Here is a 57,671-nt window from a genome sequence, read left to right on the forward strand (position 1 = left end):
CATATCAAAGACAGAAAAACCAAATAGTGTTTTTTACCAGACACATTTGAAACAAAAGGAACCTTAGGGTTCCTTTTGTGTTTTAAGACTATTTCAGCGTCATGTAGATTTATTCGAGCGGTTTTATTTGAGTGACGGTTGATATCACTTGTCCATGGCGCAAGCGGGTCTGCAAACTATCACCTATGGCCAGTTTATCGGCAAAGTCGACCACTTGATTGTGGATGTCAGTGGTAATGCTGTAACCACGGCTTAAAGTGGCAAGCGGGCTGACGGTTTCGAGTTGATGGGCCGCGTACTTTATCCGTTGCTCACTTTGGCTGAGTTTGTCCTGCAATGCATCCTGTAAGCGGCTCGCAAGATAACTTAAGCGGTTACCCTCAATGGCGAGTTTATGCTTGGGAGATTGCTGTTCAAGGCGGCTTGCGAGCAACTGCTGACGGCGGCTGAGCAGATGCAAGCGATTCGACAGCGCGGACTCTAGTCGTAATTGCATCTCATCGAATCTTTGTTCGAACTGCTGCAAAGTCCGTTTAGGGTCTTGGCGTTGCAGTCTGTGCTCTAGCAAACTAAGTCGTCTTTCTTGTTTAAGCTGATAATGTTTCGCGCTTTGTTGCAGGCGCGATAAGGCTGTGGCGAGTTTTTGCGCCTTATTATCACTGTCTTGTGATAATAGCTCCGCGCCTGCAGAGGGTGTTGGGGCGCGGATATCAGCAACATAATCACTGATAGTCGTATCAACTTCGTGGCCGACGGCGCTGACAATGGGCAGGGCGCTGTTATAAATCGTATGGGCGAGGGCTTCGCTGTTGAAACACCACAAATCCTCAAGCGAACCGCCGCCACGGGTGAGCAGTAATACATCGACTTCTAAACGTTGGTTGGCGATATTGATTGCCTGACAAATACTCTGCGCTGCGGTTTCGCCCTGAACTTGAGTCGGATAGATAATGACTTCAATCGAAGGATCGCGCCTTGCCAATACATGTAATACATCACGGATCGCCGCACCCGTAGGTGACGTAATAACGCCAATGCGTTGAATATTTTTGGGTAGCAATCTTTTGGTGTCGGCGGCAAATAAGCCTTCGGCGGCGAGCTTCATCTTGAGTGCATCGAACTGCTGGGCGAGTAATCCATCTCCTGCGGGTAACATGGACTCAATTAATAATTGATAGTCGCCTCTGGGTTCATACACGCTGATCGCGCCTTTGACCAGCACTTGCTGACCATTGATGGGCTTAAAGCTGACCGTTTGGTTACGGCCTTTAAACATGGCGCAACGGATCTGCGAAGAGTGATCTTTTAAGGTGAGATACCAATGACCTGAGCTGGGGGAGGAAAAGTTGGATATTTCGCCATTAAGCCAAATTTTACCCAGTTGTCCCTCGAGAATTTGTCTGACTTCACCATTGAGCCGCGAGACAGTATAAATGTTGTTTTTGGTGCCTTGCATCGAATAACTCAATAAAATGGGGATATTTACTATTTTCCATTTACCAGTGGCGATATGCAAGGTATAATCCCGCCGCAATATTTCACCTCTAAATCCTACTCAACTGGGGAGATGTTGCATATGCTACGTTTAATTAAAGAAGCGCTTACTTTTGACGATGTGTTGCTTGTTCCTGCGCATTCGACTGTACTCCCAAATACCGCCATTCTAAAAACTCGCCTGACCAATACCATTGAATTGAATATCCCACTTGTGTCTGCCGCTATGGACACAGTTACCGAAGCTCGTCTTGCGATCGCGATGGCGCAGGAAGGCGGCTTAGGCTTTATTCATAAAAACATGAGCATTGAAAAACAAGCCGAAGAAGTTCGTAAAGTAAAAATTTACGAAGCGGGCGTGGTTCAACAACCTGTGACTGTGACCCCATCAACGACCTTAGCCGATCTGAAAGTGTTAACACTGAAGAATGGTTTTGCGGGTTATCCCGTGGTCAACGAAGCCAACGAGCTGGTCGGTATCATCACTGGTCGTGACGTACGTTTCGTGACAGATTGGAGCAAAACGGTAGAAGAAGTGATGACGCCTAAAGCGCGTTTAGTCACTGTTGCCGAAGGCACTAAATTAGATGAAGTGCAAAAATTGATGCACTCACATCGTATCGAAAAAGTTCTTGTGGTTGATGATAACTATAAGCTGAAAGGCCTCATCACAGTTAAAGACTTCGAAAAAGCCGAACGTAAACCGAATGCCTGTAAAGATGAGTTAGGCCGTTTACGTGTTGGTGCCGCCGTAGGTGCGGGCGCTGGTAATGAAGAGCGTGTTGACGCTCTGGTTAAAGCCGGTGTTGACGTTTTACTTATCGATTCTTCCCACGGTCATTCCGAAGGCGTTTTACAACGCATTCGTGAAACGCGCGCTAAACATCCTGATTTGCAAATTATCGGCGGTAACGTTGCCACGGCAGAAGGTGCATTAGCCTTAGTCGAAGCGGGTGTTAACGCAGTTAAAGTGGGTATTGGCCCTGGTTCTATCTGTACGACTCGTATCGTGACAGGCGTGGGCGTACCACAAATTACCGCGGTATCCGATGCTGCTGCAGCCATGAAGAGCCTAGGTATTCCTGTGATTGCCGACGGCGGCATTCGTTTCTCTGGCGATTTAGCCAAAGCATTAGCCGCGGGTGCATCTTGCATCATGGCGGGCTCAATGTTTGCGGGAACTGAGGAAGCACCAGGTGAAACTGAGTTATATCAAGGCCGTGCGTATAAATCCTACCGTGGTATGGGTTCATTAGGCGCTATGTCTCAAGGTTCATCTGACCGCTATTTCCAATCGGACAATGCTGCAGACAAGTTAGTCCCCGAAGGTGTAGAAGCGCGTGTGCCTTATAAAGGTAAGTTGAAGGAAATCATCCATCAACATATGGGCGGCCTACGTTCTTGTATGGGATTAACGGGCTGCGCCACCATTCTAGAGCTGAATGAAAAAGCCCAATTTGTGAAAGTGACTTCAGCGGGCATGGGCGAGTCCCATGTACACGATGTGACTATCACTAAAGAAGCGCCGAACTACCGTTCAGGTTCTTAATCGTTTGATAAGAAGGGCGGCGTAAGCCGCCTCTTTATAAAGCGTATGATCCAATACTTAAAGCTGGCAGTCGCTGCTTTGAGCAATGTTAAAACAATAGATGAGATAAAGGTTACCCATGAGCGATATTCATGAGCACAAGATACTGATCCTCGATTTTGGATCCCAGTACACTCAACTGATTGCCCGTCGTATCCGTGAAATCGGCGTTTACTGTGAATTATGGGCTTGGGATGTTACCGAAGCCCAAATCCGCGAATTTGCCCCGAACGGCATTATTCTTGCGGGCGGACCAGAAAGTGTCACGGCTGAAAACTCGCCGCGTGCGCCTGAATACGTCTTTACCGCAGGTGTGCCGGTACTGGGCATTTGTTACGGCATGCAGACTATGTCTGAGCAGTTGGGCGGTAAAGTGATCCAAGGTGTGGGCGAAGGTGAATTCGGCTACGCTCAAATTGAAATGCTGACAGATTCATTGCTATTCAAAGGCATTGAAGATGCGGTTAGCAGTGACGGCAAACCCTTACTCGACGTATGGATGAGCCACGGCGATAAAGTGTCGGCTATTCCTGAAGGGTTTGTGGCGGTCGCTAAAACGGACACTTGTCCATTTGCCGCTATGGCAAACGAAGAGAAGCAATTCTTCGGCGTACAGTTCCACCCAGAAGTGACCCACACTCGCCAAGGTATGCGCATGTTATCGCACTTTGCCTTAGACATTTGTGGCTGTGCGGCTAACTGGAAACCCTCCTCTATCATCGAAGATGCGATTGAGCGCTTGAAGAAGCAAATCGGTGATGATGAAGTGATTTTAGGATTATCGGGCGGTGTTGATTCTTCTGTTGTGGCTATGTTGCTGCACCGCGCTATCGGCAAAAAACTGACCTGCGTATTCGTTGATAACGGTTTATTACGTTTGAACGAAGCCGAGCAAGTGATGGAAATGTTTGGCGATCATTTCGGCCTGAATATTATTCACGTTGATGCGGAAAACCGTTTCCTCGATGCGATGAAAGGCGAAGCCGATCCAGAGGCTAAGCGTAAGATCATCGGCCGCGTATTCGTGGAAATTTTCGATGAAGAATCGAAAAAATGCGCTAATGCCAAATGGTTAGCGCAAGGCACGATTTATCCAGACGTGATTGAATCTGCCGGTAGTGCCACAGGCAAAGCACATGTGATTAAATCTCACCATAACGTTGGCGGTTTGCCAGCCGATATGGCGCTCGGTTTAGTCGAGCCTCTGCGTGAACTGTTCAAAGATGAAGTGCGTAAAATTGGTCTTGAGTTAGGCCTGCCATACAACATGCTTTATCGTCACCCGTTCCCAGGCCCCGGTCTTGGTGTGCGCGTATTAGGTGAAGTGAAAAAAGAATACTGTGACTTGCTGCGCCGCGCCGATGCAATCTTTATCGAAGAACTGCATAAAGCCGATCTGTACAATAAAGTCAGCCAAGCCTTTACCGTGTTCTTACCTGTACGCTCAGTTGGCGTGATGGGCGATGGCCGTAAATATGACTGGGTTGTGTCACTGCGCGCAGTTGAAACAATCGATTTTATGACAGCCCATTGGGCACATCTGCCCTATGATTTCTTAGGTCGCGTATCAAACCGCATCATTAACGAAGTCGATGGCATTTCTCGCGTAGTTTACGATATCTCTGGCAAGCCGCCAGCGACTATCGAATGGGAATAAGTTAATTATTTGAATTAACGAATAAAAGGCGCCGAGTGCGCCTTTTTTGTTGTTTGATGGATTAACTTAGGTTGAATGGCTCAGCCGTGAAATATCTGTGCTTGACTGATATAATCCGGCTTTATTTTTTGCTAAAAGAGATAAGGTGTAAGTGGTGCAAACGCAACAAGACGAACAATCTCAGCAAGATGAACATTGGATGCAAGTCGCGATGCTGATGGCCGAGAAAGCTGAAGCCGAGGGCGAAGTGCCTGTGGGTGCGGTATTGGTCAAAGACGGTCAGCAGATTGCGACGGGTTACAATTTATCCATTAGCCAACACGATCCTAGCGCCCATGCGGAAATTTTATGTTTGCGGGAAGCAGGGCGTTTGGTCGAAAACTATCGTCTTTTAGATGCGACTTTATATGTTACCCTCGAGCCTTGCGCTATGTGTGCGGGCGCTATGGTGCATAGCAGAATTGCTCGTGTGGTATTTGGTGCTCGGGATGAGAAAACGGGTGCAGCGGGTACTGTGCTGAATTTGCTGCAACATCCGGCGTTTAATCACCAAGTTGAAGTGACATCGGGTGTGCTGGCCGATGCTTGTAGCGCGCAATTGAGTCGTTTTTTTAAACGTCGCAGGGAAGAGAAAAAAGCCCTGAAACAGGCTCAAAAGGCGCAGCAAGCTATTGGGTAAGTGACGATTAACGTGACAGGATTAATCCTGAGACTGAATAAAAGTAAAGAAGAGTTTTTGACGATTTAAAATACGGCGATGACGAATTTTTAGCAAAGTACGACGACGCGCAACGGTATTGTTGATGGTTTTTCTTCTCATATTGACCCCATTAATTGTTATTATCGATGCCCTACAGAGATTTATCTTAGGTCATAACCCAAGACAGTAGCAGTTGCACAGGAGTGCAGCAATAGCACTGGTCAGATAAGCTGAACTAAGCGATGTTTTTCATCGCAAATTTGAGTTAGGTTGATAAACCTTAATTCAGCTTGCCTGTTGCTTAGTATCTGACCTTGTTGAAGACATCTACGTACATCTTGAGTTTTTATGTTGGTGTTCTTGTTACGTAAAACTCTGTACTTGATATATAAGAAGTGAGTTGTTGGATTGTCGTTTGGCCCATGCACCTGAGCGCTAACGAGTTAAGCTATTTAGGTTGATCAGGGCTTAACGTTCCCGCTGGAAGTACGGGTTCTTCCACAGTAAGGTCGCTCGAGTCATCATCGGGGTCAGGTTGTTTCGACTGATTATCCACCCAGACTAACGTGTCATAGTAGCGACGGATGCTGTCGACGTAATGAACGGCTTCACTGCCTCGGGCGTAACCATAACGTGTTTTTTGATAATATTTACGCTTTTGCAGTAGCGGTAGTACCTTTTTTAAATCTCGCCAAGCATTGGGATTTAACTCCATCGATTCCGCAAGCTTACGTGCATCTTCAATATGGGCATATCCTATGTTGTAAGAGGCCAGCGCAAACCACATGCGTTGACTCTCGGGGATCGATTCTGGCAGGCGATTGATCATATCGTTTAAATACGCCGCGCCGCCGCGAATACTTTCTTCGGCATCGAGTCGGTTGGTGATCCCAATCTCTTTGGCGGTTGGCTGAGTCAACATCATCATGCCACGCACTCCTGTGGCCGAGCGGGCATTAGGATTCCAATGTGACTCTTGATAGCTGGTTGCTGCCAGTTTACGCCAATCTAAATTGCCTGCATGGGTTTCAAATAATTGTCGATAACGCGGCAATACTGTCTCAATGGCACGGATAAATGCGCGAGTATCAATATAATCGAAGCGTTTTACATGACCAAAGTATTTCTCGTTGAGATGATCCAGCGTACCGGCAAGCTTCTCTTGGTGCCAAAAGGCCAGCAATTTACTCATAAGTTCATCACTGTGAGTGGGAGGTAACAGCCAGATCACATCGAGTTTTTCTTCTAGCACAGGACCTGAGCGCAAGTCGGGCAAGTAGCGACGGTTGATCTGTACGCTGCTGGAGTCGGCGATAGTGTAGTCAATTTCTTTGTTGGCAATCATAGCCAACAACTCTTCACTGTCTTTGTCGGTAATTTGATCCCACACCAGCGTTGGATAATGCTTTTGTAACTGGGTCAAGGTCTCGACGAAGGAAGAGTCGGCGATAACGGTGATCTTGCCTTTTAAGTCGCTGATGTCTTTTGGAGTTGGCATGCCTTCGCGATACACCAACACTTGATTCACTCGGTATAGCGGTGGACCTAAGCGGAACTGTTCTCGCCTTGTGGGCGTTTCTGTCATGCCTGCAGCAATAATATCGATTTCATTCTTTTTGAGGGCTTCGTACAGCTCGATACGGTTTGTGTAGGGCACCATTTTTAAGGGCACATTTAAGTATTCGGCAAACAATACCGCCATATCGTAATCGAAACCGCTATCACCTTGGCCCGAGGTCATATAAATCTGTGGGCCGTAAAGTGTACCGACTCTTAGCTCAGTTAATTTTTTCGGCACGAATTCTGTTTCGTCCACGGTTACCTGCTGACAGGCAGTCAGTAGGAAACCTAAGATAAGAGCGAACAGAAATCGAGTCATTAAATGTACTTATAGTAAATAAAATCAATATTATAGATAGCGAGTTAACAGTGGGGCATTAGTGGTGAACTGGCTGACATTGGTGGGATTATATCCGTTTGTCTGCGATTTCGAAAAAAAATCATTCTGGGGGAAAGTACAGCCGACACAATACTGGGCTTTTTATATCACAGGAAACACTGTTTTGCGTAAGGTCGCAGGTGATTTGTGACAGACATTTCCTTATAATAGCGCCACCTCTGACCCCTGCAATAATAAATAATAAGGTGAATAGACGTGATGGAGATCATCCGCGGAGCCCCTGCACTCTCGACGTTTAGGGTGCAAAAGCTGATGGAGGCCTGCGAAAACGCGGCGCTTCCGGTACGACAAATCTATGCTGAGTATGTCCATTTAGCGGATTTGAGCGAGTTGCTCGACACAAATGAACGCCAGCAACTTGAAAAAATTCTCACCTATGGACCTGCGATAGAAGCTCATATCCCCCAAGGTTCACTCCTGTTTGTCACTCCTCGCCCCGGTACTATTTCTCCTTGGTCTTCAAAAGCCACTGACATCGCGCACAATTGTGGCCTTGGTAAAGTGAAGCGTTTGGAGCGAGGCGTTGCGTATTATGTCGAGTCAGATGCACTGACAGCGCCTCAGCAACAAGCCTTAAATGCGTTGCTGCACGATCGCATGGTTGAAATTATCCTTGATGATTTTACCAAAGCCGATGTGCTGTTCAAACGCACTGAGCCTGCGCCGTTTAAGAGCGTCAATATTCTTGCCGAAGGTCGCCGCGCACTTGAAGTGGCTAACACTGAATTGGGGCTTGCCTTAGCCGAAGATGAAATCGACTATTTAGTCGAGAACTTCGTCCGTTTAGGCCGTAATCCCCATGACATCGAATTGATGATGTTTGCTCAGGCGAACTCTGAGCATTGTCGTCATAAGATTTTTAATGCAGATTGGACCATTGACGGTGAAGTTCAGCCTAAGTCATTGTTCAAAATGATTAAGAACACCTTTGAAACCACGCCTGATCACGTGTTATCTGCCTACAAAGATAACGCCGCTGTGATGGAAGGTTCGGTTGCGGGTCGTTTCTTCCCCGATCCTGATGGGGTATACAACTACCACACTGAACCTATGCACATCCTGATGAAAGTGGAAACCCACAACCATCCAACCGCCATCAGCCCCTATCCTGGCGCCGCAACCGGTTCAGGTGGTGAAATCCGTGATGAAGGCGCGACGGGTCGTGGTTCTAAACCTAAAGCGGGTTTAACAGGCTTTAGTGTATCCAATTTAAAAATCCCGGGTTTTGTTCAACCATGGGAAGGTAACTATGGCAAGCCAGAACGTATCGTGAGCGCGCTGGACATCATGACCGAAGGCCCACTGGGCGGCGCGGCATTTAACAACGAGTTTGGTCGTCCGGCATTGGTCGGTTATTTCCGTACTTATGAGCAGGAAGTCAGCAGCCACAACGGCGTTGAAGTTCGCGGTTACCACAAGCCTATTATGCTAGCCGGTGGTTTAGGTAACATTCGTGAAGAACATGTACAAAAGGGCGAAATTACTGTTGGCGCTAAGCTGATTGTGCTGGGTGGGCCTGCGATGAACATAGGTCTGGGCGGCGGCGCCGCTTCGTCTATGGCATCGGGTCAATCGAGTGAAGACTTAGATTTTGCTTCTGTGCAACGTGAAAACCCAGAAATGGAACGTCGTTGTCAGGAAGTGATTGACCGCTGTTGGCAGCTTGGCGATAAAAACCCGATCCAATTTATCCACGATGTGGGCGCTGGCGGTTTGTCGAATGCTTTCCCTGAACTCGTGAATGACGGCGAGCGCGGCGGTTTGTTTAATCTGCGTAATGTGCCTTCGGATGAGCCTGGCATGAGTCCGCTGGAAATCTGGTGTAACGAATCACAAGAACGTTATGTGCTGTCAATTGCCCCTGAAAACCTCGCGCTATTTACTGCCATCTGTGAGCGTGAGCGCGCACCGTTTGCGGTGGTGGGTGAAGCGACGGCGGAAAAACATTTAACGCTTAGCGACAGCCATTTCGACAATAATCCTATCGATTTACCGCTCGAAGTCTTATTAGGCAAAGCGCCTAAGATGAGCCGCGATGTGGTATCGGCCAAAGCCGTATCGCCAGCGCTCGAACAAAACAAGATTGATGTTAAAGAAGCGGTTAAACGCGTACTGAGCTTGCCTACAGTTGCGGATAAAACCTTCCTTATCACTATTGGCGATCGCACCGTCACGGGTTTAGTGAACCGTGACCAAATGGTGGGTCCATGGCAAGTGCCTGTGGCCGATTGCGCGGTGACTGCGGCAAGCTTTGATACCTACGCCGGTGAAGCTATGTCACTGGGTGAACGTACACCGCTAGCACTGCTTGATTTTGGCGCCTCTGCCCGTATGGCTGTGGCTGAGTCAATCATGAATATCGCCGGTGCCGATATCGGTTCATTTAAGCGTATCAAGCTTTCTGCCAACTGGATGTCTGCCGCGGGTCACCCTGGTGAAGATGCGGGTCTTTATGAAGCGGTGAAAGCCGTAGGTGAAGAACTGTGTCCAGAGCTGAGCCTGACCATTCCGGTCGGTAAAGACTCTATGTCGATGAAGACCGCATGGCAACAAGATGGCGCGGATAAAACCGTGACGTCGCCTATGTCATTGGTCATCACTGCCTTTGGTGTGGTGCAAGATATTCGCAATACAGTGACGCCAGAGCTACGCACAGATAAAGGCGAAACGTCTTTACTGTTAGTGGATTTAGGTGCGGGCAAAAATCGTTTAGGCGGTTCTTGTTTAGCCCAAGTGTTTGGTGAGCTGGGTGATATTGCGCCGGATCTTGACGATGCTGCACTGCTGCGCGGTTTCTTCGAAACGATGCAAAATCTGGTGGCTAAGAAGTCGGTTATCGCTTACCACGACCGTAGCGACGGTGGTTTATTCACTACCTTAGTGGAAATGGCTTTTGCCGGTAATACAGGTTTAGACATAGATGTAGAAGACTTGCAGGGCACTGATTTAGAACGACTCTTTAATGAGGAGCTCGGCGCTGTGCTGCAAGTGAGCCGTGACAATGCTGCGAAAATTGCCGCTCAGTTCGCTATCGCTGGCGTGCCTTGCCATGTGATCGGAACTCTAGCCGACGATCAACGCATCACCATTAAAGATGGCGCGCGTGAAATCTTCAGTGATACCCGTGTAGCGCTGCGTACTGTGTGGTCAGAAACCACGTATCGTATGCAAGCTCTGCGTGATAACCCAGCGTGCGCGCTTGAAGAGTTCAAACTTAAGCAAGACGAAACCGATTTAGGCTTAACCGTTAACTTAAGTTTTGATCCAAGCACTGATGTTGCCGCGCCTTATATTCTTAAGGGCGCTGCGCCTAAGATGGCGATTTTGCGTGAGCAGGGCGTTAACTCCCACGTAGAAATGGCCGCTGCTTTTGATCGTGCCGGATTTGAAAGCCGCGACGTACACATGTCGGACATTTTATCTGGCCGTATCAGCCTAGGTGAGTTCCAAGGCCTAGTGGCCTGTGGTGGCTTCTCCTACGGTGACGTATTAGGTGCGGGTGAAGGTTGGGCTAAGTCGATTTTGTTTAATGAGCGTGCTCGCGATGAGTTTTCTCGTTTCTTTGAACGTGACTCAAGTTTCGCCCTTGGCGTGTGTAATGGTTGTCAAATGCTGTCGAACCTGAAGGAAATTATCCCAGGCAGCGAGCACTGGCCACGTTTTGTGCGTAACCGCTCAGAGCGTTTTGAAGCGCGTTTTAGCTTAGTTGAAGTGCAACAGAGCCCGTCGTTATTCTTCCAAGGTATGGCAGGTTCACGTATGCCCATTGCTGTATCCCACGGTGAAGGTTTGGCTGAGTTTGCTAGCCCTGAAGCGCTGGCGATTGCCGAAGCGTCAGGCACGATTGCGCTGCGTTTTGTCAATGGTAAGGGGAATATCGCGACTCAGTATCCACAAAACCCGAACGGCTCGCCAAATGGTTTGACTGGGATTTGTACCACCGATGGCCGCGTAACCTTGATGATGCCGCACCCCGAACGTGTGTTCAGAACTGTGGCGAACTCTTGGCATCCGGATGCTTGGGGTGAAGATAGCCCTTGGATGCGTATGTTCCGTAATGCACGAGTGACCTTAGGTTAAGCGTTTAAAGTCAACGGCTTTTGCCTTTGTTGAGGGGCAAAAGCAGGTTAATGAAAGCGTAAAAAAGGAGCGATAATTTCGCTCCTTTTTTTATATATAAAATGCATTTTATGGAAGTGATTGTATTTTAAATTATTAACGCTTATTGCAAATAATCTAATGGACTAAAGTGGCAAAATAGCCACTTTAATCGGTAAATACCTATTAATAGGTATGTTGCGCATTTGATACGGGGCGTGGTGTTTTATGGGGTTCTGGAGTTGTTGGGGGGGGCTAGGGTTTTAATATAGAAAAAGCCCCCAATCTCAGGGAGATGGGGGCCCGTTTTGCGCTAACAAAACTTCACATAAATGCAATCAATTTCACGAGTAATTCTGGGGATTATTTCAGCTCATTAGCTGTATAAAGTTCAACAAAAACACGCTTGTAGCTGTTAACCAGACGTTCAAATAATTTAGTCATATCGATATCTCCACACCAAAAGTTAGTACCTATGTGCGCGAAGTTGGTCTTGGCTGGGCTACGACACCAGTTCTACCAAATTGTCTCCTTAACACAGGACATATATTAAACAACTTAGGTTAGCTTCTCAAACGAGAAAAAATACAAATATTCATTATTAAAACTAATGTATTTTAGCCTGTTCGATTGTGATTTTTTATATTTATATGTATTTATATTTGATTTTAAAGGTTTTAAATTATGGTTCACTTAAATTGGTGACAATATTTTTTTAGTTAATTTGTTGCAACATTATTTATTTATTGGTTTTTTGATGATTAGAGCTGATTTTTACTGCCTAGTTGGTAAAAGTATGACTTTATATTAATTAATGGCTGCTCACTACTCTTGTTTTTATTGATTGTCAATCCTCTCTGGTGGGGAAGTGTGTTCCTCACCGCAAAACCCACCTAAACCCCTGAGTTTGATTGATTTGCATCAAAGCGAGGTGGTATAAAATAGCCACAAATGAAAATGAATAAATATCTTAACTATCTGATATTTATATCGATGAAATCATTTGATTGAGTGAGTGGTAGGGTGTCGGTCTCAGTTACTTGTGATAGTGTGACTCGCGTCTCAATATGCAACAGATATTGGTACTTTTTAGCCCTTGCTGCTTCGAACTAATGCAAAAGATTAAATTTAACGGTTTATACTGTTGTCGCAGATATAAACACAAAATGAAAACTCACTATCCTACAAAGGCACTTGCTGTGATTGACGCGGGTTTTGTCATAGCAATTGGACGCACCAAGTAAGGAGTCACCGATGATTGTTGAAGAGGTTGTTGAGCTATCGCGGTTGCAGTTTGCGCTGACAGCCATGTATCACTTCCTATTTGTTCCCTTGACTTTGGGGTTGGCATTTTTGCTGGCTATCATGGAATCACTGTATGTGATGACAGATAAACAAATTTATAAAGATATGACTAAGTTCTGGGGTAAGTTATTTGGTATTAACTTTGCCTTGGGGGTTACCACAGGTTTGGCAATGGAATTCCAGTTTGGTACTAACTGGTCTTACTATTCGCATTACGTAGGGGACATCTTTGGTGCGCCTCTGGCTATTGAAGGTTTAATGGCCTTCTTCCTTGAATCTACCTTCGTGGGTATGTTCTTCTTCGGTTGGGATCGTTTCACTAAGCGTCAGCATTTAGTCGTGACTTGGTTAGTGGCCTTTGGTTCTAACATGTCGGCATTGTGGATCCTAGTGGCAAACGGTTGGATGCAAAACCCTGTGGGTTCAGTGTTCAACTACGAAACCATGCGTATGGAAATGACCAGCTTCGCTGAGGTTGTGTTTAACCCTGTCGCGCAGGTTAAGTTTGTTCACACCGTCGCTTCGGGTTATGTGGCGGGTGCCATGTTTGTACTGGCGATCAGTGCTTATTACATCCTCAAGAAACGTGACTTACCTTTTGCTCGTCGCTCATTCGCGATTGCGGCAAGCTTTGGTATGGCGGCGATTCTGTCGGTTATCGTGTTAGGTGACGAATCTGGCTATAAAGTGGGTGAAGCACAGCGCGTTAAGTTAGCCGCGATTGAAGCTGAGTGGCATACAGAGCCTGCTCCAGCAGCCTTTACTGCTGTCGGTTTTCCGAATCAAGAAACCATGAAAACAGATTTTGCAGTCAAAATTCCTTATGCGATGGGTATAGTGGCAACACGCTCGTTGGATGAAGAAGTGACTGGTATTCATGACTTGATTGCTGAGCATGAAGTGCGTATCCGTAACGGTATGAAAGCCTATGCCATGCTAGTGAAACTGCGTGCGGGTGAAGAAACGCCTGAACTACGTGCTGCTTTTGAAGAAGCGAAAGTCGACTTAGGCTACGGTTTCTTACTAAAACGCTACACAGACAAAGTGGTTGATGCGACTGAAGAGCAAATTAAAGCAGCAGCTAAAGATTCTATCCCGAACGTAGCACCGATTTTCTGGAGCTTCCGTGTGATGGTAGGTCTAGGCTTTATCATGTTGTTCGTATTTGCTGCGGCATTCTGGCAAAGCACACGTCATCAAATTGCCGAGAAAAAATGGGTACTTAAAGCTGCACTTTATAGCTTGCCATTGCCTTGGATCGCGATTGAGTGTGGTTGGTTTGTGGCTGAGTATGGTCGTCAACCTTGGACGATTTCTGAGGTATTACCGACCTTTATGTCTGCGTCAAGCTTAACGACTGGCGACTTATGGTTCAGTATCCTTTCTATCACCTTGTTCTACACTGTACTGCTGGTGATTGAGATGTTCTTGATGTTTAAGTTTGCCCGCATTGGTCCGAGCAGTTTGAAAACTGGTCGTTATCATTTCGAGAACCTAGAAGCCTAAGCAGAGGATTTCATTATGTTTGATTATGAAATATTAAGAGTTATCTGGTGGGCTCTGATCGGCGTACTGTTCATCGGATTTGCGGTTACTGATGGTTTTGACATGGGTGTCGGTGCGTTACTGCCAATTATAGGCAAAGACGATACTGAACGCCGTATCATGGTTAACACTATTGCTCCCCATTGGGACGGCAACCAAGTGTGGTTAATCACAGCAGGCGGTGCGTTATTTGCCGCTTGGCCTATGGTGTATGCAGTGTCTTTCTCTGGCTTCTATGTCGCCATGATGTTAGTGCTGTTTGCCCTCTACATGCGTCCAGTCGGATTCGATTATCGTTCTAAAATCGAAAATCCAAAGTGGCGTAAGTCATGGGATTGGGCCTTGTTTGCCGGTGGTTTTGTACCTCCGCTGATCATAGGCGTGGCCTTTGGTAACTTGTTACAAGGTGTACCTTTTGAATTCGACGAGTTCCTACGTGCGACTTATCACGGTGGTCTGTTCGGCCTGTTGAATCCTTTCGGTTTGCTGGCAGGTCTTGTGAGCGTGAGCATGTTTATGATGCAAGGCGCTTCTTGGCTACAAATGAAGACTGACAGTGAGCTGCGTGTTCGTGCTGCGAAAGCCACGCAATTCTTCGCACTGTTAGTGGCTGTGTTGTTTGCTGCTGCGGGTGTGTGGTTAGCCAATGGTATTGATGGTTATGTAGTGACTTCAGTACTGGATCATAATGCGGTTTCTAACCCAGCCATGAAAACCGTCGCAATTGAAGCGGGTGCTTGGCTTGCCAACTATGACAAATACCCCATCACTATGCTGTTCCCTATCTTAGGTGTGGCATTGCCTCTGCTAGTGATTTTGGTTAGCCGCTTTAACCGTTCAGGTTTTGCGTTCCTATTCAGCTCACTCACAGTGGCTATGGTGATTTTGACTTGCGGTGCAGCAATGTTCCCATTCGTCATGCCATCATCACTTAACCCTAACGTCAGTTTGACTATGTGGGATGCAACAGCCAGTAAAATGACCTTAGGTGTTATGACTGCTGCTGCAGCGATTTTCGTACCTATAGTGTTGAGCTACACTGTCTGGACTTACTACAAGATGTTTGGCCGTATCGGCCGTAAGCATATTGAAGATAACAAAGCCTCACTCTATTAGGCATTAAGGAGCATCTGCTATGTGGTATTTTACGTGGATATTAGGGGTTTTGTTGGCCTGTTCTTTCGGGATTATCAATGCCCTGTGGCTTGAGAATACAGAGAACATGGACAGATCGGCAGAAGATGCCGAGTAACGTCTAAACTCGATTTAAAAACCTCGCATCAGCGGGGTTTTTTATTGCGATTTTTTGATGGGCTGAGGTTATTTTAATTTGAGGCAGAGCTAGGCTATCGTATTAGGCCAAGCAGTTAACTTCGCAGCAGAGTGTTGATGTAACTGCAGCGAATAGGCCTGATATCATTGTTTTTTGATTGTGCTCTCTGCAGATGCTTGCTCTGCATGGCTTAAGATATTTTCTCCATTACTCCTTTACGTCAGTATCCTAAATCAAAGTCCCAAATCCCATTTCTTAAATGTGGCTCCTATCGTTTTGATGTAGTGCTGTTATAAAAAATGCCGCCCTGTTAGGGCGGCATTTAACGTTTGATAAAGCACTAACTCTGTATCTAACCTGAACTCGGGATAACGAGTGTCGAAAAATCTAAATTTAACAAATAAAATCAATGGTATAAAATTATTCGTTTAAAGCGAAAAATCTATTTCCTGACTGAATGCGCAGATTTTTGCGCATATCAAGGCGCTCTGTCGTACGCCATAGCGAGCTATGGTTAGACAGAGCAACGCAGAGAGGCCCGAAAAGATGCCTATTCAGCGGCTCTGCTTATCCCGAGCTCAGGTTATCTAAGTCCGTATTTGAGTTAGGCCTTAAACTGGCTTATTTGGCGTTTTAAGGCGGCGGCTAAGGAAGACAGTTCATTGGCAGAATGCACTGTTTCAGTGGCACGGTGCTCGCCTTCGTTAGCGAGTTCGCTGATCTGATGCAAATTGTGGGTTATCTCTTGTGCAACACTGCTTTGCTGCTCAGTAGCCGAGGCAATATTGCGTGAGCTAATCGCGAGTTCGCCAATCCTACGGGTGATTTCCTTCAGTTGTTCACCCGTTGCTTCACCCTGTGCTGCAGATTCCATTCCTAATTGATGACTTTGGCTCATTTGTTCTGTGGTGCTTTTCACTTGAGTTTGCAGCTTTTCAATTGTTTGGCCAATTTCTACAATGGATGACTGGGTCCGCTGGGCGAGAGTTCTCACCTCATCGGCAACGACAGCAAAGCCTCGACCTTGATCGCCTGCGCGCGCCGCTTCAATCGCTGCATTTAATGCGAGTAAATTAGTTTGCTCGGCAATGCTGTTAATGACTTCGGTCACTTTGCTGATCGCTTCACTTTCATGGCTGACTTTTTCAACCGATTGATGACTGTTGCTGAGTTGCTGACTGAGTTTGAGTAAATCCTGCACCACTTTAGTCTGTTGGTTTTGACCTTCTTTGGCTGCGGCATCCACTTGCTGGCTTTGAACTGCGCCATCTTGGGCATGATTAGCCACATCACGGATCGAGGTCGACATTTCTTCGATGGCAGTTGCGATTTGATCCGTTTGTAGCATTAGAGCTTGAGCTTCTTCACCATTTTGCTTCGCGATACTTTGTGCCTTGGAGGCCTGTTGCTCTAGACTCATGACTGAATCCTGTAATGCAATAATCAATTGCCTGAGCTCTGAGGACATAGTTGATACGCTGGTCGTAATTCGATCTACTTCGTTTTGACTTTGTGGTTCTGATGGCGCTAAGTGATGGCTAAAATCGCCACTGCCTAAATTTTCCATATGCACTTGGAGGGCATGCAAAGGTTTGAGTGCGCGAATTAAGACAACTGATAATAGCGCTGTGATCAGCGCGATCCCTGTGATAGCAACGATGGCGTTGATGGTGAGCAATTGCATACTTTCTTCATTAAGCTCACTTGCCTTGACTTGACCCACTAGCACCCAATTCCAGCCCGTTACGGTTTGGCTATAAGCAAACATTGGCTCATTTTTACTATTGCTGTAATGGGATTCCGCATCATTTTGGGTGGCATACGCAACACTTAAGCCATCAAGCATACTTTCGGTGATGATGTCACCTGCGTTGAACTTAGGATGGGCGACTAACACATTGTCCGCTTTGCGTACTAATAGAAAATGGCCACTTTCTTCTAAGGTGATTCTGTTAACTGCTTCTTGTAATTGTTTTAAGGAAGTGGTGATGTCGAAGCCAATATATAAGATACCAATAACTTTGCCCTGTGTGTCTTTCACTGGACGATAGACTGTCATGTAGTCTTTGCCGAAAAGTTTGGCATAACCTTCGTATTCATTACCGCTGAGCAGCACTTGATAGCCTGGATGTGTTTTGCCAAGGGAAGTACCTAGTGCACGGCTGCCATCGGCTTTTTTGAGCGAAGTCGAAACTCGCATAAAGTCATCGCCATCACGTACGAATACCGTAGCGGTACCGCCAGTTAGATTAGCAAAACGATCGACTTTACTTTTTGATGAGTTCACTTGTTCTTGTTCGTGCATTAGGGCTGGAGAGCCAACTCCCATCACATTGACAGTTTTATTTTGCAGACTAAATTGTCCAGGATACATTTCCTTAAAAACATCGGCGTTGCGTCTCGCAAGTTGCAGAAGACTATCGTACTGCAGCTCTAACATGTCTGAAACTGCACGCATTTCAGATTTCATGGCACTGATACCTTTATCTTCTAATACATTTGAAGCGGCTTTATAGGAGACGGTACTCAATACGCCAAAGATGAGAAGAGTGAGAATAAACGCGAGGGCGCCAATTTGTTTTGCAATAGGCCAATTTTTATAATTCATCGTAAGATCCTATAGGTAACGGTTACATCAATGTAGCCTAAGTTTTACTTTGTAGTCTTGATGTGGGTCTAAAACTTCTGCAATTTTAAACTCATTTCGTTGATATTTTTGCAGTTTTAGACTTGGACTCATCGGCTTATTTTGCAGAAATGTTTGCAGAAATGTTAGCAGATAACATGCCCAAGTACTGGCTGTATTCTGAGGGTATAGACTAAGCTGCTTAAGGTGAATGGAGTTCATAGTGTTAGAACCACATTATAGGAGAAGTGTATATGCTAGGTGAGAATCATGCGTTGGTTTATGAGTTTCCTGATTTTGTCGATCAAATTAAGCATTTAAAAGTCAATAATACTGCCTTTGCGACCATGGCTAGTCGTTACCATGAACTCGATAATAAAATTAGGGCGCTGGAGTTAACAAAAGTGCCCACCGCCGATGAGCACTTTTTAGCGTTAAAATTAGAGCGATTAAACCTTAAAGATAAACTGTATCAATATCTAGTTCATGATGCGATTTGAGCTTGAATCGCGGATGGGTTGTTCGCCGTACGGGTTTTCATCAGCAGCAAATACATGGTTGGAACCCACACCAGAGAAAGTAAAGTCGTTAGCAGCGTGCCGCCCGCGATAGCAATGGCAAAGGGAGGCCAAAACCCGCCGCCAGCAATGATGAGCGGAATAAAACCGCCCACGGTGGTAATAGTCGTTGAGCTGATATGACGGCCACAGCTGCTGACGGTAGAGACTATGGTTTCCATATCGCCGAGCCGAGCGCTCGGCATATCTTCTAGTTCGGCCAAGATCACAATCGCAGCGTTAATGGCAAGTCCCATTAATCCAAGCAGTCCTATGATGACCGGGAATCCAAAGGGATAACCAAATACAAACACGGCTAATAGGCCAAGTCCTGCTGATTGTATCGCGCTCAATAGAATAATCGCCGTGAGCCTAAAGGAGTTAAATGACAACACCACAGTGGCTAATAACAAGGTGACGACCAATATCATATTGGACAGTAAATTACCGACTGCTTCGTTACGCTTAGCGCTTTCCCCACCGATTTCAATGCGATAACCCGATGGCAACGGTAATTGAGCCACTTTATCTTTAACATCATTAAGTACTTGAGCAGGTAATACCCCACTGACAATGTAGGCTTCTATGGTATTAACCCTTTGGCCGTTACGCCTTGGAATGGCGCCGCGGCTCACTTGTACTTCATTGTGGGCGAGGGCGGATAATGCAACAGACTCACCCGAAGGTGTCATTAATTGAATTTCAGAAAGGCGGCTCACCTGCTCGCGACTGTCATCAGCAAGGCGAACTCGTACGGGTAAGGATTCTGTTTGCTCAAGCACGCTACCACCGATAACGCCTGTGGTTGACATTTGGATCTGTTTGGCAATGTCCGTCAGGCTTAACCCACTCATTAGACTGGCATCTTCATTTACCTGTAGCCACAGCTTAGGTGCACCGGCACTTAAGGTTGCACGTGTGTGAAGTACGTCCGGCGTTTGCGCGAGAATATTACGAACGTCGTCGCCCAATGATCGCAAAGTATCTAGATTCGGGCCGAAGATCATTAACTCCACTGGCGCATTAAAGGGCGGGCCTTGCTCGAGTTTTCGTACTAGTACTTGCGCTTCGGGGAAAGCGCTATCAAATTGCTGTTGTAATTCGGGGATTAACTCATTAGCACGCTCAAAGTCAGTCACCTTTACCATGGCCTGTGCATAGTTAGTCGCCCCTTGTTGGCGCTGCGTCAGGTTGTAATAAAATGAGGGCGTATTACCGCCGACCACCCAATCGACTTGAGTGATCCCTGTGACTGCGTGGAGTTTTTTATCCATCAACTGCACTTGGTTCAAGGTGTTTTCTAAACTCACATGGGGCGCAAGATAGATTTCAATTTGGAACATGTCCCTGTCCGATGGCGGAAAGAACTGCTCCGTCATCTTACCCGAGGCTAAAAAACCTAATACTGGCGTAATGCCGATAAGCAGCGCGCTGACGATGGGGCGTTTAAGGGCAATTCTCAGGCTCGCTTGAAAATATTGGCTCACTAGCGGGAGGTTGATCCCGTGTTGGTACCAGACATCCTGTTTACCTTCATGACTAAAACGTCCCGCGAGCCCTGCAATTAACGTATGGGAAATCACGTAAGAGCCCAGCAGCGCAAACATCACTGACATGGCAATACCACCGACAAATTCCCCCGCAGCACCGGGCATGAGTACTATGGGCGCAAAAGCCAAAATAGTGGTGATAGTCGATCCCGCTAAGGGCAGCCAAAGGTGGTGTAAGGTTTCGCTCACTGCGGCTAAACGGCTCATTCCTTGCTGACGCCTTTGCGATATGGCATCGACAATCACTATCGCATTATCCACCATGATCCCAAGGGCGACGACGAGTCCTGTCACCGACATTTGATGTATCGGCAGGCCGATATATTTCATGCAGGCCAAGGTAAACAGCGCTGTGAGCGGCAATGAAATCGCCACTATGATGGCGTTTCTTAAGCCTAGGGTGAGGAGTAATACCAGTAAGATGATGACAAATCCTTGCAGCAGGTTAACCACTAGCCCGCCAAGTCGTTCGCTGGTGTAACTGTTTTGCTCGAATAGCCATTGGATCTGGATATTGGCGGGGACGTCGCGATTGAGTTCGTCAACGACGTTATTGACTTGCGCTTGCCAAAGATCAACACGGGTATTATCGATCATTCGTACTGCAACCATTACGCCTTGTTCACCATCGACTAACGCTATGCTATCCGCTGGGGTTTGAGCTTGGCGAGTCACTGTTGCTATGTCGCCGAGGCGAATAATTTGCCCTTGGCTATCAATTTTAAGCGGCACTTGGCGAATACGGGTTAAAGAATTAAGCTCGCCGGAGACTTCAACTAAGGCACGAAATTCACGGTTGTTGATTTCACCGGCAGCAATTTTACTGTCGGCGCCACTGAGAATATAGGCGATGGACGCAGGAGAGAGCTGTAACTGGCTCATCTTGTTACCATCAAGCTGCACTAGCATTTCTTCGGTCGGTGCGCCGTAAAGTTTGACAAAATCCGTGCCCGATAACAGCCTGAGCCGACTCTGTAATTCTTTTGCGTAGCGGTTTAGCATGTCGACTTGTACGGGCGTATTACTATTCCACACTAAACTTAAGATGGCGGTGTAGGCATAACCAATTTGATCATCGAGTGTGGGAGATTGTATGCCCTCAGGTAAATTAATTTTCGCATCGGCCAATAAATCCCGCGCTCGAGACCATACGGGAGCCGTTTCTTTAACTGTATCTTTCAATTCTAACTGTATAACTGAAATCCCTGGTCGAGAGGTTGATTGGATCAACTTAATTTCTTCCAAACGCCTGAGCTGGTTTTCAATGACTTCAGTCACTAAGGCTTCGACCCGCTCGGCTGAGGCGCCAGGATAAGGGGTGATCACAGAGGCGAAACGGTTAGTTATGTGGGGATCTTCAGTACGCGGTAGGCTCGATATCGCACCAAAGCCTGCGACAAGTAATAGCGCAATAACGAGGCTGACTAAGCGGCCGTTTTCAACAAAGGCTTTAATCATAATTACCTCGTGACTGCAGCAATGGGAGATACAGTTTGGCCTACGACCAGCTTATGCAGCCCTTGGCTGACATAGATTTCATTAGGCTGAATCGCGCCTTGAATGTAAGCCATGTCTTGGGTGGTGTAGAGGATTTCCACATCACGGCGCTCTATGATGGATTGCTGTTCATAGTTTGCGATGACATAGAGATTCCATAATCCACGAATACCATCCGTCAGTGCGGAAATGGGTACCCAGTAGCCCGGTTGCGGGATTTGCTGTTGTTGATGCAGATACGCAATTTCGCCATTGATTACATGTGCATCTTGGGGCAGGCTTATTCTCAGTTGTAGGGTACGACTGATGGGATTGACTTCAGCGCTAATACCGGCAATTTCAGCAGTAAAGGTTTGATCTCGTACACTAACTTGCACTTGCTGTTTGGTGTTAAATTGCTCCGCTAGCGCAACAGGAACACCAATATAAGCTTCAGGATTGATGTTACCCACTAAGGTGAAGATAGGACTGCCCGCGGCAATCACTTCGCCAAGATTATGTAGCCTTTGGCTGATGGTGCCGTCAAAGGGCGCTACTAAGATGGATTTATCGAGCTTAAGTTGATTGGCATGCTGCGAAGCGAGTAGACGGTTTTTCGCTGCGGCTAAGCTATTTAATTGTGAGCGGTTTTCATCTAATAGCTGTTCAGAGACATAGCCCGATTTCTTTAATTCTTGATTACGTTTTAGAGTGCTGGTGGCCAGATCAACATCGGCTTGGGTTTGTGCCAGACTTGCTTGGATCTCTTGACGCTCGGCTTCGAGTAGTCGGGTATCGAGAACTGCAAGTATTTGTCCTTGCTTAACTTTACTCCCAGAATCGACCAGTAAATTGTTTAACTTTCCTGCTAGTTCAAAGCCTACACCTGTGGTGTTACCTGCACGGATAGTGCCAGTGAAGGTCTGAAAGTGTTCATAACTTGGGGTCTGGATCAACGCTTGGCTTGTGACTGTGGGTAGCGTGGCTGTCGTAGCGTGTTCAGTCACTTCCTTTTGACAGGCGGATAATGTGGCTAAAGCAAACACGCAGACGCTAAGAGTGCGCCAAGAAAGTCGGGCAGTTCGATCCATTTTAAAGGCTTCCGCTGTAAGTTAAACGTTAATACTATGTAACTAGACTTTCCAGTCTAGTTGTACGAAACTAGACTGTCTAGTCTATTTTGTGCTTAACTAATGCCAATTAATTATGTCTATCTATTTGAGAGTTGATATGACGCATTCCTCTGAGACGCAATTACCTTTGAGCCGTAGTGAACAAAAACGTCAGCAAGTCCTTGTGGCTGCTATTGATTTGTTTTGTCGTCAAGGTTTCCCTCATACCAGTATGGATGAGGTTGCAAAGCTTGCGGGCGTGTCGAAACAAACCGTATATTCCCATTACGGCAGCAAAGATGAATTATTTGTTGCGGCAATTGAATCTAAGTGTGTTGGCCATAATCTTAATGATGATTTGTTAAGTGATCCCACTAAGCCGGAATCGGCATTAACCCAATTTGCTTTGCAATTTGGGGAGATGATTGTCAGTCCTGAAGCTATTACTGTATTCAAAGCCTGTGTGGCGCAATCCGAAAGTCATCCTGAAGTGTCGCGATTGTTCTTTGATGCAGGCCCTAAACACATAGTGGGCTTATTGGCGGATTATTTAGTCGCTGTAGAAGCGTTAGGGCAATATCGATTTGGTAATGCTCACCATAGTGCAGTGCGTTTATGTTTAATGTTGTTTGGTGAGTTAAAACTTAAATTAGAATTGGGATTAGTGGCCGATGAACTTTTTGACGACAGGAATCATTATATATTGGGTTGTGCTGACATGTTCTTGAGGGCGCATCGGGTAGAGTGAAGGCTTGTTTGTTTTAGAGGTATTAGTTTGTATTTTCATTTTGAAAGTGTGAACCTTTTTATTCAATAGCGCGTATTATGCACAAAAATTTATTCATTATTTTAAATGCAAGGAGCTAGCGTGGCTAATCGAGAACTCGCACCATTAAGCGTAAAACAGCGGTTGCTGAAAGGCAGTTTGTTATTGTTACCGTTAATGAGCTGTGCCGCTATTGCAGCGGATAAACCTTCGCAGGAATACAAACCTTTTAGATTAAGTGTCACACAGATCAGCACCCAAAGCGCCGAGGTAGCTAATGGCAATACTGAGCTACAAAGGGACAGCTTATTACTGAATGCTGGGATGAATGTATCACTGGATAAGCAATGGTCGCTAGGCTTTCGTGTGGGCTATGACCGACTTGATTATGACTGGCGTAACATCACGCTTACTGGCGCAAACAATGTCGCACCGCTGTTTGGCACCGACGGACAGAATTGGGATCATATTAATCGTTACCGTGCCGGAGTGTCGTTAAATTATCGCATGGATAAACATTGGGCCTTCTTTTTAGCGCCGCAGATCCAATATGCCTACGCCGATACTGCATCAGCTAGCCAAGCTCAGAGTTACGGTATTGTGGCATCGGCCATGTATGCATTTGATTCGGGAAACATGATTGGCTTTGGGGTCGCGTATCTTAATGATATCGATGAAGTTCGCACTGTGCCTTATCTTGCCATGCGTTGGCAGATAGATGAACATTGGACACTGGCTAATCCATTCCAAGCCGGTTTTAGTGGTCCAGCAGGACTAGAGCTCAGTTATCAATTCAATCCTGATTGGAATATTGGTTTGGGTAGTTCACGTCGTACTGAGCGATTCCTTATTGAGGATGATGATATTGCTGTAGAAACGAACGAATGGGTGAGCTATCTTCGTGGCGGTTGGCGAGCAACGCCTGCTTTAACCGTAAATCTCTATGCTGGTTATTACTTTGATGGTGAGTTAGAAGTGACAAATCAAGCCGCGCTTGAAATGGATAACCAAGGCGCAGCGGCCTTGGATATCGAATTCAAATTCTAACGTTAATGTCAGTTATTTGCCCAGCATGGCCTCTTTGAGGCTTTTCTGGGCTGGCTTATCACCTAGCCAAATTTTTAACAGTGCTTGACGGAACATTTCACCTTCGATGGTGGCTTGTTCCTGACCATTTTTATAGGCCGTCACGCCGCGGGCTTTATTGGCGACTAAGGTAAATTGGTCACCTTCTTTAATTTCTTCCTTAAACAGCGCCATAAAGGTATCTATCTGCGGTTGAATATCGGCGGTGTTTTCAGCCGTCGCTTGCTCAAAACCTTCAGTGATCGCATCGCGCATTTTTTCTGAGGTGATCATGCCTGAGGTAATGTTAAGGCGTATCGCTGCAACTGGTGCATCAATAACCGCTGCAGTGCTACTTAATGCTGCTGGCAAATACAAACTGCCTACATATAAATCCATAAAGAACTTACTGCGAACGCCCGCGCCATTGAGCTGTAATGTTTGGCTATCTAATGTCACTGTCTCGGCGACTTGCACTCCTGAGACTTCTTTGGCCATTAATGTGTGGGATAATAACAGCGCGCTTGCTAGGGTAAGAGTGGAGAGTAACTTCATAATACACCTCATTTTTCTATTTTAATTATTGGGTTTTAAGCAGATTTTTATGAGTATTTACAGCAAAAAGTTGACCCCAACTTCTCAAATACTCGGCACCGAAAATGGATGTTAATCTAAAGAAGAGGGGAGAGATAGGCTAATTGTGCTTAAGTATCTTTCGAGTATGGCATACTCATCATTAAGTATGAGCATGCCAACGAGATGACTCCTCGCGCTAAACTATTGCGTAAAAGTATTGGCGTAAAGCTATCGATGGGAAATCATCAGCGTTAAGCGCCCTGTATAAATTATCCGCGAGTGCCTAGCTTGTATTGACCACTCTGTTCGAACATCACTGCTTGTTTCTGTTTTGGCGAGATCAAAATGGGACCGTCGTCAAAGAAAAGAAAACACTTCCAATTGCGGACGAACACATCCCAACGAGTTTCAATAATCTGATATTTTTCATAGCAAAAATACACCGGCGTCTCATCGGGCCATTGTATAAACTCAGCTAACATGGCGGGTAAACTGCTATCTTCACTATCCCAAGCGCTCTGCCAATGATCTGTTTCCACCCAAGCATCAGCCTTCGCCGCCCAATCTCCCTTAGTAAATTGCTCCGCACGACTACTCTTGTTGCTGATCCATTGATTCCAGATTTCCATCGCACTTTTATCTGTTAACGGCAGGATATGCGTCTTGTCCTCGTCGGTGACAGGCAAGTCTTTGTGGTTGAAAATCCACTTACGGCGGTAAGTTTCTAAAGGTATATAGGTATGAGCCAAACAAAATCTCCTAGGATATGCAGATGAGCAATGCTGAAACGAGGCTAATTATACGGTCTAGCGAGGTAATAGTGAAATCACCGAACACGAATATGCGAGTTCGGTGATCTTGAGCCTGTTATTGTGAGACGTTCATTAGTCTTGTGAGTTCAGATAAGTAATCACGTGCCACTTGATTATCGGGATCGGCATTAATTGCATTAGAAAATGCAGTGTGCGAAGCTTCTACTTGATTGATTTCAAACATGAATAATCCAAGTTTTATCCATGTTTGTGTATCCGATGGATACTTCTCTAGGTAATCTAGGTAGACATTAACTGAGTCTTGAATCTTGCCTTGGAGTTTTAAAATATGCGCATACTGAGGCATGTACTCATCACTATAAGCCAAAATTTTGACTAGAGTTGCTGTTGCAAGCTCAAGGTTACTTAGTTTGAGCGCCAGTAAAATAATATGTTTTAACTCCATCTCAGTACAAAGTTCTTCAGGCAGAGCAAGTAAAGTATCTAATGCCTGTTGCGGCTGCTGTTCAAGGCTGAGTTGGAATGATAAGGCGAGGTGATATAATCTTTTTGTTTCGTTATCTTTTTCAATGAATGGAAGCAAGTTACTCACAGTTATGGCTAAACCATAACTGTTTTTGGACTGATTTAGTCGTATTATTTTTGTGTAAACATGCTCTAGAGCGTCACCTGAGTTCAATTTATCGACGTAGGCTTGTCTGACTTGGGTAAGATTATTGCTATATAACAGATTAAGTTTTGATAATATATTTTCTTCATCAGCATTAAAAATATGAGACTCGTGCATTTTTTTCCATATAAAAGCTCTACCCGGTTGATTCTCCTCTTCCCATTTTATAGCTAATTCTATCAGAGGGGTATTACTGATCTCGTTTAATCTAAATTGGAGTTTTTGACATGCATTTTCAACCAATCTTAGAATAATCGAGCAAATTGATGAGAAAGCATTATAGTATCTAATTGACATAGTGTTTATATGATGCTGAGTCCAGCTTTCAGTATCTCTAGTTGTCAAGAACTTTGAAAACTCAAAATAGCCGTATACTTTTATTATTTTTGATAAGTCACCGTATTTATTATTTAGTTCCTCTTCTATCATGTTTATTTTATTAAGAGTCAATGCGGAAGATTTAGAGTTTAAATTTAAGGTTTGAGAAAGTCTTTGTGCTTTTTTAATTGTTTCCAATGCTTTTGATAGTTCAGTTTTTTTTGTTAAACAATCGGCTAGTACATTAAGTAAATCATTTTTTTTATTTTCAATAAATATGTCTGTACAGTTTGTTTTTTTAGATTCATATTTAGTAAGGTTAATTTCATTTTTATTTTTGTAAGATATGCCTTGTATTTTTGCCGCACTGTTGGATAAATTAATTATTTCAACATCAAGATAGACTCTTGCTTCATGTTCAAGAGACTCCATGGCATGTTTGAGTTGTAATAATGTTTCCGCTTGATAGCCATCATAGGTTTCTACCCATATTGTATTATGTCCTAAACTAGGGCCAAGACTCGCCTCTATTGTACCATTTGCATGACTGTAACCAGATTTTGAGTAACAAAAATCAACACCACTTAGTAATATTCTAGAAAATCCCATTTCAATGGCTAAACGCACAGAACTATTAGTTACTGTTGGTCCAACTGTAGGAATATTATCATTATCAATTTTATTGCTCCAAGGGAGCCTTTGGCCCATGTAAAGAGACTTTCCTTGCCATTGAGATAAAATTTTTGGACTAATATGATACGAGTTAACAAGAAGTGTTTTATCATGTAAATCAAACATACCACGACTTACATCAAAGCTTACTTCTTGTGGGTCTACGCTTACGATAATGTCTGGAACTATCCCTGAATTAGCTAGTTTTCCTGCAATACGTGAAACTGAAATTATGTATAATTTATTTTGGTTATCTTTAATCCAGTCAATGTTTTCATCTAATGAAGGCCCACCTGCAATAATTATGCAGGTTTGTTCTTTAAATGTATTTCGCAGCAACTTAGATTGAGTGTGATTGTCTGCAATATTATCTAGTTGTGCATGGAAAAATATTTTTTGAGTAAAGTTCACTCGGTTATCAAAGTACTCACTTTGTAATCTTAACTCTAAAATGTTAAATAGAACATTGTAATCTTCGATGTGCCGAGCGGCAACGGCAAGAGAGGCATAAAGATAACATTCATCTTTAGCTATGAATAGCTTAATATCATCTTTGCTAAATAGCTCATCTAAGCCAGATTCATCGATAATAATTATTTTATTCTTAAGTTCTGTAGGAATGTCAATAACCAAAAGTGGAGTGATTGATGAGAGTTCTATAAAGACAAATTTACTACCGTCAGGAATGTTATTTTCAAGTATGAAATTTGTTAATAACCCAGAGTCCATACCAATGATAATGTTCAGTCTATCTTTCTTACTGAATGAATTTTTAAATTTTTTACTATAGATTGTTTTTGAGTCAGCTTTCTCAAAAGTATGGCGATTTACACTGGGCAAGTAGTACTCGTTGAAGCGACTTATTGCAAAGTTATTCAATATGTAGGTATGTAGTTGCATGTTTTCCTCTTTCTTACGAACAACTTAAAAGTGTGCTTTCAGAGTAATAACTATAGTGTCACTTCCCTGAGGTTCATTGCAAGAACGACACAGCGGTGCAAATTTCGCTCCAACAATATTTTGACACAATGAAGCTGGCTTTTTTGTTGCATAAATGTAATATTTAAAGTCATCTACAGTAATGGATAGATAAAATCTTCATATTTTATCTATACTTGTCTATAATCACATATCTTAAGTCGTATGATGTTCTTGTGTCATCACCATAAGTTTTTTTTGGCGCAAATTATGCTTAGAGATGCAGTATTGACAAATTTACTTATTGTTGTCTCATGTTGCTAATCGAAAATTTGGATAGTTTAGTGGGGAAAGTCTATGTTTGATGACAAAACGATTTTGATTACTGGTGGCACAGGGTCATTTGGGCAAAAATATACCAAAGCAATTCTTGAAAGATACAGGCCTAAACGACTTATTATTTTCTCCCGCGATGAGCTTAAGCAATACGAGATGCAACAGATATATAATGCGCCATGCATGCGATATTTTATAGGTGATGTGCGCGATAGTGACAGATTAAAACAAGCATTTAAAGATGTTGATTATATTATTCATGCTGCTGCGTTAAAGCAAGTTCCTGCTGCTGAATACAATCCAATGGAATGTATTAAGACAAATATCCATGGCGCTGAAAATGTCATTCGAGCCGCTATCAGTAACAATGTAAAGAAAGTGATTGCTTTGTCGACGGATAAAGCGGCAAGCCCAATTAATCTCTATGGTGCGACTAAACTAGTTTCTGACAAATTATTTGTAGCGGCAAACAATGTTGTTGGTGACGGTCAAACGCGATTTTCAGCGGTTCGCTATGGTAATGTTGTCGGATCGCGTGGATCTGTCGTTCCTTACTTTAAACAGTTAATTGCCAATGGTGCTACATCTTTGCCTATTACCCATCCTGAGATGACCCGCTTTTGGATTACGTTGCAAGATGGAGTGGATTTTGTGCTTAAAAATTTTTCTCGTATGCAAGGTGGCGAAATTTTTGTGCCAAAAATCCCATCCATACGATTAATCGACCTTGCAACGGCCTATGGCGCTGAACTTAAACAGGAAATTGTGGGTATACGACCTGGTGAAAAAATGCATGAAGTGATGTGTCCTGGCGATGATTCACATCATACTATTGAGTTTGAGGATCATTTTGTCATAACCCCTAGTATTAAATTCTTCAATCGTGAAAATGATTACACATCTAATTTACTGGGTGAAAAGGGTAGATTAGTCGAACAAGGTTTTGAATATCATTCAGGTAATAATCCACACTTTTTAACTGTTGATGAAATCCTTGCTATGGATGCGACTGTATGATCCCTTATGGTAAACAAGATATTAATCAAGATGATATCGATGCCGTTGTTGCAGTGCTTAACTCCGACTATTTAACGCAGGGGCCAAATGTGCCTGAGTTTGAACAAGCTATCTGTAACTATGTCGCTGCAAATTATGCAGTTGCAGTTAATAGTGCGACATCTGCTTTACATATTGCATGTCTTGCACTTAATGTTGGTATCGGTGATATTGTTTGGACATCCCCCATCACTTTTGTTGCTTCGGCAAACTGTGCGCTTTATTGCGGTGCCAAGATCGATTTTGTTGATGTTAACTCTTCAACTGGCAATATGTGTGCTCAAGCATTAGAAGCCAAACTTATCGTAGCCAAATCAGCTAACAAACTCCCGAAGGTTATTATACTTGTGCACATGGCTGGTCATAGCTGTGATATGCAAGCGATAGGACAACTTGCTAAGCGATATGGTGTAAAGATAATTGAAGATGCATCCCATGGTATTGGTGGCTCATATCAATCGCAGAAAATAGGTTCATGTCAGTATAGTGATATCACTGTGTTTAGTTTCCATCCAGTTAAAATTATTACCACTGCAGAAGGCGGCGTCGCTACGACTAATGATACACAATTAGCTCAAGTAATGCAGAGTTATAGGAGTCATGGGATTACTAAATCTGCAGGAGTATTGGTACGACCCGACGAAGGGGATTGGTACTATGAACAACATCATTTAGGTTTTAATTACCGCATGACTGAGCTCCAGGCGGCATTAGGTAATAGCCAAATTAAGCGACTGGATGAGTTTGTAGAAAAAAGAAATAAGCTCGCTAAACATTACGAGTCGGTACTTACTCATTTAAATATTGAATTTATTCAGCCTCTTACTGATAGTCAGAGTGCTTATCATCTTTTTATTATACAATTACCAACGTATATTGATCGTAAGTTAACATTTAACCTAATGCGTTTGGCTGGCATTTGTGTTCATGTGCATTATTTTCCAGTGTATCTTCAACCATATTATATGAAGATGGGCTTTGTAGAAGGGTATTGTCCAGGGGCTGAAGCCTACTATGCTAACTGTCTTACCTTGCCACTGTTTCCAGAGTTGAATGAAATTGAACAAGATTTTATCATTGATGAGCTTGTAAAAATTATAAATAAATAATAAATATTTCTTTCATTTTATTTTTTCAAAGATATCTATTACATTAGTGCCCCATTTTTGAGATATTTCTTTCATTCTACCGCGTGTTGGGGCATAAGTAGGGATTATATAGATTGGAATGTTGCTATTAGCAAGTTCTATACTTGATGAAATGTTTTTTTCTTTATAAGTATGACCAGATAGTTCGTAATCATAAAGTAAAATTAAATCTGATTTTATTGCATCAATCAATTCTGGATAAAATTCAGTTAATAGATAAAAATCCCCACCAATCCCCCAAATTCCAACTTTTTTATTGTTTTTTAAACTCTGCTGGACGGCATCAAAAAGAGCACTCTGATACTGCTGGTATTTACTGAATCGTCTTACTATCGCGGACGTTGCTGTGTTTACGATCGTTTGACTGACTATAGACTCTGTAGTGGTAGATCTTTCTAATAAAAGCATCAATCTTGGAATGTTCCCTGTTGTTAGCTGTTGCTGTTTAACAATTTTCAATCCCGCTTCTTGGGTCAGTAATGTCATAGAGTCTTTTGTATAGTAATGAATATGCTGACCATGCACGAGATTAGTTACAGCTAAGTTGTCGAGAAATGCATCTTGGCTGCAATCAGGGACTTCTATAAATATGTAACCGTTATTAGTTAAACAACTACTTATATTTTTCAGAAAATTAACTGGTTCAATAATATGCTCTAATACATGAGTACTTATTGCTAGTGAGATAGGTTTATTACTGAAGTGTTTATTTATGGTATCTAGCTGATTTAAATCTGCACCGACATGATCAATTGTACTTGAATGGATATGATTATGGAAATCTACGCTTGATAATTTCAATGAGTGATATGAGTACTCAAGTTCAATATGTTTTAAGGTTTTCCCCGCTCCAGCACCAAAGTCTACTATATGAATACCTTTTGTAATATAATCAGCGATAAAGTCTACCATTTCTTCATAAGGAGATTTATTGCCTACAGGTGTATCGCACCACATGTCAGGTTCTAGATTATTTGAAAAATAAAGTGCACTAAATACCTTAGGAGTATAAGGAATGGTGACTTGAACGTGATGGCAATGTTGGCACTGGCCGATTGGAAAAAAAAGTGTTTTTCTCACGAGTTCGGTATTGCTCTTATCCCAAATACCTGAAATAAGTGTATCTATGATTTTCCAATTTTTATGAGAACATATTTTGCACGATGTTTGCGAAGTGAAAGTAGTACTCATTTTATTCATTCTCCTTAAAATAGTAGTCTATAACGTTGTGCCAATCGCGGGATATTGCTCGCATCTTAATGCGTGTTTCTGCAAGTATAGGACTCATAAATACGTTATAGTTGAAAGTTGGAATATTGCTACTACACAATATTCTTTGAGATTGAATCTCTTTGTCTTTGAGTACATAATCAAAAAGTACTATATCCCCTTTTGAAATATGTTTATTAAGATCGGTATTTTCATTAATAAGAGTATAAAAATCAGCACCAATTCCCCAGAGGCCAACCTTGCCTTGTTGATTTATTTTTTCGCGTAGTACGTTAGCTAGTTGCGAACGGAGTGCACGACATTGCGCCTGATAATGACATATAACATCAGCGGTATTGAATTTTAAAGCTGAAATGCAGATCTGTTCGAGTTGACTTGGTGATAGTAGCACTAGTAGTCTAGGGATATACCCTGTCGTTACTCTTGTTAGTTTTGTTACTTCCAAACCAGCGAGTTGTGCTGCATAAGTAAGTGAATCTGCTGTAAAGTAATGAATATGCTGTAAGTTGATCAAGTTACTCATACCAATTGAATCGATGTTATGTCGTTCTGAAAAGTCTGGCACCTCGATGAAAATAACCCCGTTTGGACTTAATTGTTTTTTTATTTGCCGCAAAAATTCAACGGGATTGATTACATGCTCTAATACATGAGACGCCATCGCAAGATCGATCCCATTAGGCCAATAATTATTTGGTAGATTGTTAAGATGGTTTAGATCGAATGATAAATAGCGAATATTATTTTGCGAAAAACGGTTATTAAAATCAATACCTATTAGCGTACTCTTTGGTGTTGCGCGATTCGCTGCTTCTAAAAGCTTCCCTTCGCCACAACCCAAATCGACAACTATTTCAGGCGCAGAATCACCTAATGCAAAGTTAATCATCTCTTCATAGGGACGATTATCATTTACAAGAGATTCATGCCACATGACTGCCTCCTGCTTGGAGTGAAAATACAATTTCTTAAACAGTTTAGATGTATATTTACTGCTGATTTGGACATGCCCACAATGCTGACATGTTGACAGCGGATAATCTGACGATTTACGAGTCAGTACTTGGCCGCTTTCGTCCCATATCCCAAATGAGATATGAGAAAATATCTGCCATTGTTGAGTGTAACAAAGTTGACATTGAGCCGTGGGCATAGAGGTCGTCCTAGTTAGTGATACCACCATCAATAGTGAAGGTTTGTCCGGTAATAAATGCTGCGCCATCAGATAAAAGGAAGCTGATGGCTGGAGTGATGTCGTCCACAGTACCTAGCCTATGCATTGGGGTTCTGCGGATGATTTGGTCACGCTTTTTGTCTGTCAGGGTCGATGACATTTCAGTGTCTAAATAGCCTGGAGCTATGGAGTTTACGGTAATATTTCTGCGGCCATTCTCTCTGGCGAGAGCCCGTGTTAATCCATCAAGACCAGCTTTAGATGCTGAGTATGCGGCAAGACCTGTATAGCCACGGTTGCCGATAATTGAACTGATGTTGATAATTCTTCCTGCACTGTTTTGCCGTAAGAAAACCCGTAATGCTTCACGAGCTAAGTAGAGTGCACCATGTAGATTGACTTGCAGAAGAGTATCGGATTCAATATTTGGAAACGTCGCTAAAATTCCCTCTTTAGCAATGCCAGCATTGTTAATTATGCCCCACAGAGGAGTATCTTGGGCCCAATCACAAGCTTGTTTTACAAAGTGCGAAGTCTGTTCTGCATTACCTATCTCAGCATAAAACCATTGAAAAAATGGATATTGTGCTATGAGTTGATCAACTTCAGCTGTTTTTGTTCGGCTGCAAGTTGACACCTTATAGCCTTCTTCTAACAGAGTTTTGACTATTGCAAGCCCAAGTCCTCTGCTTCCTCCGCTGACAATGACATGTTTCATTTAATCGTTCTCTGTTTTTTCCCTGCATCAGTTAATGTTATCTGTTCAGAGAATATAATAATTCTAGGTTTGGCAGCCGGTTCTAGCTGATAACTAAAAGTATCTAGTTCAGCTCTAGCCAATTGTGGATCTTTCGCGCAGAGCTCAACACAGACTAATGCACCAGTAATGGGATTCGCTTTAGCAAATACTCGAGCATCAATAATATGTTCTAGTGCTATTATCTTTTGCTCTAAGATTTCAAGGTTAACTTTAACTCCACCAACATTAATTAGATTATCCAGACGCCCATTAAATAAGATTCGATCCCCCCTCTCTATAATACTGTCACCAGTATCTAGCTGCAGACCTTCTTTATTCAATATAAGTGTGTGTGTTGCTTTTAATTGCCAACCATTAAGGTACTGATTTAGCCAGGATTTAGGAAAACCTGCTAAACCATCTTTTACTGTAAAGACAACGCCAGCTTCAGTTGTTGCATAAATATGCCTCAGTGCTACTTTAGGGAAAAATTTTTTAATGTCATCTAAAATAGACTGTGTGGCTATTTCACCTCCCAGACTAATCAGTTTAAAATTGGGGAGGGAATCTCCCCAAGCAAGTAGCATTGCACGGAACATTGATGGTGTTGCACTTATGGCATTGATCATATAGTCGGAGGCCAATTTTGCTTTTTGCTTTATATTTGCATCGACGTTGGATACTAAAGTATCACCAGACACTACTGTTTGTAATATAACTTGTAAACCGGCAAAACTCATCGGGTGATAACATAAAAGCCAACGAGTCTGTTCTGAATGAGATTTACTATTTTTGGGGAGTAGACTACCAATGGAGTGAAATATAAGCTTCGGAGCTCCTGTTGTTCCCGAAGTGAATAAACCGACTTCAAATTTTTTTGGCAAATTATCACTGTCAAAAACTTGAGCATTTCGGTTAAATATAACGGGAATATCCCGTTGTTGACCTATCACTAGGGCTTTAAGCATTCTAGATACTAATGGGCCATTATTTTCGGGTTTACTACTTACTTCAATATAATCAAGTTGTTCATCAAATATCATTGAGTCAAGGTTTGCTATTGTATAGCAAACTTTATGTTCAATTAGTCTGAATTCCCTACTTAACTCAAACATTAGGTTAACATACCTTCATAAAGATTAATCAGTTCTCCAACTGTATGAAAAGTTTTAAATCCTTCTCTGAATGGATCAATCCCCGTTGACATCTCTAAGCTAACTATTAAAGTTGCAAGGTCCAAGGAGTCCATCGGCAAATCATTTAAAAAATGATTATTGAGTGAGATATTAGGACAGATTTCACCTTTAGCCTCAATAATTCGACGTGTTTCATCAATGATGGTTGTATTTAGGTTTTTCATACGAAGTTCCAATCGTTAAATGCGGCTGAAATTTTTTCTAGACTATAATGCTGTTTCTGACTAAGCCAATCCTCCTTGAGTTGTTCAAAAATATAAACATCTAAAAACTGGCCATTTTTAAATATATGCTGCTTTAAAAAACCCACTAATCTTGTTTTATGCAAAGTTTGTAGTTTAACGACTTTCTCATTTGCATTGAGCACATGATTAACAATTTTATTCATTTTTAATTGATAGAAGACATAATTACATATATAAGTATGCATTGTTACACCATACTTCAATCTTGCAGCTCTTTCATAAATATATGAGCCAGTACTGCAGCGTTGGTGTACGTAGTCGATATCGCTGAAACAGAGAAAACCTATAGACATTCCATCGTCTTGAATCATATAGCCTCTATAGTCTTTACGGTCTTGTAAAGATTCAATCCAAGCTTGCTGCTTCTTAAGTGATGGTTCTTTAAGGTCAGTAAACATATGTTGGGTAATTTCTGGTGATGTACGCCATTTCAATAGCTGTTCAGCATCATTTATATCAATGCGCTTAAAATTGAGTGCCATGTTTTACTTCTTAATTGGCGAGATAACCGCCTTCAACGGGTAAGGTTACCGCATTAATCCATTTCGCTGCATCACTTAATAAAAAAGCGACGGCATTTGCGACGTCTTCTGGTTGACCAATGCCCATGGGATGTTGGTCTAGCATGTGCTGAAATTGAGCTTCCGTCATGCTGTTTTTTGTCCGCTGCGCCATTTCGGTGGCAACTAACGCAGGCGCCACACAATTAACCCGAATATTATCTCTTAGTAGCTCCATTGATAACCCTCTGGTTAATGACATTAATCCTGCTTTACTTGCACCATATAGAGTATTCCCAGTCTGGCCTATTAGACCAGCGATAGAGGAAACAAATACTATAGCGCCTTGCTTATTTCTATCTCGCTTGAGACGAAATCCCTTAGTAATAGCCATTGCACTAGCAAGGTTGACATGCATGGTTTCATCGAAAAACTCTTGGTCAAACAAGCGTATCGGTTTGGTTACTTGCATACCTGCACAGTGCACAAATCCGTCAAAATAACCCTCTGTTTTACTCAGAGACTTAAACCATTCACAGAGCTCGTCAGTTTTGGCCATGTCAAATACAGCAATGCCATGTCCATCCCCTGACATTAGGTTTAATGTTTCTTGTAAGCTTTCAAGTTGGCGTCCATTGATAATGACTTTCGCACCAAGTTGTGAAAGCAAAATGGCACACGCTCTACCAATACCAGCAGAAGCACCAGTAATCAGTACACGTTTACCACTAAATTCCATTGGGTTATTTAATACCATTCTGATTACAATCCTAGGCTGTGAGATGTTCTTGTACTAATGCAACAAGATCATTAACAGTCTTTATTTGTTCTAACTTATCGCCTTGGATCACAATATCAAAATGTTCATCTGCCATGGCTATAACGCTTAGAAAGGCTAAAGAGTCCCATTGTTCAATATCAATCAGTACTTCATCACCTTGTAAAGTGTTGTTATCAAGCTCTAGGATATCTTCAAGTTGATTTAAAAATTCTTGTTTATTCATTTTATTTACCTCTGAGTATGGTTTTTTATCGTTTCTAATTTGTTATCGGCTTAACAGCTGATTGCATTAGGTCAGTGTGGCGCGCGTTGTATGATCTTGGCATTAATCTGAGCTATTTCAGGATGTTGTTGTAATAGTTGACATATTTTTCGGGGGGAAGCATTGAGCCAATTTTCCCCTAATAGTCCTATCAATGCTGTCGCTAATTGTAAGTCTTCACTTTCATCAACGCACAGTCGGAATTCATGCCAATCTAATTGGCCTGTTTCAACAGGCACGATAATGCAGTCAGGCTGAGTATAAAGGTAAAGCGTCACATGTTCGCGCTCTGCTGCTTTAGTCGCATTTTGATAAGCTTTGGTTAGGCTTGCCATGCTAAAAACTTCAACATCGAAGCCTCTAGGAAAGTAATTCAAACTAATATGTGTGTATTGTGAATTATCCCCTTGCCGATGCTTTGTAATTGCTTCATCAATCAAGGTAGCTGAAATTAATGGACAGTCGCCCGTAAGTCTAACGATTATATCGTCAGGTGTTGCTTTTGTTTGCAGAGCAGCGTGATAAAAGCGTGAAAGAACGTCTGACTCACTTCCACAAAAGAATGGCTGCTTCTTTAGCTGGCAAAATTTAACTATAGGTTTATCAATCTCTGTATCACTTGTAGCTAAGATATGTGAATTGACTAATTTAGCTTGGTGAACTCGTGCGAGATGATATTCAAGCATAGGCTTACCTTGTATTGGAGCCAATACTTTACCCGGTAACCTGCTCGAACCCATTCGAGCTTGTGTAATGCAGATCACTCTTTGCATTTTGAATTCTGCTTTTTCAAAGGTATTGAAAGATGTAGCTCAGATAAGGGGGTACCAAATGCAATGTCAACAATTGCTCGCTGATCTAATATTTGCGGCAAATAGCGAGTGTGCAGTCCCTTTGCTGGACGAACTGAACGAATGTTTTCCTCTGTAAAAGGTTCACCTTTTTTTATTGTTTTACTCACGTATAAAGAACGGCGAAAATCTCTGCCTCCAGCCTCACTTGGTTTTACATCATAACCTGCAATACCTAAGGCTTTGAAAACTTTAATTGTTTCTTGCTTTAACACTGCAAATTCATTCGGTTCAAGTGAGAATGCAGAATCGACAGAGCCATCAGTTTTATCAAGAGTAAAATGTTTTTCTAGCACTGATGCACCAAGGGCTACTGCAGTAATCGCTGCAGTGTTATCAATAGTGTGATCACTCAAGCCTATTGGAAAGTCAAATCTACGGCATAGATCGGAAATAGTACGTAAATTACAATCTTCAATTGGTGTTGGGTAGCCGCTTATACAGTGCAATAGCGCGAGTTGTGTTCCACCTGCATTGGCAATAGTGCTGACTGCTTCGTTGATTTCATCAAGTGTTGCGAGCCCCGTGGACATTATTATAGGTTTGCCAGTTTTTGCTATGGCTGTTATTAGCCCAATGTCATTAATTTCAAAGGAAGCAATTTTATACGCAGGACAATTAAGTGACTCGAGTAACTCGATAGCAGTTTTATCGAATGGTGAAGAAAATAAGGTAATATTGTTCTTTTGGGCTCGTTCAAAAAGTGCCTGATGCCATGACCAAGGAGTATGCGCCTCTTGATATAAATCATACAGAGTCCGACCTGCCCATAATCCACCTTCGAGCCTAAATTCTGGGCCATCATGGTTTAGTGTAATAGTATCTGCGCTATAGGTTTGAATTTTTATTGCATCCACTCCAGTTGCCGCAGCTGCATCTATCATTGCTAATGCCTGTGACAAATCACCTTTGTGGTTGCCTGATAATTCTGCAATGACATAAGGGGGATGTAATGGTCCAATTTTACGGTCATTGATCGAAATTGTAGCATCAAACATTGCTTTGCCCCTCTAATAGCTCATCTAGCTCAAGACGCCACTCATTATGAAAGTGACGGATCCTATCTTCACATTTACCGAGTAAGCCTGGGGTATTACTGCGGGCCATATTTTCTTGACAAGATTCGGCAACTACACGATCTTCTTCTAAGATCGTATGATTAAATTGTGTAAAGTTAATGTTGACGGCCATTTTGACGGCTTCACTTGTTGCTTTGCCGTTTGATCGCTTTATCATTCTTAATTGATATTTTAATTTTGTGTGTGTTGGATCTATAGGATCATAGGTTTGCAGTGACATTAAAGAGCCATTAGTTAGACCAATTGCAAGATTTGGGTAAATGAAGAAATGATTATAATCTTTATAATCAGGATGTTGTTCAAGTTTCAAATGTTTTCTTGCACCAGCCCACCATTTGTGGGTGGCATCTTGTAATGGGGTGTTTCCTGTAGTGTGACCATTGAAATACTCTATTTCACATTCTGCTTTAGCAAAGTTTGCGAAGGTTTCTGGGTGAGTACCTGCGACGTGATAGACTTCAAGGACTGTTTCACATGCAATTTTCCAATTAGTATTCCAAAGGTAGCTACCTTCTTGGACACGATCTGTAAAATCTATAGATATTCGCTGTAATATATTGAAATAGGGTCCTAAAAACTCAGTTAGAGAAGTTCCTGTATCAGTAACTCGTACGAAAATGAGTTCGCCACACATATCTAGTGCAAATTGCTTTAGAGCTAAGTGTTTTTTTTCTGTTTCATCTAGGCCAAAATCAGTCCTATTTTGAGGTACACCACTTAGTACACCATCGCTTTTATAGCTCCAGCAGTGATAGGGGCATCTCAGTGGGCGATTACCTCGAACATCTTGTTGAAGAGTTGCTTTTCTATGGCTACAAATATTTAACAGTGCACTTAGTTGGCCATTAAAGTTTTGCACGACCACAGGAGTATTGCCTATAGTGATTGTTATAAAGTCATTATTTTTTGAGAGATCATCTTTAAAGCCGACAAAAATCCAATTTTGTTCAAATACACGACTAAGTTCTTGTTTGAACGTTTGTAAATGATAGTAATGCTTTGGATGTATGGATAGTGACGAAATCATTGCTGTTCCATTTTATTCTTTAGGCCAATAATCAAATGTTCGATGATCCGCTGACAACCTTTAGTGTCAACCAATTGGCGAGCCTGTTCACTCATGTGAATCCTTTTGCAGGTATCATGCCAAAGAATAAGTACCTGTTCTTTGATTTTGTTCAATATGTCTTGATTCTGTGATGTGTCACTATCTTCATTCTCGAAGTTTCTAAGATCTATAGCATAATACCAAGTATTATTTAGTGGCGAGGTTAAAGCTGGTAACTGATTATCTACAGTGATCAATGCTAAGGTCGGTACGCCCATTGATGCAAGTTCGCCAAGTGTTCCCCCTGCAGATGAGATAGCTAAACCTGAAAGTGACATTATTTCTGCAACTGATTTAGGATTATAGATTAAGTGAAAATTAGCATGTTCCTTTTGCAATTCTTCAAGTAACAACTGATGTTGGTGAACTGTGCCTAGTAATAGCTGGATTTCTATTTCTGGGAGGCTATCAAGTAACAGTTTGGATATGGGGAGTGCTAAAGATTTACTGTCTGTTCCACCTAAGGTTATGAGTAAATTTTTTCGCTTAGCTAAGGGGATGAAGTCACATAATGTAAATTCTTGGCGTAAATAGGTGTATTTTGTTCCTAAACAAAGGGTCGCTGTTGGTGCAAATTGTTTGTATCTATCTACAGGAGCATTAGGTGCTGGATTGATGATAAGATCTGCAGTAAAGGTATTATTATCTAGCGCATCATCTAACTTAATAAGATAGATATCTAAATTTTCTAGTATGCGCCATTCTGAAGCGGTTAAATAATAATCATCAACAATCAGTGCCGTTGGTTTCAGATCCATTAATTCACGTCTATTTAATGGATTATTTATTGCATGAGTTGAAAAACCTTGTTGGTGTAGTTTCTGTAATAGCAGGTCTGAGCATGTCTTATAGATAAATACTATTTCAAATTGAGTTTGTGCCGCTTGCGCTAATGCTAACAACCTCATAATGTGGCCAGCGCCAATTTGCTGACTACTATTACCATATAAAACGATACGTGCTTTATCCTGCAAGAAAGCCCCCATCTACAATTAATGTAGTGCCAGTTATTTTTATACTCAAATCACTTACCAAAAAATATACACTATTAGCAACATCTTCTGGAGAGCAGAGCCCTAAAGGGTGGGCAGCGATCAGTGCTTGGGATTGTTGGTCACCAATGGTTTGAAATTGTTTATCTGCTTTTGTCCCGCTAACTACTGCAGGTGCAACACAGTTTACTCTTATGGACTTAATAGCAAGTTCTAGTGCTGCAGATTGAACCATTGAAGAGAGTGCAGCCTTTGATGCTGCATATAAAGTTCGAGCTTTCAATCCACGCTGTCCTGCGACAGAACCTATATATATAAAGCTAGCATTATGGGAATAAAATTTCGTTTTTGAAAACGCTGCGGTTAACATTACGGCTGCAGAAAAATTAACATCAAAATAGTTGCTAATTTGCTTTGCTGAAATGCTACGCAAGGGACTGTAACCTTGGAAGCTTGCGCTATGAACTAATCCATCAATAGGTCCATATCTCTCGTTTATAGTTTTTGCCCAAGACTGAATATCGTCGAGTTGGCTTAAATTATAAGGAACAACATGGTGAATACCAATTAACTGTGATTTTGTTGCTTCGAGAGCATCTTTTCGTCGGCCTATCAATATAAGCTTTGCACCGTGGGCATCTAATTTTTTACAAATGGCAAGACCGATATCAGAATCGAATGAAGCCCCTGTAACGATATATAGTTTATTTTTTAAATCCATCATAATTACTGCTGAATTAGTGATAGGGGCTCGAAATCATCTTTAATCTCGATAATCTCTGGCGCAATAATTGGTCCAATTTCTGTGATAATGGCTCCCCAAGACCAACCCACTCCAAAGCCGCCGAGCATAACTTTTCTAGTTTTCTCAGAAAAAAATTCGCTTAATTGATGACAGATCGCTAAAGGCACCGAAGCACTAGAGGTATTACCAAAATCTTTCATATCAATTAAGTATTTGTCAACCGACATTTTTGCTTTTTTACGTAAGTGTTCCAAAATGAAATGGTTGGCTTGATGCATTACAACCATATCTAGATCATCTACTTCAAGTTGTGCTAGTGCGAGAGCATCTTTTACCAATTTAGGTACCACTTTTAAAGTGAAAGAAAATACTGCGGCACCATTTAAATACAGCCGTGACTCTTTGTAGAGCCTATCTTCCTCGTCGCTAGTGCGGGGCGATAACTCTGGCATTGTCGGATTTCGCCGACCTCCAGCTTTTACTGCAATGTGCTGCCCACCAGTACCATCTGTTCCAAAAACAGCATAAGAATCTGACCAGCTTTCATCATACTCGAGTGCTGTTGCGACTCCTGCATCACCAAATAAAGGAAGTGTTCCACGATCATCTGGTAGTAAATGACGGCTGGATGTATCACCGCATAACACCAAAGCACGCTTGCCATTTGAACTATTAAGTAACTGACTTGCTATCCATGTACCATAGACAAAACCAGAGCACCCTAAGCTAATATCTAAGCAAGCAGCTGATTGAGGTAATCCAAGCCTATGCTGCATGAGACATGCTGTTGCGGGAAGTGCATAATCAGAATCTTGAGACACATAGATCAGTACATCAACAGTTTCAGGTGGCCAATTGAGTCTTTGAAGTAAGGTTTCTGCTGCAGCAATACACATGTCTGATGCACATAAATGTGAAGGTAATATTCGTCGGCTATGTATGCCGGTGCTTAAATAAATTTTTTCAGCTTCTTCTTGGGTAAAAATACCAGGTGTTTCAACATAGGAGTGTCTGTGGGGAGGTACTGCAGCTTGCATTCCTGCAATTTTGACTGACTTTATCACTGCTTCCATAAATAGCCTTGTTGAAATTAATGATTAATATTGGTTTTAACTATAACATTGAATAATATAGCTTGAAAGTGTATTGCACTCCTCTGGAGTGCAATACACTTTCGCGAATTATAGTTGAAAATTTTAGGATAGAAGATGACTACAGTCCGAGTTAAAAATATCACTATATCTGGCATTGTGTCTGTTTTACCTGCATTGGAAAAAGTGAATGCAGATCTGTTATCAAGTGTTGGAGCACAAGAAATGGCTCGTATTGTTTCTTCAACAGGAATACATGCCAGGCGTATCGTGAATCCAGGACAAACAGCATTAGAGTTAGGAGCAAAGGCATGTAAGTCGCTTATAAGTACAATGCTGTGGGAGAGTGATGAGGTTGGATTGATCATTTTTGTTACTCAGACTCCAGATTACCCCTTACCAGGAAACGCAGTTCAACTGCAGTATTTACTCGGTTTAGACAAGAGTACTCTAGCTTTTGATGTCAATTTAGGATGTTCTGGTTTTATTTACGGCTTATGGCAAGTTTCCCAATTATTAGCTAGTTTGAACAGAAGTAAGGCAATATTAGTTGTTGGTGATACGACAAGTCAGCAATATAGTGAGTCAAACCGTACCGTTGCCCCTTTATTTGGTGATGCTGTTAGCGCCATAGCAATAGAGAAGAGTGAAGGTTGTGATGATATGGTCTTTTCATTAGGTAGTGATGGGTCTGGGGCTCCTTATTTGATTCAGCCTTTTGGTGGAGCTAAGAATCCTAATTCTCAGCTAGAACTTTTTATGGATGGAATGCAGGTTTTTGTATTTACCTTAAGAGAAGTTCCAAAGTCCATGCATGATTGTCTAGTTGAAAAGGGTTGGCAGATCAGTGATGTTGATTTTTGTATTATGCACCAAGCAAATGAAATGATGTTGAAACGTTTAGGGGATAAAATGGGATTTACAGATAAGCAATTAGTTATATCAATGGGTGAAGTTGGCAATACTAGCTCTGCATCAATTCCTCTAGCGCTTTGCTTAAGTCTCTCTAAAGATTTAACAAGAGTAAATAACAAGTTACTACTTTCAGGATTTGGAGTGGGTTGGTCTTGGGGGAGTGTTGCTTTGACTCTTGATAATTTAACTGTTTGTCATTTGCTGGATTTATCTATCGACGATTAACCGAGAATAAAGATCTAAAATGATTTAGATCTAGTCGTTTTTTAAAATAGATGGAATATCAAATTCCAAATAATCAGCAAGCGAAAGCCAATCGAAGCGTTCCTGAGCTGCTAACATTGCTGGAAAAAAAAGAGTCATTTCATTCTCTTTGATTGAATTGTTAAGCATTGGCTCTAACAGGTTAATACACTCTCGAAATTGTACCGATCCTTCAGCCTCTTTTCCTAACCGAAATTTATGTGCTGCTGAAATTAATAAGCTTATAAGTGGTTGGTTTTTTTGGTCTTTCATTGTGAAAAATCCTTGTATTGTGCACCATGTATTCTCGCCCCATTTAAACTTGATTGGTAAAACTTGATATTTTTTTTAAGTTTTATATATTTTTCAAGACTACGTAAATAACCCCTAAAGTTTAAATCTGTTGGTACTCTTTCGCCATGCCCGTTAATTAACCAATGTTTGGCATTTTTGATTTTTGGCCCTAAATGGCCATCAGGCCAAAACGCATGAGTTTTATTATTCGTATAGCAGAAGTCACAGCCAAAGAGTGATACTTGGTATGCTCCTAAATAAACAGCAAGATCGATTGCAGGATGGACTACACTACCATTAGTAAATAGTCTCAACTTAGGATATTTATTTGCTAGCTCATCATAGAGGTGACTAGTAGAGTATGCACTGTATTTTGCACCTTTCCATTGTTCGATTATCTGAGGATTGATCTTGGGGAAATAAACTAATATGACATTTTCCGTATGTTCCATCGGGAAATGATCTGGTCTAATATTAGGATCAATACTTAGAATTATGTCAGGTATTATATTATGTTGGAATAAAGCCTTAAATGCCGTATCTACAGCAATAATAAGTGGTTTTGAGAATTTAGATTTTTGAGTGAGCTCAAATAAATAGGGATAATGATCTTCAAGTGTTGGGCCAGATGCAATAACTACGCAGTTAGCATTATGATGAGTGTTTAACAGAAGTGATGCATCGGGGTCATTGAGTAAGTTTGGAATATTTGCATTTAATCTTGCTAACGAAACTTCATCAATATTATGTTTTTGATTCGCAAAATTACGGTTAAGCTCATAAACCAGTAAATCTCGAGTGATTGCATTCTCATTACTGGTTAATACTAAATCTGGTGTTATTCCAACATAGGGTAACACAAGCCTACTCTCGGCGCGTTCTTTTAAGTTAACATTCGGATGACTTAACCATTCGCTTTGATCTGTGTAACTGATGAGGAGGGCAAAAACGCTGAGGTTTAAAATGCAAACATCAATTGAAAGATACTGTGGATTATCGATAAGTAAACTTGGTACATCTCCCATACCGACACCGTAGACGGTTACGTGAGTTGCATCTGCAGGTAATGTACTGATAAAGAGCTGTGCTTCGGCGATGCGGTCATGACGACTACTGAGTTGAATGCCATTGACAGTGATAGTTTGATTGCGACCGTTGACAAGGTGGGCATCTAATTCATTGATGGTTTGGCTTTTGATCGCAGCTGCTACGATAGGCCAACGCTTGACGATAATATTGAGATTAGACGCAAATAGCTCGGTCATTCCGTTTCTCCGGAAGATTTCTGGGAGTTTGATATCACCAAGGTCACTATCTGGTCTCTCCACAGGGACTCGAACCCCGATCGGCCGCTTAGGAGGCGGCTGCTCTATCCTGTTGAGCTATGAAGAGACAACAGTGATTATACTGGTTTTATCTTTGATTAAAAGGCTTATGATTTAGTTGCTTAAATCTTAAGCGCTATGTCGTTTATCTGTACATTGTAGGCGGCATTTTGGTCTACAAGGACTGCGGTGGCGCTTTCTTCGCTTACTTGCTCTATTTTTACCGTTGCACGACTTTTGGTCGCGACGGCGCGCATTTCATTGAGTCTATCGGGTAAGTTTTGTTGTAATACTACTTGGAATTTATCACCGACACGAATGCCATGTTTGCGGCCTAGATTTAATATAATCCTGCCTGCTTGTCGGCTAACGACTTGGCCAAGTAATGGCCTGCAATTAAGTGTGCTGTCTAAATCTCGGGTAGCTTGCAATATTAATTGAGTAATACTTTTTCCATAGGAGGAACGCCAGAATCTATTACTGTTGGGAGCAATGATAGCCTGTTCTTCAAATTCCCATGGGGCCGATGTGCTGTAGCTTTTGCTCCAGACCTCTTCGCCACTGATCCCATGATAGAGGCTGAGTTTGAATTGAAATTGCCTTAGCGGAGCTTCATCCCAAAATCCTAAGAAGGTGGGTTGTACAGGCTCTATCGATATATCAATGATCTGCGGTTGAAGAATATATTGGCTGTCGGTAATTTCACTGAGCCAGCTTGGGAGTCTATAACCGCGAATATCCACTAGGTCTTGTTCAATATCGAGTCGCTCGTTAGCATGGATGTGACTAAAGCCAGTTGAAGAGTAATCTTCTATAGTGTTCCCTAACGCCTCTGAAATGACCTCTTCAAAGCCTGAAAGTTGTCCATATCTAAGCTGAGAACGATCTTTTATTTGTGTTTGAGGTATTAAAATAGCGGCCTTTAATTGGCCATTAGGACACTGTTGTGTTGGATCATCATTTAGATCGAGGCGTAGGGATACATATATTTTATTTCCCTGAATTTGTTCACTAACGAGTTGGATGTTTATGGCTTGGGCGTTGCGATTTATCGCAAAGTTATTTTGTGTGAGGTTACCATTAGAGGTTTGTTGCTCACTGGATATTTGAATACCTGTGCTTAATGTCGCATAGCTAACAGCTTGATTAATTGCTTCTTCCCTTGCTTGAGCTGTATTACCATTGATAATAGTTGCTTCTCCGCTGGCTTCTATCCATTCGGCTCTGGTGGGCAAAGAAAGTAGTAAAAGGCTCAAAATGATGAGCGAAGCTGAACCTGGTATGTGCATCAATTCAATCCTTATCGCTAAGCTAATGGCGATATTACTAATCGAGCCAGTTTTCTGACTCTTAATCTAATATGGCAATAAAGCAAATTTCGTGCCTGAGTATGAGAACTTTTGATAAAGTTTCCATTGTTACAGTCGATATACTGCGTAATAGAAGAATATTGTCGGACTGAGGTTAATATTGGTCTGAAGATTGCTGGTTTTTGTTACTCATTAAAAATTTGAAGCTTAGAAAGTGAGTCACTTGACTGCCAATGCACCCATAGATGAGGTAAATCCAATGCTAAAGCGTGTGATTATTCCCTTAACATTGATAATGTTAGGTGGATGTGTAGCTAAACCGGTTACGCCGCCCAAACCGAGTTTAGTGGATGGCAATGGGTTGCCGCCAACGGCAGTGATTAACCATTTAGCACAGCGAATAGTGACTGAGCTCGTTAAGCAAAATGATGCTTTGCGTTCTGATCAACCTATCGTAGTTGCAACACCAGTATTAGTGGGCGATTTGAATGGCACTAATGCGTTAGCGCAACAGTTACAGCAAGGATTAATGACGTCGCTCCATAGCTTTCAGTTTAATGTGGTGGATTTAAACTTAGCTGATGGCTTGAGAGTCACATCTGACGGGGATTTTATTTTGACGAGAGATTGGCAAAAATTGTCGAAAGATCTTCCTGTTGAACATCTTGTCGTTTCGACTATGAGCGTAGTAACCAATGGTATGGCGATCAATACTCGGATTGTGAACATTAGTAACAATCGCGTGGTATCGGCATCTCAAACTTTTGTGACTCAAAAAGAGTTGGCAAACTACATGCAGCCTTCGGAGCAAATTGTGTCACAAAATGGCATCTTATATCGTCAGGCGAGTCCAGGTATGAATGAAGTGCGTGTTTTAGGAGATGGAAAATGAAACGCTACCTTTTAGTTATTGTGGCGCTAATGCTAACTGGCTGCGCTGCTAAAGATAGATATGTGCAATGGGAAGATGTGCCGCCGCCGAGTTTTCCTAAGTTAACGGCTATAGGATATGCGCCGTTAGCGACTCAACCTGCTAAAGAGCAATCACAAAGAGTGTTGATGGCTATGCAGGCATCAAAAATTGTGGCTTATCGTGAATTAGCGGAACAAGTTTATGGGCAGAAAATAACGGCAAACAGCAGTGTCAGTGATTGGATGTTGACGGACGATAATGTCAAAGCGTCAGTTTCTGGCGTGATCCGCGGCGCACGAGTCGTTAAGAGTTATCCAGCAGGCGAGCATTATGTCACTGAGTTAGAACTTGATTTTTCACAGGTTTGGGCGCTTTATCAACAACAGAACCGTCCACAACGAGTGAAGGAAGTGACGTATTTCTAGCGTTATTGAATGTATGTTCAACAGCATGTATTGAGCCGCGTATTTACGCGGCTTTTCTTTTTGTACAAGACATTAATATCTAATCAGAGCTTAGAAAAGGGAATGCTAAGTGGGAGTGATGCGCTTATTAGGCCTTTAAATCATTGCCTAAACTTGAGATAGTCGAGGTCTTGCCTTTATCGTTATAGGTGAGGCTGGAGGCGTTTCTGCTGGCTTGTAAAGCTTGAGCAAAGCGATTTAAACTCGCTAAATTCATCTCAATTAAACTAGCATTTTGTTCGTTTAATTCTTTGCATTCAGTCAATGCGTCTTTGATCTCGGCCATTTTATGCACGAGTTCGACTTGCTGAGTGAGTAGCGATTTATCACTGTGTTTTGCCAGAATATCATCATTAGTCTTTAGTTCTTTGAGACATTGCGATTTTTCGTTAGCAAGGGAAAGCAGTAAATCGGCGTTTTGGTCAACCAAAGCGCCTTTTTCCTTGAGTATGATTTGCTTAAGAACAGCCAAATGGGCGTGTTGTAGATCTACCAGTTTAGCTATTTCAGTCATAGTTACTCTTTATTTAAGTCATTAAGTTCGGCTTCAAAACTTGCAATATTGGCAGCCAACTTTTCTGGGTCAATTTTATAGCGACCTTCGGCAATAGCTTGTTTGATTTCTGCTACTTTCTTTTGATCAACTTCAGGAAGGCTAGCCATTTTAGTCTGAGCTCCTTGAAGTTGTTGTGCCTGGGCCGTAATGACCACAGAGTCGCTTCTTTGTGGTGTTGTCGATTTTGTAGCAACTTGAGCAGATTGATCGCTGCTCGCTTTCGTTGCGCCTGAACGAACTTGCGCAGTCGTTGCAGTGTTGAGTTTGCTAATATCAATTGCCATTTTAGGCTCCAGCGTCGTGTGTACGGGATTTCTTAACTGGGGTATCGGCAGCTTACAAAAAAGCTTTAGATTATTTTACATTCTTACTTCAACTTCGCCAATGCCTGTGACTATAGCATCTAGTTCTTTGTTTGAACTGCTATTTTTGACTCTGATCCGATCACCTTTATTGCCATCTTGTAGGGCTTCGCCCACTGTTTTTAGCTCGAATGAGCCAGAACGAACGTAGATAGAGACCGAATCATTTTTACAAACGAAGCATAAGTTGTTGCTTAATATGGGATTATCTTTTGCTACTCGTCGTTTTACTCGCACGCCAGCCAATTTACTCGGGTCATCGAATTCGGCACCTCTCAAGCTATTTTGTTCAATGTAACGGACTTCTACTTGACTAGGAGAGATGAGTTCGCCTGGTGCTAAGATTTCGGTTGAGACAACAACGGGGAATAAGATATCCACCCGAACCGAGATATAGATTTGCCAAGGGTAAGCTAAGTCTTGCGTATCACAGCTGACTTTTAAGGTGTTATTACGGCTAATTTCCCTATCGCTAGCCAGTTCAACTTTCATTGGAGACGAACATTGTGACGGCAGCATTCTTGCGTCAACCATCTGTGGCGAAATATTTACTTTGGCATTTTCTGGAACGGATATTTTTTCTGAAATAAGCGCTTTAGCTAATTCTGAGATTGCCGATACGGTGGGGACAATAGGCTCTGCACTCGCAAAAGCGGGCATGAAGAGGGTGAAAAGACTAAAAAAACAGACTAAATTTACTTTCATAATGAAGAGACTAGCTTGTAACGCCAGAATGCACCTATACTTTTATTAAGTTCGAAGCTGACCACTGTAATAATAATTTGCATCACTGTCAGAAGATTGACTCAGTTTCGACTATGTTTATCGATAGATAAGACGTAAGCAATTAATATGCCTATACTCAACTGAGTTATAGGGCCGAACATAAACAGAACAACAAGGCAGAGTTATGTCGAGTATTCTTGATTCAGTCAACAAACGAACCCAGCTCGTTGGACAAAACCGTTTAGAATTACTGCTTTTTAAATTAAACGGTCGTCAACGGTTTGGGATTAACGTGTTTAAGGTGAAAGAAGTACTGCAGTGTCCACCACTGACCACTTTGCCTAAACTTAATCCTTATGTGAAGGGTGTTGCTCATATTCGTGGAACAACCATTTCAGTGATTGATTTGAGTGCGGCAACAGGGGGAAAACCTTTAGCGAGCACTGAAAACTGTTTCATCATTATTTCTGAATATAACCGCAGTGTTCAAGGCTTCTTGGTCAGTTCTGTTGAGCGGATCATCAACATGAATTGGGAAGCGATTATGCCTCCGCCGCAAGGTGCTGGCCGTTATTCTTATCTGACAGCTGTGACTGAAATTGAAGGTGAATTAGTTGAAATTCTCGATGTGGAAAAAATCTTAGATGAGATTTCACCAGTTAAAACGGCTATCAGTGAAGAAGCCAATGAAAAACTGACCCTCGACAGAACTCAGCATTATCATATTATGGTTATTGATGATTCTGCCGTGGCGCGTAAACAAATTATTCGTTCACTCGAGTCATTGAATTTACAAATTGATACCGCAAAAGATGGTCGCGAAGCATTAGACAAGCTTAAAGAGATCGCCAAAGAGATGGATAATGTGGCCGATGAGATCCCCCTCATAATCTCTGATATTGAGATGCCTGAAATGGATGGCTACACCCTGACCGCTGAAATCCGAGATGATCCTAAGCTTAAGCATATTAAAGTGGTACTGCATACTTCGTTAAGTGGTGTATTCAATCAGGCAATGGTTCAAAAAGTGGGGGCTAATGACTTTATCGCTAAGTTTAATCCCGACGAACTGGCTGCTGCTGTGAATAAGCATTTAAGTTTGTAATTGCTGTAGGTTAGTACCTAGATACGCTTTACGCTATAATCTCGACTTTATAACATGATGGTTTCGCACTGATTTTGGTGCTTGCTATAGGATTTAGGATGTGAATGTGCCAAATAAATCACTCGCTGAGGCTGAATATAATCAATTTAGGTTGTTCTTAGAGCAACACAGCGGCATCGTACTGGGTGAAAATAAGCAATATCTTGTGCGCAGTCGTCTTGCTCCTTTGATGGGCAAATATAACCTGCCATCCTTATCTGATGTGGTTAAGCATTCGATGAAGCCTACTGAGCGTGCGCTCAGAGCTGAAGTGATCGATGCTATGACGACCAATGAAACCCTTTGGTTCCGTGATCGTTATCCATTTGAGTTGTTGAATAATGTCCTACTACCTGAATACAGTCGTCTGGGGCGTCCGCTTAAAATTTGGTCTGCGGCTTGCTCGTCAGGCCAAGAGCCATACTCATTGGCTATGACTATTCTTGAGTATCAACAGAAGAAGCCTGGTGCCTTGGCTGGTAGTGCTTCGATTCAAGCAACGGATTTATCTCCTTCCATGTTGGAACGCTGCAAAAATGCCGAGTATGATAGTTTGGCATTAGCGCGTGGTTTATCTGAAGAACGTAAGCGTCAGTTTTTTGATGCATTACCTTCCGGCAATATGAAGTTAAAGGATAATGTAAAGCGGTTGGTGAACTTTAGAGCGCATAATTTGCTTGAGAGTTATAGTCTGCTTGGCAAGTTCGACATTATCTTTTGCCGCAATGTGCTTATTTATTTTGCACCAGAGGCAAAGGCAAAAATTTTGCGGCAATTCGCTGCCGCTCTCAATCCCAAAGGGATTTTATTTCTCGGTGCATCAGAATCTATCGCTGGTTTAACGGACGAGTTTGATATGGTTCGTTGTAACCCTGGCATTTATTACCAGAAAAAGACTTAACTCAGCCGCTCTAAAGAAAATTACCGACAATTGTCGGTAATTTTTTACCCATCACTTGCTCATCCTTGTTGTTATTCTCAAAACTTTCCTGATGTTGGCACATGAATTGCTTTATTTTCGTGAGAACACGAGGAGGCAATTTTATGGCGATCAATTTTGATAATGCACTGGGTGTGCATCAATACACTCTCGGTATTAGAGCGCAGCGGGCTGAAGTTATTTCAAGCAATATCGCTAACGCAGATACGCCACATTACAAAGCCCGCGATGTTGATTTTTCTGCGGCAATGCAGGCCGCTCGAGGCCAACAGCAGCAGCGAAATAGTCTTGAAATGCAAGAGCCAGATAAGCATTTTGGGCTTGCGGAGTTGACTGGGCAATTTGTTAAGTTCCGTGTGCCAAATCAACCCGATACCGGTGATGGTAATACTGTTGATATCCAACAGGAACAATCGGCATTCATGCAAAATGCACTTGAATATCAAATGTCGCTAGGTTTTTTAGACAGTAAGTTTAGTGGCATGAAGAAAGCGTTGAGAGGGGATTAATCATGAGTTTATTTAGCATATTTGATGTTGCTGGCTCGGGAATGTCTGCTCAATCGGTCAGGCTAAACACCACCGCGAGCAACATAGCCAACGCGGATTCCGTCTCGAGTAGTGTAGATAAGACCTATCGTTCTCGTCATCCCATTTTTGAAGCCGAAATGGCTAAAGCCCAAAGTCAGCAACAAGCTTCTCAAGGCGTTGCAGTAAAAGGCATTGTAGAAAGTGATAAACCACTACTGAAAGAATATTCGCCCGATCATCCAATGGCGGATGCGGACGGCTTTATTTATAAACCGAATGTTAATGTCATGGAAGAAATGGCAGATATGATTTCTGCTTCGCGCTCATATCAAATGAATGTTCAAGTCGCTGAAGCAGCTAAGTCTATGCTGCAACAAACACTTGGGATGGGTAAATAACATGTGTTACTTAGGAGGTAAGCTGTGAGCCTCATTAATCAAATTAACCAAGCGTCGGCGCAGACGGCTCAAAATAAGAGTCAGCCAAATGCCGTTACGACGAATTCATCAACCAGCTCAACGGGTAATCCGTTTCTTGATGGCATACGTTTGCCAAAAGAGTCAATAGTACCGGAAGCAAAAAGCCAGCAGTTAACTCAAGATGACTTTTTCTCGTTATTAAGCCAACAGTTATCGATGCAAGATCCCTTTAAGCCCGTCGACAACGACCAAATGATTGCGCAGATGGCATCATTCTCGACGGTTGATGGTATTACTAAGTTGAATAAGGAAATCGTTAATTTAAACGGTGTTATGACATCAAGCCAAGCATTACAGGCATCAGGACTTGTTGGTCGCAAGGTGTTGATCCCAACTGATACAGGTAACATTTCAGCTGAAAGCCCAACAATAAAAGGTGTGATTAGCACGCCAGCTAAAATTCCTGAAGTTACTGTACGTGTTGAGGATGAGAAAGGCCAAGTTGTGACCACCTTTAAAGTTGATGGCAGTAAGGGGGGAAATGTCGATGTTAACTGGGATGGCCTCGATAAAGATGGAAACCCTGTAACCGCAGGTAACTATACGATCAAGGCGAGTGGTTTAGTGGATGGGAAATCCCAAGAATTGCCAGTCTCGACCTATGCTCATGTGACCAGCGTTTCTCTCGGTACGGCCAGTACTGGCGCGATTCTTAACTTGAGAGGCGGTATGGGCATCAAGTTAACCGATGTGTTAGCTGTGTCTGAAACCTAAGTTTGCATAAAAGAATTTTTGCAGTATCCGAATTGGGCGTAAGTTGCTCATAAATGAATTGAGTCAAGTGTAGAGGTGAATTATGTCGTTTAACATTGCATTGAGTGGCATTTCTGCCGCGCAGAAAGATTTAAACACTACGGCGAATAACATTGCTAATGCGAACACCATTGGCTTTAAAGAGTCCCGTGCTGAATTTGCGGATGTTTACGCTAATTCTATTTTTTCAAATGCTAAAACTGCTGTCGGTGGTGGTGTTGCTACGAGTCAAGTGGCACAGCAATTCCATCAAGGTAGCTTACAGTTGACGAATAACTCCCTTGATATGGCGATTAAAGGTGGTGGCTTTTTCGTTACTGCCTCTGAACTGGGTACATTAGACCACTCGTTTACCCGTGCTGGAGCATTTAAGGTCGATAAAAATAATTACATGGTTGATTCTGCTGGTAATTATTTGCAAACTTTCCCAGTGGATAAAGATGGGAACTCAACATCAGTGAGTTTAACGACGGCTAAGCCGGTACAAATACCAGACACTGCAGGTAGCCCTGTAAAGACTGAGAATGTTACTTTACAAATGAACTTAAATGCTAAGGAAAGTGCACTCGACCCCGCGGCATTCGATCCTCTAGATGCAAAAACCTACAATAACGTTACTTCAATGACAATTTATGACTCACTCGGTGAGCCACATATTATGACCACTTATTTTGTTAAGCCCAAAGACGGTTCGTACAATGGTGAGAACAATTGGGTGGCTTACTATGCTGTTGATGGAAAGCAAGTCGATCTAGCCGGTCCTGCTGGTACTTATCAAACAGATACCACCGGCGATGGTACACCTGATGCAACGGGCACAGCTCAAACTGCTGGTGGTTGGAAAGGCTCTGTACTCAAGTTCAATTCTGTTGGTGTCTACACAGGTAGCGATCCTGCTATAGTCAAGACTGAGGCTTTGGGCGTCAGTGGTGCGGGTGTTTTAGGGCCAGGTGCCGATGGTACTCAAGAGTTGACTGTGAAGTTTAATGCCCCAACGCAATATGCTGCTCCTTTTGGTGCAACTGAGTTGACGCAAGATGGTACGACTGTAGGTCGCTTAACTAACGTTGAAATAGGCGAAGATGGTTTAGTGACCGCGAGTTATTCTAATGGTTCAACCGTGCCTTTAGCACGGGTTGCTTTAGTTCGTTTTGCTAACGAACAAGGTTTAACGCAAGTGGGTAATACGTCGTGGAAAGCCAGTTTAGCTTCAGGTCCTGCGTTAGCGGGTGAGGCAAATAGTGGAACTTTTGGTAGCATCAGTTCATCTGCGTTAGAGCAATCGAACATCGATTTAACGACTGAACTGGTCGATTTAATTTCGGCGCAGCGTAACTTCCAAGCGAACTCCCGTACCCTTGAAGTGAATAACACGCTGCAACAAACCGTATTACAAATCCGCTAATCATTACTTTATTTAACTAAGTGTTGCCGCCAGTGGCAACACTTAGCCTTTATCCTGCTGTCAACTCACTTCATTTCCTTATTCTTCAAATTTATCAGTAAATTAAAATTAATTTTTATTGGCACGATGCTTGCTTTGATATCGTCATGTAGAAAATTTGACGGAGCAGTCTGTGGACAAATTCCTTTATGTCGCCATGAGTGGCGCTAAGCAAAATATGAATGAGCTGGCACTCCGTGCGAACAACTTAGCCAATGCTAATACCGATGGTTTTAAATCAGATATGGCGCAGGCCAGATCGATGCAAGCCTTCGGTGAAGGGTTGCCTTCAAGGGTGTTTGCGATGACAGAATCTCCGTCAGCTAATTTTCGCTCTGGTCCGATAAAAACCACTGGACGGGATCTCGATGTTGCCATTAAAGGCGATGGCTGGTTTGCCGTTCAGGCGAAAGATGGCAGTGAAGCTTATACCCGTTCCGGTAGTCTCAGTTTCGATGCGACGGGCATGTTGTATAACGACAGAGGCAATCCCGTGATTGGGGATGCTGGCCCGATAGTGCTGCCATTACCTATTGATAAAGTGTCAATTTCACAGGATGGCATAGTGTCTGTTCGCCCTCAAGGGGCGACTGCTGAAGTGATAGAAGAAGTGGCGAGATTGAAGTTAGTTAATCCCGGCAATGCGCAGATGATGCGTGGTGAAGATGGATTATTTCGACAAATGTCAGGTGAACCAGCACCAGCTGACCCTTTCGTCGCAGTTGAAAGTGGTGCCGTAGAGGGCAGTAACGTTAACCCTGTTGATGAAATGGTGTCTTTGATTGATCTTCAGCGGCAGTTTGAATTGCAAGTCAAGATGATGAAAACCGCGGAAGAGAATGATCGCGCTTCATCTTCATTAATGCGTATTAGTTAGGAGATAGATTATGCATCCGGCGTTATGGATTAGTAAAACTGGCTTAGACGCACAGCAAACTGATATTTCAGTGATTTCAAACAACGTAGCAAACGCTAGCACTGTGGGCTACAAAAAAAGCCGCGCAGTATTTGAAGATTTACTCTATCAAACAGTTAACCAAGCGGGTGGTGTTAGTGCATCTAACACTAAGCTACCCAACGGATTAAACATAGGTGCGGGTACGAAAGTCGTCGCCACTCAAAAAATGTTTACTCAGGGTAACATGCTGACGACGGATAACTCACTGGATCTCATGATTGAAGGTCCTGGATTTTTTGAAATCCAGCTCCCTGATGGAACCACTGCTTATACTCGAAATGGTCAGTTTACCTTAGACGATACGGGTCAGATTGTGACGCCAGGTTCTGGCTATTTGCTACAACCCGCGATCACTATTCCTGATAATGCGACCAGTATTACCGTTTCAGCAGAGGGTGAAGTTTCAGTAAAAACGCCGGGTACCGCTGAGAACCAAGTCGTGGGTCAGTTGACTATGACGGATTTTATTAATCCATCGGGTCTAGATCCTATGGGACAAAACTTATATACGGAAACTGGTGCGAGCGGCACGCCCATTCAAGGTACCGCTTCGTTAGATGGTATGGGTGCTATTCGTCAAGGCGCCTTAGAAACCTCTAACGTGAACGTGACCGAGGAACTGGTGAACCTTATCGAAAGTCAGCGCATTTACGAGATGAACTCAAAAGTGATTTCAGCGGTAGATCAAATGCTGTCTTATGTGACTCAGAATTTATAGAGGCAAACATCATGGCTAGATATCTTGTGTTGGCCGTCGCGTTATTGCTTGCAGCTTGTAGCTCGACGCAAAAGAAACCCCTTGCGGATGATCCCTTTTACGCGCCGGTATACCCAGAGGCACCGCCGACAAAAATTGCCGCAACTGGCTCTATTTATCAAGACAGCCAAGCATCTAGCTTGTATTCGGATATACGCGCCCACAAAGTCGGTGACATTATCACTATCGTATTGAAGGAATCGACTCAAGCTAAGAAGAGTGCAGGCAATCAGATCAAAAAAGGTTCAGACATGAGCTTAGATCCCATCTTTGCAGGTGGTAGTAATGTGTCCATTGGCGGAGTGCCAATTGATTTGCGTTACAAA

At 42.6% G+C, this 57,671-nt stretch carries 53 protein-coding genes and 1 tRNA gene (2 of these 54 only partly in view); 25 read left to right on the plus strand and 29 right to left on the minus strand.

Annotated elements, in window-relative coordinates; translation table 11 throughout:
* A protein-coding gene (gene der, locus HUB64_RS19115; RefSeq protein ID WP_006082478.1) for a ribosome biogenesis GTPase Der crosses the window boundary here: on the plus strand, positions 1-27 show its final stretch. It extends 1,440 nt beyond the left edge of the window; the window shows 27 of its 1,467 coding nt (coding positions 1,441-1,467); its start codon lies beyond the left edge, outside the window; it ends in the stop codon at positions 25-27.
* 82 nt (positions 28-109) lie between these two features.
* Here der and xseA read toward each other — a convergent pair whose 3' ends face one another.
* Positions 110-1,456 carry an exodeoxyribonuclease VII large subunit gene (xseA, locus tag HUB64_RS19120; protein ID WP_028761249.1) on the minus strand — a complete coding sequence of 449 codons (1,347 nt, stop codon included), beginning with the start codon at positions 1,454-1,456 and terminating at the stop codon, positions 110-112.
* Positions 1,457-1,576: 120 nt separating this feature from the next.
* Here xseA and guaB point away from each other — a divergent pair, with 120 nt between their 5' ends.
* The 3 genes from guaB to tadA all read left to right on the plus strand — a co-directional run bounded on the left by guaB (position 1,577) and on the right by tadA (position 5,418).
* On the plus strand, positions 1,577-3,043 hold the full coding sequence (gene guaB, locus HUB64_RS19125) for an IMP dehydrogenase (protein ID WP_006085677.1): 1,467 nt from the start codon (positions 1,577-1,579) through the stop codon (positions 3,041-3,043).
* A 118-nt stretch (positions 3,044-3,161) separates the two neighbouring features.
* Positions 3,162-4,739 carry a glutamine-hydrolyzing GMP synthase gene (guaA, locus tag HUB64_RS19130; protein WP_028761248.1) on the plus strand — a complete coding sequence of 526 codons (1,578 nt, stop codon included), beginning with the start codon at positions 3,162-3,164 and terminating at the stop codon, positions 4,737-4,739.
* Between the two features lie 151 nt (positions 4,740-4,890).
* Positions 4,891-5,418, plus strand: a complete 528-nt coding sequence (tadA, locus tag HUB64_RS19135; protein ID WP_081729095.1) for a tRNA adenosine(34) deaminase TadA — start codon at positions 4,891-4,893, stop codon at positions 5,416-5,418.
* Between the two features lie 469 nt (positions 5,419-5,887).
* Here tadA and mltF read toward each other — a convergent pair whose 3' ends face one another.
* Complete coding sequence (gene mltF / locus HUB64_RS19140; protein WP_105251900.1) at positions 5,888-7,318, minus strand: membrane-bound lytic murein transglycosylase MltF; 1,431 nt, start codon at positions 7,316-7,318, stop codon at positions 5,888-5,890.
* A 279-nt stretch (positions 7,319-7,597) separates the two neighbouring features.
* On the opposite strand from mltF, the gene purL reads away from it, so the two are divergent.
* The 4 genes from purL to cydX all read left to right on the plus strand — a co-directional run bounded on the left by purL (position 7,598) and on the right by cydX (position 15,599).
* Positions 7,598-11,479 carry a phosphoribosylformylglycinamidine synthase gene (gene purL, locus HUB64_RS19145; protein ID WP_173497944.1) on the plus strand — a complete coding sequence of 1,294 codons (3,882 nt, stop codon included), beginning with the start codon at positions 7,598-7,600 and terminating at the stop codon, positions 11,477-11,479.
* Positions 11,480-12,751: 1,272 nt separating this feature from the next.
* Positions 12,752-14,308 (plus strand): cytochrome ubiquinol oxidase subunit I, encoded by a 1,557-nt coding sequence (locus HUB64_RS19150; RefSeq protein WP_028761244.1) that lies wholly within the window; start codon positions 12,752-12,754, stop codon positions 14,306-14,308.
* A 15-nt stretch (positions 14,309-14,323) separates the two neighbouring features.
* Positions 14,324-15,463: a cytochrome d ubiquinol oxidase subunit II gene (gene cydB, locus HUB64_RS19155; RefSeq protein ID WP_028761243.1), complete on the plus strand. Its 1,140-nt coding sequence runs from the start codon at positions 14,324-14,326 to the stop codon at positions 15,461-15,463.
* 19 nt (positions 15,464-15,482) lie between these two features.
* Complete coding sequence (cydX, locus tag HUB64_RS19160; RefSeq protein WP_011788717.1) at positions 15,483-15,599, plus strand: cytochrome bd-I oxidase subunit CydX; 117 nt, start codon at positions 15,483-15,485, stop codon at positions 15,597-15,599.
* Positions 15,600-16,224: 625 nt separating this feature from the next.
* Here cydX and HUB64_RS19165 read toward each other — a convergent pair.
* Positions 16,225-18,228 (minus strand): methyl-accepting chemotaxis protein, encoded by a 2,004-nt coding sequence (locus HUB64_RS19165; protein ID WP_028761242.1) that lies wholly within the window; start codon positions 18,226-18,228, stop codon positions 16,225-16,227.
* Between the two features lie 272 nt (positions 18,229-18,500).
* Between HUB64_RS19165 and HUB64_RS19170 the strand changes: the two genes are divergently transcribed.
* Complete coding sequence (locus HUB64_RS19170) at positions 18,501-18,746, plus strand: YdcH family protein (RefSeq protein WP_105251903.1); 246 nt, start codon at positions 18,501-18,503, stop codon at positions 18,744-18,746.
* Here the strand turns inward: HUB64_RS19170 and HUB64_RS19175 are convergent.
* Together HUB64_RS19175 and HUB64_RS19180 are read right to left on the minus strand one after the other, a co-directional pair.
* The gene (locus tag HUB64_RS19175) at positions 18,731-21,811 is read right to left on the minus strand and encodes an efflux RND transporter permease subunit (RefSeq protein WP_173497629.1); all 3,081 of its coding nucleotides are present in this window, start codon (positions 21,809-21,811) and stop codon (positions 18,731-18,733) included. The two genes, HUB64_RS19170 and HUB64_RS19175, sit on opposite strands and share 16 nt — an antisense overlap.
* Before the next feature lie 2 nt (positions 21,812-21,813).
* Positions 21,814-22,920 (minus strand): efflux RND transporter periplasmic adaptor subunit, encoded by a 1,107-nt coding sequence (locus tag HUB64_RS19180; protein ID WP_173243709.1) that lies wholly within the window; start codon positions 22,918-22,920, stop codon positions 21,814-21,816.
* A 139-nt stretch (positions 22,921-23,059) separates the two neighbouring features.
* Between HUB64_RS19180 and HUB64_RS19185 the strand changes: the two genes are divergently transcribed.
* Positions 23,060-23,689, plus strand: coding sequence for a TetR/AcrR family transcriptional regulator (locus HUB64_RS19185; RefSeq protein WP_105251906.1), 630 nt, complete (start codon positions 23,060-23,062; stop codon positions 23,687-23,689).
* 120 nt (positions 23,690-23,809) lie between these two features.
* A complete protein-coding gene (locus tag HUB64_RS19190; RefSeq protein WP_173497630.1) occupies positions 23,810-24,754 on the plus strand; it encodes a DUF6268 family outer membrane beta-barrel protein in 945 nt (314 codons plus the stop codon).
* Positions 24,755-24,766: 12 nt separating this feature from the next.
* Here HUB64_RS19190 and HUB64_RS19195 read toward each other — a convergent pair whose 3' ends face one another.
* The 3 genes from HUB64_RS19195 to HUB64_RS19205 all read right to left on the minus strand — a co-directional run bounded on the left by HUB64_RS19195 (position 24,767) and on the right by HUB64_RS19205 (position 28,681).
* Entirely contained in the window at positions 24,767-25,327 is a 561-nt protein-coding gene (locus HUB64_RS19195) for a chalcone isomerase family protein (protein WP_173497631.1), read from the minus strand.
* 290 nt (positions 25,328-25,617) lie between these two features.
* On the minus strand, positions 25,618-26,097 hold the full coding sequence (locus tag HUB64_RS19200; RefSeq protein WP_173497632.1) for a DUF2947 domain-containing protein: 480 nt from the start codon (positions 26,095-26,097) through the stop codon (positions 25,618-25,620).
* Between the two features lie 118 nt (positions 26,098-26,215).
* Positions 26,216-28,681, minus strand: coding sequence for a 6-hydroxymethylpterin diphosphokinase MptE-like protein (locus HUB64_RS19205; RefSeq protein ID WP_173497633.1), 2,466 nt, complete (start codon positions 28,679-28,681; stop codon positions 26,216-26,218).
* A gap of 375 nt (positions 28,682-29,056) precedes the next feature.
* Between HUB64_RS19205 and pseB the strand changes: the two genes are divergently transcribed.
* Together pseB and pseC are read left to right on the plus strand one after the other, a co-directional pair.
* Positions 29,057-30,052, plus strand: a complete 996-nt coding sequence (gene pseB, locus HUB64_RS19210) for a UDP-N-acetylglucosamine 4,6-dehydratase (inverting) (RefSeq protein ID WP_173243718.1) — start codon at positions 29,057-29,059, stop codon at positions 30,050-30,052.
* A complete protein-coding gene (gene pseC / locus HUB64_RS19215) occupies positions 30,049-31,200 on the plus strand; it encodes a UDP-4-amino-4,6-dideoxy-N-acetyl-beta-L-altrosamine transaminase (protein WP_173497634.1) in 1,152 nt (383 codons plus the stop codon). Before pseB ends, pseC begins: the two co-directional genes overlap by 4 nt.
* Positions 31,201-31,212: 12 nt before the next feature.
* Here pseC and HUB64_RS19220 read toward each other — a convergent pair whose 3' ends face one another.
* The 14 genes from HUB64_RS19220 to HUB64_RS19285 form a co-directional block, all read right to left on the minus strand.
* Complete coding sequence (locus tag HUB64_RS19220) at positions 31,213-32,430, minus strand: class I SAM-dependent methyltransferase (protein WP_173497635.1); 1,218 nt, start codon at positions 32,428-32,430, stop codon at positions 31,213-31,215.
* Position 32,431: 1 nt separating this feature from the next.
* The gene (locus tag HUB64_RS19225) at positions 32,432-33,403 is read right to left on the minus strand and encodes a class I SAM-dependent methyltransferase (RefSeq protein ID WP_254451439.1); all 972 of its coding nucleotides are present in this window, start codon (positions 33,401-33,403) and stop codon (positions 32,432-32,434) included.
* A gap of 229 nt (positions 33,404-33,632) precedes the next feature.
* Positions 33,633-34,361 (minus strand): SDR family NAD(P)-dependent oxidoreductase, encoded by a 729-nt coding sequence (locus tag HUB64_RS19230; protein ID WP_173243730.1) that lies wholly within the window; start codon positions 34,359-34,361, stop codon positions 33,633-33,635.
* Positions 34,358-35,497: an AMP-binding protein gene (locus tag HUB64_RS19235; RefSeq protein WP_173243733.1), complete on the minus strand. Its 1,140-nt coding sequence runs from the start codon at positions 35,495-35,497 to the stop codon at positions 34,358-34,360. Before HUB64_RS19235 ends, HUB64_RS19230 begins: the two co-directional genes overlap by 4 nt.
* Positions 35,497-35,742 (minus strand): phosphopantetheine-binding protein, encoded by a 246-nt coding sequence (locus HUB64_RS19240; RefSeq protein ID WP_173243735.1) that lies wholly within the window; start codon positions 35,740-35,742, stop codon positions 35,497-35,499. Before HUB64_RS19240 ends, HUB64_RS19235 begins: the two co-directional genes overlap by 1 nt.
* Positions 35,739-36,305, minus strand: a complete 567-nt coding sequence (gene pseH, locus HUB64_RS19245; protein WP_173243738.1) for a UDP-4-amino-4,6-dideoxy-N-acetyl-beta-L-altrosamine N-acetyltransferase — start codon at positions 36,303-36,305, stop codon at positions 35,739-35,741. Before pseH ends, HUB64_RS19240 begins: the two co-directional genes overlap by 4 nt.
* A 10-nt stretch (positions 36,306-36,315) precedes the next feature.
* Positions 36,316-37,080, minus strand: a complete 765-nt coding sequence (locus tag HUB64_RS19250; protein WP_173497637.1) for an SDR family NAD(P)-dependent oxidoreductase — start codon at positions 37,078-37,080, stop codon at positions 36,316-36,318.
* A 13-nt stretch (positions 37,081-37,093) separates the two neighbouring features.
* Positions 37,094-37,327: an acyl carrier protein gene (locus HUB64_RS19255; protein ID WP_173243744.1), complete on the minus strand. Its 234-nt coding sequence runs from the start codon at positions 37,325-37,327 to the stop codon at positions 37,094-37,096.
* Positions 37,328-37,398: 71 nt separating this feature from the next.
* Positions 37,399-38,139, minus strand: a complete 741-nt coding sequence (locus HUB64_RS19260; RefSeq protein WP_173243746.1) for an NTP transferase domain-containing protein — start codon at positions 38,137-38,139, stop codon at positions 37,399-37,401.
* Positions 38,127-39,215 (minus strand): pseudaminic acid synthase, encoded by a 1,089-nt coding sequence (gene pseI / locus HUB64_RS19265; RefSeq protein ID WP_173243749.1) that lies wholly within the window; start codon positions 39,213-39,215, stop codon positions 38,127-38,129. The genes HUB64_RS19260 and pseI overlap by 13 nt, the downstream gene beginning before the upstream one ends.
* The gene (locus HUB64_RS19270; protein WP_173243752.1) at positions 39,208-40,323 is read right to left on the minus strand and encodes an aromatic ring-hydroxylating dioxygenase subunit alpha; all 1,116 of its coding nucleotides are present in this window, start codon (positions 40,321-40,323) and stop codon (positions 39,208-39,210) included. Before HUB64_RS19270 ends, pseI begins: the two co-directional genes overlap by 8 nt.
* On the minus strand, positions 40,320-41,378 hold the full coding sequence (gene pseG, locus HUB64_RS19275) for a UDP-2,4-diacetamido-2,4,6-trideoxy-beta-L-altropyranose hydrolase (protein ID WP_173243755.1): 1,059 nt from the start codon (positions 41,376-41,378) through the stop codon (positions 40,320-40,322). Before pseG ends, HUB64_RS19270 begins: the two co-directional genes overlap by 4 nt.
* A complete protein-coding gene (locus HUB64_RS19280) occupies positions 41,368-42,120 on the minus strand; it encodes an SDR family NAD(P)-dependent oxidoreductase (RefSeq protein ID WP_251071020.1) in 753 nt (250 codons plus the stop codon). The genes pseG and HUB64_RS19280 overlap by 11 nt, the downstream gene beginning before the upstream one ends.
* Positions 42,121-42,122: 2 nt before the next feature.
* Positions 42,123-43,214: a 3-oxoacyl-ACP synthase III family protein gene (locus HUB64_RS19285; RefSeq protein WP_173243758.1), complete on the minus strand. Its 1,092-nt coding sequence runs from the start codon at positions 43,212-43,214 to the stop codon at positions 42,123-42,125.
* A 135-nt stretch (positions 43,215-43,349) separates the two neighbouring features.
* Between HUB64_RS19285 and HUB64_RS19290 the strand changes: the two genes are divergently transcribed.
* Positions 43,350-44,372, plus strand: coding sequence for a ketoacyl-ACP synthase III (locus HUB64_RS19290; protein ID WP_173243762.1), 1,023 nt, complete (start codon positions 43,350-43,352; stop codon positions 44,370-44,372).
* Positions 44,373-44,402: 30 nt separating this feature from the next.
* Here the strand turns inward: HUB64_RS19290 and HUB64_RS19295 are convergent, their stop codons facing one another.
* The 4 genes from HUB64_RS19295 to HUB64_RS19310 form a co-directional block, all read right to left on the minus strand.
* Positions 44,403-44,663, minus strand: a complete 261-nt coding sequence (locus HUB64_RS19295) for a hypothetical protein (RefSeq protein WP_173243765.1) — start codon at positions 44,661-44,663, stop codon at positions 44,403-44,405.
* Positions 44,660-45,949, minus strand: coding sequence for a motility associated factor glycosyltransferase family protein (locus HUB64_RS19300; protein WP_173497638.1), 1,290 nt, complete (start codon positions 45,947-45,949; stop codon positions 44,660-44,662). The genes HUB64_RS19295 and HUB64_RS19300 overlap by 4 nt, the downstream gene beginning before the upstream one ends.
* A gap of 51 nt (positions 45,950-46,000) precedes the next feature.
* Positions 46,001-46,076: transfer RNA gene (locus tag HUB64_RS19305), tRNA-Arg, on the minus strand.
* 55 nt (positions 46,077-46,131) lie between these two features.
* On the minus strand, positions 46,132-47,298 hold the full coding sequence (locus HUB64_RS19310) for a flagellar assembly protein FlgT (protein ID WP_173497639.1): 1,167 nt from the start codon (positions 47,296-47,298) through the stop codon (positions 46,132-46,134).
* A 280-nt stretch (positions 47,299-47,578) separates the two neighbouring features.
* Here HUB64_RS19310 and HUB64_RS19315 point away from each other — a divergent pair, with 280 nt between their 5' ends.
* Together HUB64_RS19315 and HUB64_RS19320 are read left to right on the plus strand one after the other, a co-directional pair.
* The gene (locus HUB64_RS19315) at positions 47,579-48,211 is read left to right on the plus strand and encodes a FlgO family outer membrane protein (protein ID WP_028761216.1); all 633 of its coding nucleotides are present in this window, start codon (positions 47,579-47,581) and stop codon (positions 48,209-48,211) included.
* Positions 48,208-48,657 (plus strand): LPP20 family lipoprotein, encoded by a 450-nt coding sequence (locus HUB64_RS19320; protein ID WP_028761215.1) that lies wholly within the window; start codon positions 48,208-48,210, stop codon positions 48,655-48,657. Before HUB64_RS19315 ends, HUB64_RS19320 begins: the two co-directional genes overlap by 4 nt.
* A gap of 127 nt (positions 48,658-48,784) precedes the next feature.
* Here the strand turns inward: HUB64_RS19320 and HUB64_RS19325 are convergent, their stop codons facing one another.
* The 3 genes from HUB64_RS19325 to flgA form a co-directional block, all read right to left on the minus strand.
* Entirely contained in the window at positions 48,785-49,210 is a 426-nt protein-coding gene (locus HUB64_RS19325; protein ID WP_131523073.1) for a flagella synthesis protein FlgN, read from the minus strand.
* A 2-nt stretch (positions 49,211-49,212) separates the two neighbouring features.
* Positions 49,213-49,536: a flagellar biosynthesis anti-sigma factor FlgM gene (gene flgM / locus HUB64_RS19330; protein ID WP_168824480.1), complete on the minus strand. Its 324-nt coding sequence runs from the start codon at positions 49,534-49,536 to the stop codon at positions 49,213-49,215.
* A 75-nt stretch (positions 49,537-49,611) separates the two neighbouring features.
* Positions 49,612-50,319 carry a flagellar basal body P-ring formation chaperone FlgA gene (flgA, locus tag HUB64_RS19335; protein ID WP_028761212.1) on the minus strand — a complete coding sequence of 236 codons (708 nt, stop codon included), beginning with the start codon at positions 50,317-50,319 and terminating at the stop codon, positions 49,612-49,614.
* A 205-nt stretch (positions 50,320-50,524) separates the two neighbouring features.
* On the opposite strand from flgA, the gene HUB64_RS19340 reads away from it, so the two are divergent.
* The 9 genes from HUB64_RS19340 to flgH all read left to right on the plus strand — a co-directional run.
* Complete coding sequence (locus HUB64_RS19340) at positions 50,525-51,445, plus strand: chemotaxis protein CheV (RefSeq protein WP_028761211.1); 921 nt, start codon at positions 50,525-50,527, stop codon at positions 51,443-51,445.
* A 100-nt stretch (positions 51,446-51,545) separates the two neighbouring features.
* Entirely contained in the window at positions 51,546-52,385 is an 840-nt protein-coding gene (locus tag HUB64_RS19345) for a protein-glutamate O-methyltransferase CheR (protein ID WP_168824478.1), read from the plus strand.
* Between the two features lie 143 nt (positions 52,386-52,528).
* The gene (gene flgB, locus HUB64_RS19350; protein WP_113939454.1) at positions 52,529-52,933 is read left to right on the plus strand and encodes a flagellar basal body rod protein FlgB; all 405 of its coding nucleotides are present in this window, start codon (positions 52,529-52,531) and stop codon (positions 52,931-52,933) included.
* Positions 52,934-52,935: 2 nt separating this feature from the next.
* Positions 52,936-53,352, plus strand: a complete 417-nt coding sequence (gene flgC / locus HUB64_RS19355) for a flagellar basal body rod protein FlgC (RefSeq protein ID WP_006085646.1) — start codon at positions 52,936-52,938, stop codon at positions 53,350-53,352.
* A gap of 24 nt (positions 53,353-53,376) precedes the next feature.
* A complete protein-coding gene (gene flgD / locus HUB64_RS19360; RefSeq protein WP_173497640.1) occupies positions 53,377-54,147 on the plus strand; it encodes a flagellar hook assembly protein FlgD in 771 nt (256 codons plus the stop codon).
* Between the two features lie 82 nt (positions 54,148-54,229).
* On the plus strand, positions 54,230-55,591 hold the full coding sequence (gene flgE / locus HUB64_RS19365; RefSeq protein ID WP_028761207.1) for a flagellar hook protein FlgE: 1,362 nt from the start codon (positions 54,230-54,232) through the stop codon (positions 55,589-55,591).
* Positions 55,592-55,763: 172 nt separating this feature from the next.
* Positions 55,764-56,507, plus strand: a complete 744-nt coding sequence (flgF, locus tag HUB64_RS19370; RefSeq protein ID WP_173497641.1) for a flagellar basal-body rod protein FlgF — start codon at positions 55,764-55,766, stop codon at positions 56,505-56,507.
* 10 nt (positions 56,508-56,517) lie between these two features.
* Entirely contained in the window at positions 56,518-57,306 is a 789-nt protein-coding gene (gene flgG / locus HUB64_RS19375) for a flagellar basal-body rod protein FlgG (RefSeq protein WP_028761205.1), read from the plus strand.
* A gap of 11 nt (positions 57,307-57,317) precedes the next feature.
* Positions 57,318-57,671, plus strand: the 5' portion of a protein-coding gene (gene flgH / locus HUB64_RS19380) for a flagellar basal body L-ring protein FlgH (RefSeq protein WP_028761204.1). Its footprint extends 321 nt past the window's final position; 354 of the gene's 675 nt are visible here — the first part of the coding sequence; its start codon is at positions 57,318-57,320; its stop codon lies beyond the right edge, outside the window.

The organism is Shewanella sp. ISTPL2 (assembly GCF_013283205.1).
GTDB lineage: Bacteria > Pseudomonadota > Gammaproteobacteria > Enterobacterales > Shewanellaceae > Shewanella > Shewanella oncorhynchi.

Coding starts and splice junctions, on each gene's coding strand:
- pseI (WP_173243749.1), bottom strand. CDS start 39,215: ATGTTTGATGCTACAATTTCGATCAATGACCGTAAAATTGGACCATTA.
- cydB (WP_028761243.1), top strand. CDS start 14,324: ATGTTTGATTATGAAATATTAAGAGTTATCTGGTGGGCTCTGATCGGC.
- HUB64_RS19250 (WP_173497637.1), bottom strand. CDS start 37,080: ATGGTATTAAATAACCCAATGGAATTTAGTGGTAAACGTGTACTGATT.
- HUB64_RS19170 (WP_105251903.1), top strand. CDS start 18,501: ATGCTAGGTGAGAATCATGCGTTGGTTTATGAGTTTCCTGATTTTGTC.
- HUB64_RS19195 (WP_173497631.1), bottom strand. CDS start 25,327: ATGAAGTTACTCTCCACTCTTACCCTAGCAAGCGCGCTGTTATTATCC.
- HUB64_RS19270 (WP_173243752.1), bottom strand. CDS start 40,323: ATGATTTCGTCACTATCCATACATCCAAAGCATTACTATCATTTACAA.
- cydX (WP_011788717.1), top strand. CDS start 15,483: ATGTGGTATTTTACGTGGATATTAGGGGTTTTGTTGGCCTGTTCTTTC.
- flgG (WP_028761205.1), top strand. CDS start 56,518: ATGCATCCGGCGTTATGGATTAGTAAAACTGGCTTAGACGCACAGCAA.
- HUB64_RS19255 (WP_173243744.1), bottom strand. CDS start 37,327: ATGAATAAACAAGAATTTTTAAATCAACTTGAAGATATCCTAGAGCTT.
- HUB64_RS19325 (WP_131523073.1), bottom strand. CDS start 49,210: ATGACTGAAATAGCTAAACTGGTAGATCTACAACACGCCCATTTGGCT.
- HUB64_RS19285 (WP_173243758.1), bottom strand. CDS start 43,214: ATGGAAGCAGTGATAAAGTCAGTCAAAATTGCAGGAATGCAAGCTGCA.
- HUB64_RS19290 (WP_173243762.1), top strand. CDS start 43,350: ATGACTACAGTCCGAGTTAAAAATATCACTATATCTGGCATTGTGTCT.
- mltF (WP_105251900.1), bottom strand. CDS start 7,318: ATGACTCGATTTCTGTTCGCTCTTATCTTAGGTTTCCTACTGACTGCC.
- HUB64_RS19175 (WP_173497629.1), bottom strand. CDS start 21,811: ATGATTAAAGCCTTTGTTGAAAACGGCCGCTTAGTCAGCCTCGTTATT.
- pseH (WP_173243738.1), bottom strand. CDS start 36,305: ATGGCACTCAATTTTAAGCGCATTGATATAAATGATGCTGAACAGCTA.
- pseC (WP_173497634.1), top strand. CDS start 30,049: ATGATCCCTTATGGTAAACAAGATATTAATCAAGATGATATCGATGCC.
- HUB64_RS19300 (WP_173497638.1), bottom strand. CDS start 45,949: ATGACCGAGCTATTTGCGTCTAATCTCAATATTATCGTCAAGCGTTGG.
- flgB (WP_113939454.1), top strand. CDS start 52,529: ATGGCGATCAATTTTGATAATGCACTGGGTGTGCATCAATACACTCTC.
- HUB64_RS19340 (WP_028761211.1), top strand. CDS start 50,525: ATGTCGAGTATTCTTGATTCAGTCAACAAACGAACCCAGCTCGTTGGA.
- HUB64_RS19180 (WP_173243709.1), bottom strand. CDS start 22,920: ATGGATCGAACTGCCCGACTTTCTTGGCGCACTCTTAGCGTCTGCGTG.
- HUB64_RS19150 (WP_028761244.1), top strand. CDS start 12,752: ATGATTGTTGAAGAGGTTGTTGAGCTATCGCGGTTGCAGTTTGCGCTG.
- xseA (WP_028761249.1), bottom strand. CDS start 1,456: ATGCAAGGCACCAAAAACAACATTTATACTGTCTCGCGGCTCAATGGT.
- HUB64_RS19220 (WP_173497635.1), bottom strand. CDS start 32,430: ATGAGTACTACTTTCACTTCGCAAACATCGTGCAAAATATGTTCTCAT.
- HUB64_RS19280 (WP_251071020.1), bottom strand. CDS start 42,120: ATGATGGATTTAAAAAATAAACTATATATCGTTACAGGGGCTTCATTC.
- HUB64_RS19240 (WP_173243735.1), bottom strand. CDS start 35,742: ATGAAAAACCTAAATACAACCATCATTGATGAAACACGTCGAATTATT.
- HUB64_RS19205 (WP_173497633.1), bottom strand. CDS start 28,681: ATGCAACTACATACCTACATATTGAATAACTTTGCAATAAGTCGCTTC.
- HUB64_RS19320 (WP_028761215.1), top strand. CDS start 48,208: ATGAAACGCTACCTTTTAGTTATTGTGGCGCTAATGCTAACTGGCTGC.
- flgA (WP_028761212.1), bottom strand. CDS start 50,319: ATGAAAGTAAATTTAGTCTGTTTTTTTAGTCTTTTCACCCTCTTCATG.
- guaA (WP_028761248.1), top strand. CDS start 3,162: ATGAGCGATATTCATGAGCACAAGATACTGATCCTCGATTTTGGATCC.
- HUB64_RS19315 (WP_028761216.1), top strand. CDS start 47,579: ATGCTAAAGCGTGTGATTATTCCCTTAACATTGATAATGTTAGGTGGA.
- flgM (WP_168824480.1), bottom strand. CDS start 49,536: ATGGCAATTGATATTAGCAAACTCAACACTGCAACGACTGCGCAAGTT.
- flgE (WP_028761207.1), top strand. CDS start 54,230: ATGTCGTTTAACATTGCATTGAGTGGCATTTCTGCCGCGCAGAAAGAT.
- pseB (WP_173243718.1), top strand. CDS start 29,057: ATGTTTGATGACAAAACGATTTTGATTACTGGTGGCACAGGGTCATTT.
- HUB64_RS19310 (WP_173497639.1), bottom strand. CDS start 47,298: ATGCACATACCAGGTTCAGCTTCGCTCATCATTTTGAGCCTTTTACTA.
- HUB64_RS19260 (WP_173243746.1), bottom strand. CDS start 38,139: ATGCAAAGAGTGATCTGCATTACACAAGCTCGAATGGGTTCGAGCAGG.
- HUB64_RS19165 (WP_028761242.1), bottom strand. CDS start 18,228: ATGAATTATAAAAATTGGCCTATTGCAAAACAAATTGGCGCCCTCGCG.
- purL (WP_173497944.1), top strand. CDS start 7,598: ATGGAGATCATCCGCGGAGCCCCTGCACTCTCGACGTTTAGGGTGCAA.
- HUB64_RS19185 (WP_105251906.1), top strand. CDS start 23,060: ATGACGCATTCCTCTGAGACGCAATTACCTTTGAGCCGTAGTGAACAA.
- HUB64_RS19295 (WP_173243765.1), bottom strand. CDS start 44,663: ATGAAAGACCAAAAAAACCAACCACTTATAAGCTTATTAATTTCAGCA.
- flgC (WP_006085646.1), top strand. CDS start 52,936: ATGAGTTTATTTAGCATATTTGATGTTGCTGGCTCGGGAATGTCTGCT.
- HUB64_RS19225 (WP_254451439.1), bottom strand. CDS start 33,403: ATGTGGCATGAATCTCTTGTAAATGATAATCGTCCCTATGAAGAGATG.
- HUB64_RS19235 (WP_173243733.1), bottom strand. CDS start 35,497: ATGTTTGAGTTAAGTAGGGAATTCAGACTAATTGAACATAAAGTTTGC.
- guaB (WP_006085677.1), top strand. CDS start 1,577: ATGCTACGTTTAATTAAAGAAGCGCTTACTTTTGACGATGTGTTGCTT.
- HUB64_RS19230 (WP_173243730.1), bottom strand. CDS start 34,361: ATGAAACATGTCATTGTCAGCGGAGGAAGCAGAGGACTTGGGCTTGCA.